Below are 57223 nucleotides of genomic sequence, written 5' to 3'. Positions count from 1 at the left end.
CCCATGATGCCCCACCTGTCAGGGCCTCGGAGAACAGGATTGAAACCCCTGAAACACTATACCGGGAAAGGGAGCTTGAGGCAGATATCATGGCTGCAGTGGAAACGTTACCTGAAAAGGCAAGGGTTGTTTTTGTGCTCAACACCCTTGAGGAACTGTCCTACGGGGAAATTGCCCAGGCCCTTGACATAAAGATCGGCACGGTTAAATCAAGGCTGTTCCAGGCAAGAAAATTGCTGACCGCGGTCTTGGCACAGGAGGGCTAAATGAAAAAATGCACAGTTTATGACCTGGAAACCCTGGGACTGTATGTGGACGGGGAACTTGAGCCCCATGCCAGGGAAACGGTTGAACGCCACCTTGGCATGTGCAGCCGTTGCAGGTCTGTTGTTGAAAATTATGAGCAGCTTGCCGCAACCTTTAAACTGGGGGTTGAGCGGCGCGCGCCATGGGAATCTCAATGGTTATCAGACAAAACAGTTTTCGCCCCCGTCAACACCTGGCGGCAATCCTTTTCCACGGGCTTGATCGGTTTTGTGAAAGCAAAAAAATATACCTTGCAGCTCGCCTCCATTGCTGCAATACTTATCGCAGGCGTTTTTTATTACCAGGCCCACACTGTTTTGCAGGACGGCCCCAGCGCCATTATCAATTTCGTGGAGGGAGATATGGCATCTGTCATGATTTTTGAAACACACCCGTCAAATAACACCATCATATGGTACACGGAGGGCTGAACGTGCTGAAACGAGCCTTCCCCGCCATCACCCCCCTTGCCTTTCTTGTTGCCGTCCTGCTGTTGGTGCCCTGGGACCTTTGGGCGGCCAACAGCATACGAACCCATATCAGGGTAATCCATGCATCAACGGGCCCGGCCCACCTGGATCCAGGATTAAGGGATGTTGGACCGGAACTTGCGTCGGTGTTTAAATACGCCTCCTACCGGCTGATCAATGAAAGGACCATGAATCTTTCGCCGGGAAAGCAGGGACGTGTTTCTCTTCCCGGAGCAAGGGTGCTGGAGGTGGTTCCCCTGGGTCTCAAGGGCAAAAGAATCAAGTACAAGGTGGAAATTTTCAAACATGGCAGCCCGGTGTTCACCACCGAAATCCTGTTGAGAAACCGCAGCAGCATCACCATCGGGGGGCCTGAATTTGAAAAGGGCTACCTGCTCTTTAATATTTTTGGCGAGATCAACTGATCAATAATCAGTGGCTGACCGAAAACCCGTGTTTGGGCGGCTCGAAGAGGAGCTGTGCTCACAAAATTGCCCAGATGCAAGGCGCAAGCAAAGCTGAAACCGGAGCGTACTGTAGTACGTGAGGCCCGATTTATAATTTGGCAGCTTTGTGCAGCAACGCGGCAGGTGGGTGAGTTGTCGTTCAAACACTGATTAATTCTCAAGCCGGGCATACTGACTGTAATAGGCGGCATTCTCTCCCATATCCGTGACCAGGGGTTCGACCAGGGGATTGACACAACGACCATGCTTTATCCATCCGCCCCGACGGATGATCAGGGTCAACCGGTGCAGACCCTCAGCAAAACAGAGACTGACGGCCATGCGGCCAAGGCCGGTGGCAAGGAACACGGGCTCAGACAGGTCAAGACCTGCCATCACCGGGGATTCAGGGTTGATCCACACCCTGGGCAGCCCTTTTTGAGCGGCCTCCGGGATCTGGGAATGGATGAAATCTTTGTTCACAAGGGAAAGCAGATGCAGGGGAAATCCCGGGGGAGCCAGGGGCTCAGGATTGAGTTTTTCCGGCAGCCGGTACTTGCCGTCCGGGTGGGCAAAGGCCAGATCTTTCCATGCAATTTCAGGGTGACAGGTCTCAAGGAACCCGGTTTCCTTTAATTTTGCCAGAATGGTGCCATGGCCCCCGGATGTGTCAACAAAGGGCGTGTTAAGGCAGGTGGCAAGAATCTCCTCCCTTTGGGGAAAATCCATACCCAGTCGATGCGCAAGATCCGCCATGATATGAAAATCAGGACGGGCCTCACCAGCAGGGGGAAACAGAGCCCTGGAGTAATTGATCATGTTGTGGAAGCAGGAACCGACAATTTCTTCACGTTCATGGTCAAGGGCACAGGGCAGTATAACATCGGCAAGGCTTGCCGTATCCGTCATGAATGCATCCACGACCACCTTGAAATCAATGGTTTCCAGGGCCCGCTTGATGGTCAGGCTGTCCGGGGCCTGGTTGACAACATTGGTGCCGTCTACCAGCAGAAAGCGAATGGGCGGGTCAGCGGCCAGAATTTCTTGGCCGATCCTTGGCAGCAACAAGGTTCGACAGGGCTTGCCCGCCCTGTCTGCCCAGCCGGCATTGATGTTCCGGCCCGACGAAACGTTAAAATAGGAACCGCCACCCCCTATGCCTATCTGTCCGGACAAAAACGCCAGGGCATTGATATACCGCACATTTTCACCCCCAAACAAATATCGTTGAATCCCCCATCCCATGATGGTTGCAGCAGGCCGGTTCAGGGGATCTGAATAGATGCCAGAGAGCCGGTCAAGGTCGGACCGGCTGCAGTCACTGGCCGTTAAAAGCGAGGCCATATCCTGCTCCCGAAGGATCTCCAGAAAAGAGGGAACTCCCGTTGCCCTGGCTGATGCCCGGGCCAGAATCATCCCCTGTTCATCCAGTCGTTTAATAACGGCACCCGCAAGAAAGCGGTCTGTTCCCGGCCGGATGCAAATGGCGTGGTCCGTGTAGGCACTGTTTCCATCACCGCCCGGAGAGATGGTGGTGACACAGGCTCCCCGTTTCCTTGCCTGGTTGACCATTGCGCCAAGGTGCAGGGACGATCGTGAAAAATCCTTGCCCCAGTTGACAATATGGCCTGCATTGAGCAACTCTTCCGGCGCATTCATTTCAAGGGCACCAAAGTCGGCAAGGAATGCCGCACAACCGGCATTATCACAAAGGGCACCATGGGTTGAAGTGGCTCCAAGCCGGTCGAACAAATAGTTGCTTCCTTCGGAAAAAACCCCTCTAAACCCGTAGTAGCGCACATGGAGCATGGAGGCGGGTACACTGCAAAGGGCCTTTATCTTTTTTGCCACAAGATCCAGGACCCTGTCCCAGGATGCGGGTTGGAAGACCCCGTCTCGTTTATCCCCTGTTCGGATCAGGGGGGTGGTGATGCGAAGGGGACTTGTGATTCTTTCCAGGGCCCGCCGGCCTTTGGCACAGGCAAATCCCCGGGTAAAGGGATGGTTTGGATTTCCCTTGAGAACAACCCTGCCCTGCCTGTTTTTTGCAGCCACAATTGAGCAGGTGTCCTGGCAGTCCAGGGTGCATGATGAAATTTGTTCCATGTAAACTGTTATAAAAGGATTTCAACCCCATGTAAACAGAGGCAGCAATTCTAATTTTGGTTTTAATGTATATGCGGCAGTCGGTATTCCCTTTCTGAACCGAAAAAGTTGGGGGATTTTCGAACAGGGCAAACCCAAACCGCAAAAACTCGGTCGTACCTCCCTCAGACAATTTGCGGTTTTGTTGGGTTTGCCCTGCCCGAAAATCTGATCCCCTTTGTTTCTCAATGTTCAGAAAAGGAATACCGACCGCCGTCACACGGACTGATATCCAAAATTAGAATTGCTGAAACAGTGGCTGTAACCCCAACTGTTTTGGGGACCGACTGAAAATTTGCTTGACAGCGATGATTTATTTTAGGTAAGTAAGTAATACTTACTTTATTCCCTGTCCATAAAAACAATTTATACATAAAAAGAGATCAATGAGAAATCCCATGACCACCCTGAAATCAAATACACCCAAAAAGCGATCCCCCCCCGGCCGGATCAAAATCATGAAGGCCCTGACGACACTTTTGAAAAAAAAAGACTTTCATTCCATTACAACTGCGGGAATTGCAGCCCAGGCAGGAATAACCGAGGGGCTGATCTACAAATATTTCACGGATAAAAAAGGCCTGCTCTACGAGGTGTTAAAAGAACACTTTGAGTCGTTTCTCAAGGGAATAGAACAGAACATCAAAGCCGAGGATTCAAGCCTTGCCAGGCTTTCTATCATCATTGAAACGACGATTGCAAGCTATGCAGGCAACCGGGTGTTTGCAAGAATTCTTCTTCTGGAAGTTCGAAACAGTCCTGATTATTTTAATTGCGCGGCCTATGGCCTGGTAAAAATTTATGCAGCCACCATTCTCGAAATTATCCTCCAGGGCCAGGCCCTGGGCGAAATCAACACGGATGTGGATCCCCATGTGTTCCGTCAGGTCATTCTCGGCGCCATGGAACATGCCTGCCTGGGCGAGGTACTTTTTGGCTCAAGGATGAACACAAAACAGGTTTCAGAAAAAATCTGCAGAATACTTTTCAAAGGAGTGCAAAGTTCATGAAAGAGGTTGTTCAAGCCAATCGAATGATAGACGCAGCACTGGCCTCAGGGAGAAATGCACTGCTTGAGGATGACGCAAAAAAATTAATCGCAGGCTTTGGCATACCGGTTGTGGACGAACACCGGGTCTCCAGTGCTGATGAGGCGGTCAGGGCCGCATATGACCTGGGTTTTCCCGTGGTTCTCAAGGCCATGGGAGCCACCTTGACCCACAAGACCGAAAAGGGGCTTGTACGGGTGGGACTTGCAGGTGAAGCAGATGTAAGGGAGGCAGCCGCAACCCTCACAGCTCTTGCAGGTGACGCCCTTGAGTTCCTCCTTGTTGAGCCCCAGATCATGGGAAAAAGGGAATTTGTGGCAGGTATTTTCCGGGATCCCCAGTTTGGACCGGTGGTCATGTTCGGGCTTGGCGGTGTCTTTACCGAAGCCCTGGACGACGTGGTGTTCAGGCTTTCCCCCCTTAACCCTTTTGACATGGATCAGATGCTTGAGTCCATCGCCTCCAAGCAGCTGCTTGGAAAATTCAGGGGTGACGCCCCTGCTGACCGAACCGCTCTGCTTTCTGTTCTCAAGGGATTGTCCGATATTGCTGAGCGCCTCCCCCTGGTCAGGGAGATTGACATTAATCCGTTGATCGTCACTCCCGAGGGCGGCATCGTTGCCGTGGACGCCCTTGTGGTGGTGGGTGAAACGCTTAAAACCAGCTATCCCCGTCCAAAAGTGGACCCCAGGGCCCTGGGGGCGGTTTTCTATCCGGATTCCGTGGCCTTTGTGGGGGCCTCGTCAACCCTTGGCAAATGGGGTCATATGCTGCTTACAAACACACTTGGCGGCAACTTCCAGGGCAGCATCCATCTGGTGAATCCCAGGGGGGGGACCATCACCGGCAGAAGGGTGTACAGGTCCGTGGCCGAGATAGAGGGCGAGGTCGACCTTGCCGTTGTCACCATTCCAGCCAGCCAGGTCATGGGGCTGATTCCCCAGTTCAGGCAAAAGGGAATAAAGAGCATGCTGCTCATCACCTCTGGATTTGGCGAAACAGGTCCCAAAGGGCTGGCCCTTGAGAGGGAACTGGTCAAGGAGGCCTCCAGGGCGGGCATCATCGTTCTTGGCCCCAACACCATGGGCATTTGCAACCCCCACCGGGGATTTTTCTGCAGCGGCGCCCACGTGCATCCCATGCCCGGATCAACGGCCCTGGTCTGCCAGTCAGGCAACATGGGCACCCAGCTTCTGGCCTTTGCCACCCAGCAGGACATCGGCATCCGGGCATTTTCAGGGTCAGGCAACGAAGCCATGGTCACCATTGAGGATTATATGGAGGCCTTTGAAATCGATGCATTAACATCCACAGTGGTGCTCTACCTTGAGAGCGTAAAGGATGGACGCCGATTTTTTGAAAGCGCAACCCGGGTATCCACAAAAAAACCCGTGGTGGTTCTCAACGGCGGCCGTACCAGGGCCGGTGGTAAGGCAGCCTCAAGCCATACCGGGGCCATGGCCTCCGATGCCAAGGTGATGCGGGCCGCCTTGAAACAGGCCGGCGTCATCCAGGTGGAACAGCCCATGGAACTCCTTGATCTTTCAGCCGTATTTTCATCCCTTCCTTTGCCAAAGGGAAACCGGGTGGCCATCATGACCCTCGGGGGCGGCTGGGGGGTTGTGACGGCGGACCTGTGCATGGACAATGGCCTTGTGGTTCCAGACCTTTCAAGTGAGATTATCCAACGCCTCGACACCCTGCTGCCCGACTACTGGAGCCGGGCCAATCCCGTTGATCTTGTGGGGGAAAATGATCCGAACATTCCAAGTGTTGCCATTGAAGAACTTTTAAAGTGGGACGGCTGTGACGCCGTCATCCACCTTGGCATCCATGGCAAACGCATCTTTGTGGAAAAAATGGTCGATTCTATTTCCCAGGTGGACCCAGACTACTCACGGCAGTCCCTGGAAGTCATTCGGGACGCCCTTATCCAGGCCGAAACCGATTATATCAACCATGTAATTCAGTTGACCCAAACCTATGGGAAACCGATCTTTGGGGTAAGCCTTCTCACCGACGAAAAAAGCCGCACCCTTTACCGGGTGGATGGCTGCAAGTACCAGGGGGTATTTTTCCCCTCACCCGAACGGGCCGTAAAGGCCATGGCCGGCATGTACCAATATGCTGACTGGTTGTCGGCCCACTAGGGATATTCAATGCAGTTCCTGCGCAGCCCCAGGCCAAGTTCCCCTTGACAGGTTCACCCGGTGCCGGTACATAAAAGGGAAATACTATCAAAAGGAGCATGGCCAATGATTATCATTTCAAATGTCACATATCCACCTGAAAGCGCAAAGGAAGTTGCCCGTCGGTTTCTCACAGCCCCTGTGCTGCCTGATTTTTTGACTAAAAAAGGCCCCTACATCTCGGTGGATGTAAAAAGAGGTGTGCATTCCATCACCTTTTACGAACTTGACAATTCCCATCTTGCCCAGGGGTTGATCGCCGTGGGGGAGAGCATGGCTGTCTACATTGGCGTGCCCGGGTATAATTATGAGATCAAAACCTACCTGGACATTGAAGAAGGACTTGGAATGATCGGAATGTAACAACCGTTACGGGGCAGGCAGGGGCGAATCCTGGTTCTCTTCAGGCATCTCGTCCAGACCTTCGATATTCTCCAGGGGTTCTTCTTCCAGACCCTCTTCCTCTTCCCAGACCTTATCGTCCATGATCGTTTCATCCTGGGGCTGGGAAAGGATGGTTTCCTCATCCATGGATGGGGCGTCGTTCTGCTCAAAATTTTCCCCAAGATCCCGAACCTGGTCTGTTGCCTGTTCCTGGCTTTCTGTGGTCGTGTAGGGTGATGCCTGGGCCGCAGAAATAAAAACAACAGGCCCTGCAGCAACAACACCCAAAATGGTACAAACAAACACCACCAGGCCATACAAACTTTGCTGTTTCATTTTAAACCTTTCTTTAATTTTTCCATGTCTGATCCAGAAGCAACCAGGAATAATCATGCGGCAGTCGAACGCTGGTCAGCACTGCCCCTGGTAATGTGAACCTGATCGCTGTCTTTTTTATAGGCCCCCTGGTAAAGAATCAGCTCCGGGTGGAGATCCAGTGAGGCATAGTTAAGCTGACGCATGCCCACCTCTGCAAGATCGTGGATGTCAACGATTCGAATCTCGAACATTCCGGGTTGATCGGCCTTTTTCCTGTAAACACACCTGAGACTCCAGACCCAGTCAGGGTCAAGCTCCATTTTGACCACCATGTGCCGTCCGACGCGATCAGGTAGCTCCCTGGGCTTCTGAAGCTTGTCGGTTTTTGCACTATTAGGGTCAAGGGGCTGGGGGGATTTTTGCCAAAATTTCCATTTGATAGACATGGCGAGTGCTCCTGCAAGGGGTTGAAATAGGGAGGCGATTTTGAATCAGCCTCCGTGGCAGTTACTTGTACACAAGCTCCACAAGCAAGAGGTATGCCAGAAAAAGAACCCGGATCGAGCAACAGCAGTTCTAACTATGGAAGTCAACATGGGGCGTCTGGGACTCAGTCGATGTCCGTTGGCTGAACATTAAGAAATCGGGGACCAGATTAGAATTGCTGATCGGACAAGGACATGTAAGGTCCCTGGTTCAAATCATATGGGAACTCGGAGGTCTCTTTTTTCAACCCATTGTTCCCACAACAGATTCACAGGCCCGGAACAAGGTTTTTTATGAGAAACCAGACAAGGGGAAGGAATACGGCGGGCAGCATACTTCCAATGCGGATCTTTGCCGAACCAAGAAGGTTAAACCCGATGGCCATGATGAGAACGCCGCCCACGGAGCTCATCTGGGCCACCACCTGGGGTGTGAGCAAGGGTTTGACAAGAACAGCCGCCAGGGTGATGAATCCCTGGTAGGCAAAGACAGCCCCCGATGAAAACGCAACCCCAAGGCCAAAGGTGGAACCAAGAATAATTGAAGTGATACCGTCCAGGGCCGATTTTGCGAACAGGGTCTGGTGATTGCCCGTAAGGCCGCTCTCAAGGGAGCCCACAATGGCCATGGAGCCCACGCAGAAAAGAAGGGTCGAGGTGATAAACCCCTGGTAAAAACCTTTGTCGTTCTTTGCAAAGCGCCGCTCAAGACGTTTACCCAGGGACTCCAGGCCCGCTTCTATCCCCACCCACTCGCCTGCCAGACTGCCAAGGGCCAGGCTGAAGATCACCACCAGAAGATCATCGGACTTCATGGCCCCCTTAATGCCGATGACAAGAACAGCCAGACTGATGGCATGCATGATCGTTCGGTTGTATTTTTCCGGGATGCCTCCCCGGAAAAGCAACCCCAAAAGACTGCCTGCGATGATGGCAATGGCATTGACAATGGTTCCGAGCATTAAATCCTCTCTATCTGAAATCCTTGTAGTTGATGCCGAGCTTTTCAGCCTTGTATGACACTTTTCGCACCGTGGTCTTGAGGAGCTTGGCTGCATTTTTAACGTTTCCCCGGGTATTTTTCATGGCGTCCAGGATCATCTCACGTTCAAGGTTGAGCTTTGCCTCTTCCAGGGAAAGGTTGGGAAGGGTCTCTGAGGTCTGGCCTGTCTGAAGGCTGGGGGGCAGATGATAGGAATGGATGGCCCCTTCATTGCATATGAGAACAGCCCGTTCCATGCAGTTCTCAAGCTCCCGGACATTTCCGGGCCAGTGGTACTCCATCATCATATCAATGGCCGGAGTGGAAAATCGCTTGATATCCTTAAAGTTCTCCCGGGCATATTTTTCAAGAAAATGGTCGGCAAGCAAAAGGATATCGGTTCGGCGCATGCGAAGGCTTGGCATGTAGATGGGAAAAACATTGAGCCTGAAGTAAAGATCGTCCCTGAAGGTTCGATCTTCCACCATGGCCTCAAGGTTGGAGTTGGTGGCAGCAATGATTCTCACATCGCTCTTGATGGTCTTGTGGCCCCCGACCCGTTCAAACTCCTTTTCCTGGAGCACCCTGAGAAGCTTAACCTGGACGCTCATATCCATGGTGCCGATCTCATCCAGAAAAATCGTTCCCCTGTGAGCCAGTTCAAACTTGCCTTTTTTCTGGTGGAGGGCACCGGTAAAAGCCCCCTGCTCATGACCGAAAAGTTCACTCTCAATAAGGTTTTCCGGAAGGGCCGCACAGTTGATCTTGACAAAGGGGTGGTTGTTCCGAAGGCTGTTGTAGTGAATGGAGTTGGCCACAAGCTCCTTGCCGGTACCGCTCTCTCCCCGGATAAGGACCGTTGCGTTGCTCCTTGACACCTGGGAGATCATCTGGAAAACTTCCCGCATCTTGTTTGAATTGCCGATGATGTTGGTAAAGCTGTAACGATTTTCAAGCTCACTCTTGAGCCTTGTATTCTCCTTTTTAAGACTTTCCCTTTCCAGCTGAAGGGCCTCCAGGTTAATCACATGGCGGGCGATCATGGTGGCAACGACACTCATGATTTTTTCTCCCTTTTTCAGCCACTCTTCACCGTCGTAGTGACGGTCTGCACTCAGGGCTCCGACCACGATACTCCCTTTTTTAACAGGGACACATATAAATGAATACTCCTTGATCTCGGTCGGTGCCCTTGAGTCTGTCCGGTGAAGAAACGAGGGATCATCACTCATCCTGGGAATAACCGCCGGCTTTCCCGTCTGGATTACCCGCCCTGTGATTCCCTCTCCGAGTTTATATCTTACCCGTTTTTTGGCCTTTTCAGAGATGCCGTGCGCCACCTCAATCCGGATTTCCTGTGTGGCGGGATCAAGCAGGGTAACGGTTCCCTTGATCAGCTCCAGGCAATCCGCAAGGATGCCAAGCACCTTGTACAGAGATTTTTTCATGTCCATGTGTTCGTTTAATGCTTCGCTTATTTCATAAAGCAGGGAAATTTCCTCAATGGATCGCATGGGTGGTCTCCTTGACTTTAGTATAAATGTCGTTGTTTATTTTGATGATCCCAGCGGTTATCATCAAATCGAGATTTTTTTTGACAAGGTGTCCCTCATATATTCTTTGGAGGAACGGGTCTGGAAAACGGTTATGGTAAAAGGGAGACGCTGCCACGATCCCTTCAAGGGTGGACGGAGATTCAAGGGTATCCAGCACTTCCTGCTGCTGCCGTTCAAACGATGCAAAGAACCGGTCAAAGCAGTCCTTCATCCCTGACCGGATGGGGGGCTTGTGGGAAGAACAGACCAGACGTGCATCTCTTGAGGCAAGGGTCTGAACATCGGTTTTAAAACGCTCAATGCTTGCCTCTTCGTGGCCGTACCAGGGACCAAAACCCGTAAAATCCACATCCGTGGTTAAAAGAACGCCCGAGTTATGGTCAAAAAAGCCATAGTGGTCCCCAAGGTGGCCGGGAAGGTGAATTGCCTCCAGCCGGGCACCGCCAAGATCAAGCAGGTCCCCATTCTTGAATCTTGCATCGGCAGGTTTTAACGGTTGAAGCCCATAGACAGACCTCATTCGCTGTTCCCAGTGGATGCCGCCCCGGTCTGAACCGGTAAACCGCCTGCCCAGTTCAAACAGGTCATGGACCGAATCCGGGGTCTCCTCGGGCAGCATCAGGGTCCTGTCCCCAAGCAGGTGGGATGCCAGGGTATGGTCCGGGTGGGAATGGGTGATGATGAGAAGGTCTATTCTCCGATCCGCGTCAATAGCCTTGATAACGGAATGATCCAACCCTGCGTCGATTAGCACCCGTTCGTTTCCATCAAGGACGAACGAATTGCAAAATGGGATGGTAGCATTGTTCGCCCCCCTGACAAGATAAAAGTTGTCAGCAAGCGATTCCATGAAGGCATATTTTTCCATGAAGGCACCTTTATCATAAATCTTGATTTAAAGCAGCATTAATGCAATATTAATCAAAATTTAGAATTGTCCGGTTTAACCGGCGGATTCTATTTTTTCGCCTAAAAGTATGGGGGAAAATTATGGGAGACAACAGGGGATGACAACCAAGGCATATGCCAGAGATGCCGGAACAACCATTGATGTGCTGTTCGAGATTTCCGATGCTGTGAACAGAACCTTTGACCTGAACGAACTCTTTGATGTCATCCACAAATCCCTTAGCAGAATCCTCAATGTGGACAATTTTTTCATTGCCACCCACAATGAGGAAAACGATTCCATCCGTTTTGACTACTGGGTGAATGAAATCGATGCCCCCCCCGGGGTGATAACCCATTTCAGTAACACCAGCTCGATTACCGGTGAGGTGATCAACGCAAAAAAGCCGTTGATCTTTTACAGGGAAGATATCCTCAATTTTGCAAAAGCAAAAAAGGCCCCCCCCATCGGCAGCCCCTGTGAAATATGGCTGGGCGCCCCCCTTGAGATCAGGGGCCGGGTAATCGGCGCCATCTCGGTCCAAAGTTTTACTTCAAGGACCATGTACCAGCCCTCGGATCTTGATCTTCTCAACTCGGTCTCCCAGCATATTGCCCTTGCCATTGAGCGTAAACAGTCTGAAAGGGCGATCAAAAATCAGCAGATCATTCTGGAAAAAATACTGGAGCTCTCACCCGTGGGCATAACCCTGGTGGAAAATCAGGTCTTTAAGTGGGTAAACAACGAAATGGTCCATCTCCTTGGGTACAACAACAAGGAAGATTTCACGAACAAAACGTTCAACATGCTGTTTGCCTCCAGGGACGAGTATGACCGGGTGGGAACGACCATATACAATACCCTTGCTGAAAAAGGCCGGGCCTCCCTGGACCTGGACCTCATAAAAAAGAACGGCACGGTTTTACACGCCCATGTCCAGCTCAGTTCGGCAGACAACACAAATCCCCTGGCATGGATTATTGTCTCCATCAATGATATCTCCATCAGAAAGCAGATGGAGACGGAAACGATCCAGCATGAGAAACTCCAGGCCGTGCTTGAAATGGCAGGAGCCGTTTGCCATGAACTCAATCAGCCCCTCCAGGCGATCCTCGGTTATTCGGAACTGATCATGATGGACCAGGAGCCGGACTCACAGCTCTTTCGGGATCTTGGCATCATCAGAAGTCAGACCGCAAGGATCGGAACCATCACAAAAAAACTTTCAGAGATAACCAAATACAAGACCGTGGATTATCCCGGACAGACAAAAATCGTAGACATCTGGGGATCTGCAACAACCCTGGAGTAACCTTTCAATGCCATAAAAAGCCTGGCGGTTTGATGTCAGCTCGGTGAACCTCCCATAATCCATGGAAAATAATGAACTATACGATTAAAGACATTTTAAAACTTGAAGTTGCTCCGGCCCTGGGATGCACGGAACCCACAGCCATCGCTCTAGGGGCCGCAGCCGCAGCCACACTTCTTTTCCCCGGGAAAGCCATCGAAACCATTGAGGTCTGGCTTGACCCCAACCTGTTTAAAAACGGTCTTGCCGTATCCATTCCCCGAACCCATGGGCGTTCGGGCCTTGATCTTGCGGCAGCCCTGGGTGCCCTGGCAGGGGATGCCCACCTCAAAATGGAGGTGCTTACCCCCATCACGGACAAGGATGTGGATGCCGCTCTGGCACTGGTTGCCGGCAAACAGGTCAAGGTGAGGCTTCTTGACCGTCACAGGGGGCTTCTGGTCCGCACCCGCATCAAGGCAGGCGATCAAATTGCCGAATCCGTGATTGAACAGCTCCATGACAACATCACCTCCCTCTGCCTGAACGGCGAACAGATAGAAACAACCGATCTTTTTCCCAGATCCCTGGAGGGGGGCAAGAATCAGACCTCAGCCCTGGAACTCTGGCTCAGGGGTATCACCATGGAGACCATGATCGCCATGATCGATGACCTTGATGGGTCAGACCTTGAATTTCTCCAAACGGGTATTGACATGAACATGGCCCTTGCCCGCCACGGGCTTGAAAATGCCGTGGGCCTTGGCGTGGGCACAACCCTTGAAGCCCTTGCTCAAAAAGGGCTGGTGGCAAGGGACATGATCCACAGGGCAAGGGTTCTGACCGCAGCTGCAGCAGACGCCAGAATGTCGGGAGCCCCCCTTCCGGCAATGAGTTCCGCAGGAAGTGGCAACCATGGTCTTACGGCCATACTTCCGGTCAAGGCCGTTGCCGATCATCTAAAGTCAGACAGGAAGGATCTGTGCAGGGCCGTGGGATTGAGCCATGTGGTCACGGCCTTTGTTAAGGCACACACAGGAAGGCTTGCCGCCATCTGCGCCTGTTCTGTTGCCGCAGGGGCAGGGGCCACCGCAGCCATTACCTGGCTGTTAGGGGGAACACCCGGCCAGATCGGAGGGGCTGTTGAGAATATCATAGAAGACCTGGCCGGGGTAATCTGTGATGGGGCAAAAAATTCCTGCGCCCTGAAACTTGACACCGCTGCCGCCAGGGCTGTCCAGGCAGCCCTTTTTGCCATGAACGGCCTTACCGTCAAGGTCACCGACGGGATTGTGGGGGGATCGGCCGAAGAAACCATCCGGAACATGGGGATTTTAAGCTCCCAGGGAATGATCGAAACAGACAAAACCATCCTCAAGATAATGATGGACAAGTTGATTAATTCAAGGTCGGAGCAATGATTTGATGAACCCAAAATATTATAGGCTCATGCCCCATGCAGCCCTCATCGTTTCAAGCCTTCTCTGGGCAAGCTCGTTCATTGCCCTCAAACTTGCCTTTGCAAACTACCACCCCATGGTGGTGATTGCCGGACGAATGATGGTGGGAAGCCTCTGTTTTATTTTTATTCCCCAGGTGTTCAGGGGGGTGAAAATCCTCAAGCAGGACATCCGACCCCTTGTTCTCATGGTGCTGATGGAGCCCTGCCTCTATTTTATCTTTGAGGCCAAGGCCCTTGTACTGACCACCGCATCCCAGGCAGGTATGATAACGGCCCTGTGCCCGCTCATGGTCTCCTTTGGGGCTTTTTTTGTGCTGGGCGAACGACTGACCCCCAAGATCATCACTGGCATGGTCGTCTCCGTTGTCGGAGCGTGCTGGCTGAGCACAGGCGGCCAGGTTTCTGCAAGCAGTCCCAATCCAGCCCTGGGCAATTTTTTCGAATTCCTGGCCATGGTGTGCGGTGCAGGATACGGCATCATGCTAAAACAGCTGACCAACCGGGGATTCAACCCCTTCTTTCTGACAGCCCTCCAGGCCTTTGCCGGCAGCATCTTCTTCGTTCCGGCCCTGTTTTTTCCCGCAACGTTACTGCCCACAAGTTTTGAACCTGTTTCAGTCTTTGCCGTTATCTACCTTGGGTCCGTGGTCACCCTGGGGGCCTATGGATGCTACAGCTATGGAGTGAGCAGAATACCGGCAGGCCAAGCCACCTCCTATATCAATCTTATTCCGGTGTTTACCCTGATCATGGGCATGGCGATACTCGACGAGACACTCAACTTTCAACAGTTCGTTGCATGCTCCCTTGTGTTTGGCGGAATTTTCCTGAGCCAGCACAGAACACGCAAACAGATTCCTGCTGGGGGAAGAATCTGAGACCCATGGCCTACCCCCTGCCGCCGGACCACATGAGCCTGGCCTTGAGCACCTTGAAGTAGTTCTGGTCGGACAATGAAATCATACAGACCGGGTTGTCGCTTTTTTTAACAAGGATTCGATCCTGGCAGGTGATGTTCATGCCCTCCTGACCGTCAAAGGTAAGGACAATATCCGTGGGATCATTGTCAAGCCCGAGAACCACCTGGGACGCCTCGGGAATGATCAAAGGCCGGTTGGTCAAGGTAAACGGACAGATGGGGGTGAGAATAATGCCTGGAACGGCCGGATGGATCACCGGGCCACCAGCGGCAAGGGAATAGGCCGTGGAACCCGTGGGTGTGGCAACGATGAGCCCGTCTGCCTTGTAGGTGGTCAGGTAGTTTCCATTGATTTCAACTCCGCAGTAGGCAAGCCTTGAAAGGGCACCCTTGGTGAGTACAAGGTCGTTGAGTACGTCCACACATGCGATGATCCGTCCATCCCTCTCAACGGTGACGCTAAGGCGCATGCGTTCTTCAATGGTAAACCGGTTGTCCAGGACAGCCAGGACAGCATCAAACAGATGGTCTTCAATGGTTTCGGCAAGGAAGCCGACTTCACCAAACTTGATACCCATGAGGGGCACCCTGTTGCTGCCCACAAGTCTTGCCGCACTCAAAAAGGTACCGTCACCTCCAAGAACAATCAGACATAAAAGGCTGGTCAGGCGCTCCGACGGCGTGGTATCGTCCACAAACACCACGTCTACCCCCCTGTTGACCAGCCACAATTCAAGTTCCAAGGCCTTTTCCTGTGCCCGATCATCCCTTTTTACCACCAGACCAATGCATAATTTCATAACCGATACTCGCCATCTCCATTTAAAATGTCATGGGTCTCTTTTTTGACCCCTTGTGCTGTTGTCCTTTTACCGAACACAGCGACAAATAAGCAAGATTTATTTAAGAATCACTCTCCTGGAGGACAACGATTTTTCACCTAATACCCTGATTTCCATTGACTCTTATCCCCTGCCTGAGTATAGATGATAGGTTGATCCAAGTTTTTTTTATTAAACGAATTTAAACAAGGAGAGTACTATGAAAAAGATGGGGAAAGTGTCGGCCATTTTATCAATACTGCTGTTTGCAGCGGTTGCCCTGACCGGGAACCTGTTTGCCGCAGACACCATCAAATTTGGTGTGGCAGGGGCCCACAGCGGGGATCTTGCATCCTATGGTCTGCCGTCGGTAAAGGCTGCCGAGCTTGTGGTTAAAAAAGTCAACGCAAACGGGGGTATCCTGGGCAAACAGGTGGAACTTCTGGTGGAAGACGACGTATGTAAACCCGAAGTTGCCGGCAACACGGCAACCAAGCTTGTTTCTGACGGCGTCAATGTCGTGCTCGGCCACATCTGCTCAGGTGCCACAAAGGCTGCCCTTGGATTCTACAAGGATGCCGGTATCGTTGTCATGTCTCCGTCCGCCACCACCCCGGATCTTACCCTGAGTGGCGACTATCCCAACTTTTTCAGAACCATTGCCCATGATGCGGTCCAGGCCCAACTCCAGGTCAAGTATGCAACCCAGGTGCTCAAGGTTAAAAAAATCGCAATTCTCCATGACAAGGGTGATTATGGCAAGGGCCAGGCCGAGCTTGCCCAAAAATACTTCACCGAAGCCGGCGTTGAAGTGGCTCTGTTTGAAGGGGTGACCCCGGGTGCCATGGACTATTCAGCCATTGTCACCAAACTCAGCCGTACCAAACCTGACCTTGTCATCTGGGGAGGCTACCATCCAGAGGCCTCCAAAATTGTTGCCCAGATGAGAAAGAAAAGAATGAAAACCGCTTTCATGGGCGGTGACGGCGTAAAGGACAATACCTTTATCAAGGTTGCCGGAAAATACGCAGAGGGAGTCTATGCAACAGGCCCCATGGATATTTCCAGCAATCCCCTTGCCATCCAGGCCAAGAAAGAGCACCAGGATGCCTATGGATCAGATCCCGGCGCATTTTTCGATGCTGCCTATTCCGCAACCCTTGCCCTTTTGAACGCCATTGAAAAGGCAGGGTCCACGGATTATGATGCCATCGTCAAGGTACTTCACACCGACCTTGTGGACACCCCCCTTGGCAAGATCAAATTCGACGAACACGGCGATGCAACGGGCATTGGTTTTTCCGTATACAAGGTTGAAAACGGCAAATTTGTAGAACAGAAATAAGCCAACGACCATCGTGTTGAACGGAATCACCCGGGGACGGGCACAAGACCAGGCTTTGGGCCCGCCCCCCTTTTGTATCCAGAACCCTAACTGAACAGTGCCTTGGGCCAACAAAGCAGGTTTTTATGGATTTTGATTATTTTATGCAGCTCTTTCTCGGCGGGCTTACCCGGGGAAGCATATACGCCCTCATCGCCCTTGGCTATACAATGGTCTACGGCATCATTCAGCTGATTAACTTTGCCCATGGTGAGATTTACATGATTGGCGCCTTTACCGGCCTAATCGTTTCCAGCGTTCTCACCATGGCGGGCATGCCCACCCTGGGGGTGGTGATCATGGCGGCAATGGCGGCAGTTATCTATTCCAGCGCCTATGGATATACCATGGAAAAAATCGCCTATAAGCCCCTTAGAAATGCTCCCAGGCTGTCGGCCCTGATCTCGGCCATCGGCATGTCACTGTTTCTCCAGAACTATGTCCTCCTTGCCCAGACTTCGGATTTTCTCCCCTTTCCCTCGCTGATACCCGATTTTGATTTCTGGGAACCCTACGCCCATCTCATCAGTTCCCCAGAGCTTGTCATCCTTGCCACCACCTTTGTGGTGATGATGCTGTTGACCGTTCTGATCAAATTTACCCGGATCGGCAAGGCCATGCGGGCCACCTCCCAGGATAAGATCATGGCGGCCCTGCTCGGAATTAACGTGGACAGAATCATTTCCGTCACCTTTGTGGTGGGGTCAGCAACGGCTGCCATCGGCGGGCTCCTCATCGCTTCCCACATCGGACAGATCAACTTTTACATGGGATTTATTGCGGGCATCAAGGCCTTTGTGGCGGCAGTCCTTGGCGGTATCGGCAGCATCCCGGGAGCCGTTCTCGGATCCTTTGTCCTTGGCTGGACAGAAAGTTTTTTTACAGGCTACATCTCGAGCGACTACGAGGATGTGTTCGCCTTTATCATCCTGGTGGTAATCCTTATTTTCAGGCCCTCTGGAATCCTGGGAAAATCTGAAACGCAGAAGGTATAAAAAGACGAGTTGATTATGACAGCTAACAATGAAATAAAACGGTCGTTGGCAGCATCGGTCTGGTTCATGTTCCTCACCTTTCCCATCATGGTGATCAAGGTGAACACGGTTACCCATACGGTAGAGTGGCGGTGGGCGAACATGCTCTGGGTGGGTATTGGCGCATTTTTTCTTTCCATGCTCTGGCGCTATCTTCTGATTAAAAAAGAGATGGGCAATAACAAAGAGACCTCTGACAAGCCTGGTCTCGTGCAGACCATCACAGCAAACCCCAGGTTTTACATTCCGGCCCTGGTGGCCCTTGGGGTGTTTATCCTTGTATTTCCCCATCTTTTTTCCATGTATCAGACCAGCATCATGATTTCAGCCCTCATCTATGTGATGCTCGGTCTGGGGCTCAACATCGTAGTCGGTCTTGCCGGCCTGCTGGATCTGGGTTATGTGGCCTTCTTTGCCGTTGGGGCCTATTCCTACGCCCTTCTCAACCTGACCTACGGAATCACCTTCTGGGTCGCCCTTCCCCTGGGCGGACTGCTGGCTGGATGTTTCGGAATACTCCTCGGCTACCCGGTGCTGCGACTCCGGGGAGATTATCTTGCCATCGTAACCCTGGGATTTGGAGAAATCATCCGGCTGGTGCTGGAAAACTGGAACGAATTTTCCCACGGCCCGAGCGGAATTGCCAACATTCCCAAGCCGTCCCTGTTCGGCCTTGATCTTACCCTGGACCAGAAGACCATTTATCTGTTCTACATCCTGGTCCTCCTGGTGCTGTTCACCATCTTTGTGATCAACCGACTCCAGGACTCACGGATTGGACGGGCCTGGGTTGCCCTGAAGGACGATGAGATCGCCTGCCAGGCCATGGGAATCGACAAGGCAAAGACCAAACTGAGGGCCTTTGCCCTGGGGGCTACCTGGGCCGGCATGGGGGGCGTCATCTTTGCTGCCAAGACCACCTTTATTAACCCGGCAAGCTTCACTATATGGGAATCTGTGATCATCCTGTGCACGGTGGTTCTCGGCGGAATGGGCTCCATACTGGGCGTAATTTCAGGTGCGCTGCTGCTCATCCTTCTGCCCGAATACCTCAGGGATTTTGGACAGTTCAGAATGATCACCTTCGGCATCGTCCTCGTTCTCATGATGGTGTTCCGACCCGGGGGCATGATTGAAAACGTCAGAAAAACCTATACGTTCAAGGGAAAGATGGAAAATTGATGAAACCAATTCTTGAAGTGAACAATCTGACAATGGACTTTGGGGGCCTCAGAGCCATTGACCACCTGAATATCTCCATCCAAAAAGGAGAGATCGCAGCCCTGATCGGCCCCAATGGTGCAGGCAAAACAACCTTTTTCAACTGCGTCACCGGCATCTACACCCCCACGGGGGGTGACATCCTTATTGCCCGGGATGGTGGCAACAAGGCCCGGCGCATCAATGGACTCAAGCCCAATGTGGTCACAAAACACGGCCTGGCCAGGACCTTCCAGAACATCCGACTCTTTAGCTCCATGAGCGTTCTTGAAAATGTCATGATCGGCTGCCATCCAGTTACAAAAACCGGGGTCCTCGGGGCAATCCTCAGGGGACCTGCCACACGGGCTGAAGAAAAATTCATCGCGGAAAAAAGCTATGCCATCCTCAAAAAAATCGGCCTTGAACAGTTTGTGAACGAGCTTGCCGTAAACCTTTCCTATGGGGCCCAGCGAAGACTTGAGATTGCAAGGGCCATGGCAACCGACCCCTTTTTGCTGCTCCTTGATGAACCTGCCGCAGGCATGAATCCCCAGGAGACCCGGGACCTGGATGATCTGATCATCCGCATCAGGGATGAGGATAAGATATCCATCCTCCTGATCGAACACGATATGAAACTTGTCATGAGCCTTTCAGACAACATCCATGTGGTGGACTATGGGAAAAAAATTGCCGAAGGGACCCCTGAAGAGATCAGGAACAACGATGTTGTCATAAAAGCCTACCTTGGAGAGGAGATCGATGCTTAAGCTCAGAAATATTCAGTCGTTTTACGGCAACATCCAGGCCCTCAAAAAGGTCTCCCTGGATGTGGAAGAGGGAGAGATCATAACCCTGATCGGTGCCAACGGAGCGGGAAAATCCACCACCCTCATGACCCTTTGCGGGATCGTACCGGCCCGCCACGGAACGATCACCTTTGAGGGCCAGGATATAACGTCCATGGCCCCGGAAAAAATCGTGGCCCTGGGCATCAGTCAGGTGCCGGAAGGACGCAGGATTTTTCCCTACCTGTCGGTCACTGAGAATCTGAACATGGGAAGTTTTTTAAGGAGCGACACCCATAACATCAAAAAAGATATGGATCATATATTTGAACTTTTTCCCATCCTTGCCGAACGGCGCAACCAGCCGGGGGGGACCCTTTCAGGCGGCGAACAACAGATGCTTGCCATTTCAAGGGCTTTAATGTCAAAACCCAAACTTCTGCTTCTGGACGAACCATCCCTGGGACTTGCTCCCCTGATCACCAAGCGGATATTTGAAATCATAAGGCGGATCAACCAGGAGAGTGGAACCACCATCCTGCTGGTTGAACAGAACGCAAACCTTGCCCTTAAGGTGGCGAACAGGGCCTATGTCATGGAGACCGGCACCATCACCATGACCGATACAGGTAAAAACCTCCTTGCCAACGAGGATGTAAAAAAAGCCTACCTGGGGATATGATGACGACCAGGCTTACAGCGGCTGTAAGGGTTGGCCTTGCCCGGGGATGGTCAGGTTATCTCTGGCTTTTAAAAATTCTCATTCCCATCTCGTTTGCAACAGTCCTGCTTGTCTGGTCTGGCTGGCTCTACAGTCTCGATTTTCTGATTCAGCCGGCCATGGGGATTCTCTCACTGCCGGCATCGGCGGCCCTTCCACTGATCATCGGGCTGTTTACAGGTATTTACGGAGCTGTTGCGGCCATGGCGGCCATGGCCCTGACCCTGGATCAGATGACCCTCATCGCTATTTTTCTGCTCATCTCCCACAACATTGTCCAGGAGAGCATCATCCAGGGTCGCTCTGGACTTAACGCCTTTGCTGCGGCAGGATTCAGAATTTTTGTCTCGTTTGCAGTCACCTTTGCTGTGGCCGGGATCATGGATGTGGCAAACCCCGTAACCCTTACAGGATCGGCAACTGCTGTCACAGAAAATCCTGCCCTTGTTCCCATGCTCCGGCAATGGGGCATGGAGATGATCGCACTCTGCATCAAGATCTTTGCCATTATCATGACCCTCATGGTCGCCCTTGAAACCATGAAGACCTTTAACATCATCGATCATACCGTCCGCATCGCAGGCCCTGTTTTCCGACTCCTGGGCCTGAGCCAGGCAACGGGCATGCTCTGGCTCACCGCAGCTATTTTCGGCCTTTCCTATGGTGCGGCCGTCATTGTGGAAGAGGCAAAGTCAAACAATTTCTCTAGGGATGAGCTGACCCGGCTTCAGCTTTCCATCGGCATCAACCATGCCATGGTCGAAGACCCGGCCCTTTTCCTTTCCCTGGGAATCGCCCCCCTGTGGCTTTGGATGCCAAGGCTTGTGGCGGCCATTATCGCCATCTATCTGTTCCATCTTGCAACCTTTGTCAGGAGAATCAATGCTCAGCGAACTTGCCATAAAAAACTTTGCGATCATCGATGATATCCGCATTTCCTTTTCCAGGGGGTTCTCGGTTCTCACCGGTGAAACCGGTGCGGGAAAATCCATCATCATCGAGGCAGTCAACCTCCTCCTCGGGGGACGGGCCGCATCGGATCTTGTTCGAACCGGGGAAAAAATTGCAGAGCTTGAGGCAACCTTTGATATCGAGCCAGGATCGCCTGCGGCCCTGATCATGGCCGACCAGGATATGGACCCGAATGAAGGGCTCATGATCCGCAGGGTCATTGCAGCCAGCGGAAAACACAAGGTATATATCAACTCAAGACAGTCGACCATGCAACTGCTCAAACAGGTGACCTGCAACCTTGCCGGTATATCCAGCCAGCACGCCCACCAGAGTCTTTTCAACGAAGAGAATCACCTGTCGATCCTGGACCGGTTTGCCAAGACCCAAACCCTGGCTGCCGAGGTCAGGCATCTTTACAATGCCCTTAATCCCCTGGTAAGGCAGATCCATGAACTCAGGGCTGGTGCAGATCAAACAGACCAGGAGAACGATTTTTTAAAATTCCAGATCGACGAGATCAAGGCGGCCAACATCCGTGCTGACGAGGATGAAACGCTCCAGAAGGAACGGCTTCGCTTAAAAAATGGGACCGAGATCCTGACCTGTGTGACCTCGGCCGTTGATGAGCTCTTTTCCCGGGAAAATGCTATCCTGGAACGCCTTGGTCGCATCCGCAACGATCTTGAAAAACGATCAGCCCTGGATCCTGCCCTTGTCCAGATTGCAGGCAAGGCCTCCCAGGCCCTGTTCGATCTGGAGGACCTGGCCGAAGAACTCAGGATTTACACCTCAAGAATAGATCTTGATCCCGAACACCTGGACAGAACCGAGGAACGTCTCGACCTGATCCAGCGTCTCAAGCGGAAATACGGCGGCACCCTTGAACAGCTGTTCAAACGCTATGCAGATATGCAGTCACGCCTGGAACAGACGGGCAATGTGGAGCAACGGATTGCCCGCCTTGAAAAAGAGGCTGAAGAAATAGCTGCAACCCTCAGGGAAAAAGCCATGACCCTTTCTGAAAAACGCAAGGCCGGGGCAGAAACCCTGGGTCATCTTGCTGAAAAAGAGCTTGGCGAACTTGAAATGGGTAATACCCGCTTTGTGGTTTTTCTGGGTCACATCCCCGCAGATGAAACCGGTTATTTCACCGTGGATAAACGGTTGATCTCCCCCACCGGCATGGACCGGGTCTCCTTCCTTATCTCACCCAACCCCGGTGAAGAGCCAAGGCCGTTGAGTCGCATCGCTTCGGGTGGAGAACTCTCCCGGGTGGTCCTTGCCCTCAAGGCGATTCTTTCCAGAACAGAGGCCCTTGGCACCCTTGTATTTGACGAGGTTGATTCAGGAGTGGGGGGCAAAACCTCGGACAAGGTCGGCAAAAAGCTGAGGGCCCTTGCCGAGACCTACCAGGTGATCTGCATCACCCATCTTGCCCAGATCGCAAGATTTGGCACCAGCCACTTTCGCATCGAAAAAAAGGTGCACAACGGCAGAACCGCCACCGCCATAACGCCCCTGGCAGACATGGAAAGCCGGGTGGCCGAAATTGCACGCATGATCGGCGGAGAAAAAATCACCAGCACCACCCTGGCCCATGCAAGGGAGATGCTTACAAATCATTTCCCCTATTGACATCTCCATCTTCGTCACTACAATGAAATATTGTAAACATATGGCCAACGGCTGATTACCCAGAAAATCTAAATAGGAAAGGATTGTACCATGCCCATATATGAATTTAAATGTTCGGAATGTGAAACCTTTTTTGAAGTTCTTGTCATGAAAAGCGACGAAGAGTTTGAAATCAAATGCCCCAAATGCAACTCGTCAGCCGCTGAAAGGGTTGTGAGCGCCACAAACTACGCCATGGCCCCCTCTTCATCGGGCGGTCAGGCCAAAGGAGCCTCCAAGCAGGAGAGAACCTGTTCAAGCGGTTCATGCACCACCTACACCGTTCCCGGGGAGAGTCGAAACTGATTTTGTACCGAGTCCTTTTCCCGTTATCAAGCTTTTCTGATTCCTGATTCTAATTTTAAGGAGATTTCCATGTCCCAGCATGCCACACTCACCATTGATGGAAAAACCTTTGAACTGCCTGTTATCACGGGAAGCGAAGGCGAACGAGCCATTGATATCCGTTCTCTTAGAGACAGTACCGGGTTGATCACCTATGATCCCGGCTTTGGCAACACGGGAAGTTGTTCCAGCGCCATTACCTTCATGGACGGAGAACGAGGGATTCTTCGTTACCGGGGAATTCCCATTGAACAGCTTGCAGAGCGTTCAACCTTTGTGGAAACAGCCTACCTGCTGATCACGGGAAAACTTCCCAACCGCGAAGAACTCACACATACCAGTGTGATGCTCAACGATGCGTCCCTTCTCCACGAGGATATGAAGATCTTTTACCAGAATTACCCGAGCAAGGCCCATCCCATGGGAATCCTCTCGGCCATGGTCAATGCCATGCGAAGCTTTTATCCGGAACTCATTGACCTTGAGGAGGATATCAGCATAACCTTTCTCAGGCTCATCTCCAAGGTCAGAACCATGGCCGCCATGGCCTACAAGATCTCCAAGGGACACAAGACCGTCTACCCCCGGCCCGATTACTCCTACGCGGCAAATTTTCTCCACATGATGTTTGACAACCCCGTGATTCCCTATGAAATGGACTACGACATGGTCCAGGCCCTCAACGTGTTCTGGATTCTCCATGCCGACCACGAGCAGAACTGCTCCACGGCAGCCGTGAGGGTTGTGGGCAGTGGCCAGGTAAACGTCTATGCAGCCATATCAGCCGGCATTTCCGCCCTGTGGGGACCCCTCCACGGAGGCGCCAATCAGGCCGTTATCGGTATGCTCGAGCAGATCAGAAACGAAGGACTGACCATTTCCAAGGCCGTTGCCAAGGCCAAGGACAAGAATGACCCCTTCAGACTCATGGGGTTTGGCCACAGGGTGTACAAGACCTATGACCCCAGGGCAAAGATCATGAAAAAAATGTGCGATCTTATCCTGAAGAAGGACCGGCCCGCCGAAAATGGTGGTATGGATCCCCTTCTGGACATTGCCATGGCCCTTGAGGATGCTGCCCTTGCCGACCCCTATTTCCAGGAAAAGAACCTATACCCCAATGTGGACTTCTATTCGGGAATTGTCCTAAGGGCCATGGGGATCCCCACCAATATGTTCACCGTCATGTTTGCCATTGGACGGCTGCCAGGCTGGCTTGCCCAGTGGCGGGAAGATGCTCTGGATCCCCTGAGAAAGATTTCAAGACCCCGGCAGGTATATACGGGCGAAACCATTACCGATTATACGCCCATGGACGAAAGGTAAACAAGGATCTAACTCTTAAATATAATTTCACCTGTCTTTTCAGTTCCATACCCCCCAAGGGACTGGACACGACTTTTGAAAGCATCTGTCCGGATGGTTTCGATGAGCGTCTGGACCTTGTCCGTGTTGAAAAATCGGTCCGGAATGATCAGGTCATACTCTTCAGTGACAACGGGGATAAAGTCAAGCTCCAGGGCCTTTGCTGCTGCGTGAATGCCAAGGCCTGCATCTGCCCTGCCCGACAGAACAGCTACGGCAACGGACATGTGGGTGTACTCTTCAGCGGTATACCCTTTGATGTCATCGGGCTTCAGCCCCAGGGCCCCGAGCTTGTAATCAAACAGTATCCGGGTGCCGGATCCGGCCTGGCGGTTAATGAACATCAGATCCTTTGACTTGAGATCTTCCATGCCCTGGATCCCCCTGGGGTTCCCCCTTGGGACCATGAGCCCCTGATCCCGCATGACAAGGTTTACCACCCAAACAGATTCCCCGGGCAGGTACCGTTTTATGTATGAAAGGTTGTAGGAGCCGTCGTCGGGGTCAAGCAGGTGGGCCCCGGCCATGTGACAGGTCCCTTTTTTGATGGCCATGAGACCGCCCATGCTGCCCACATGACTCGAGGAGATGCTGACTCCATTGGCGGTTCGCCGGATCTGATCGGCAAGAACATCCAGGGTGTTGTCATGGGAACCGGTGATAACGATGGTCTTTTCAATGGCAATCCGGGGTCTTAAGAACTCAGCCTCAACCGGGACCCCCTCCTGGATCCCCTCGGTGTCTGCAGGAATGCGGATGATGCCGTCGGCACGGGTCAGGGTGGTAATGCTCCCCGCCCCCCTGGGAAGCTGTGAAGCGATGAGACGGCCGTCCACGGATCCGATCTTTACCCGGACAAACTCCTCCTGACCGAGCTTTGATGCCATCTTTCTGCCGGGTATCACCATGGCCTTTTCCCGGTCGGGCCTGTAAAGACCCTGCATGGACAAAAGCAGGGGTCCGGCAAACTGCTCAAAAGCGACAATGGCCGATACGGGGTAACCGGGAATGCCGAACACGGGCTTTCCTTGAATGGTTCCGAAAAGAACGGGTTTGCCCGGCATCATGGTAACCCCGTGGAGAAGAACTTCGCCAAGGGCTTCAACAATGGGTTTTGCAAAATCCTCTGATCCGGCAGACGATCCTCCGATAATGAGAACCATGTCAACCCCCTTTATGATCGCCTCTTCCACAGCAGCCGTCATGGTTTCAAGATTGTCCTTTAAAAGGGTGTGACAAAGGCTGGTTGCCCCATGATCCCGGCACAGGGCGGCAAGCACGTGGGAATTTGAATCAATAACTTCCCCTGGCACCATTCCCCGCTGTTGGATCTTTTCCCACTGTCTGAGCTCATTACCCGTGGGAATAATGAGCACATTCGGTCGTTTTCTGACGCAAACAGAAAAAACACCCCCTGATACCAGTGCCCCCATGGAGTAAGCCGTGATTGTGTGACCCCGGGGAAACAAAAGCTCTGTTGCCACAATGTCCTCACCCATTTTTCTGACATTCTGCCAGGGAAATACCGGCGCCTCGATCTCAACACCCTGGTCGTCAAGAATGTTCAGGTTTTCGATCATAATCACGGCATTGGTACCTTCGGGCATGACATGGCCGGTGTTGACCCAGAAGGCGTCCGCCCCCGGGTGCAAAACAATGGGAGCGTCCGGACTGGCGCCAAAGGTAACGCCGGCATCCACGGCAATACCGTCCATGGCTGCCGCATGGAAGTTTGGAGACGACAGGGCCGCAACGGCAGGCTCAACCAGAACCCGTCCCTGGGCCTCCACCGAAGAAATGGTCTCAGAACCCATGGTTGCAAGGGTGGAAAATTTGTCAAAGAGGATCTTTTTTGCCTCTTCAATACTCTTCATTTTAAGGTATATGTTTCGTTTAGACGTCATGGGTTTTTCCCCGTATTTTTTTTTATATGAAACACTTGCCAAAGCATTGTCAATGACGGCGTTTCAAAATTCGTTGAGGCCGGAGCCATACCTCGCTCCGGCCGTGCCGGTTTATATGAAACACCCACCAAAGCATTGCAAAAAGAGGCGTTTCATTGTTCGTTGTGGCCAGAGCAGATACATCGTTCCGGCCGTGCCGGTTTATAAGAAACTCTTGTCGAAACATCATTGTGAAAGTCTCGACTTTAGAGCCCTCTTTGGTTACCCTGACTGGAACATTGTAAACCAAAGGGGTTAGGATTTTTGCCCTTCCAGGCGTTAAGAAGCGCAGGCTGTTTGAGGACTTTAGCCCGCAGTTCCTGCGCTTTAGTCTGGAAGGGCAAAAATCCCCCCGACGTTTACCGTTCCGGTCAGGGTAACCAAAGAGGGCGGAATGGTACTATCGCCTGCCCGGTATCATCGTGTTTCATGCTTCGTTGTGTCGGCAGGCCGACATGGCCGTTATATGAAACTCGCTTCGATCGGCAGGCGGAAACGGGTGTTACCCTTCTCTCATTCTCTCATTCTCCCAGGCCGTCCATGGCCTGGTCCGAGGGAAATGGCAACTCCTTGGACCTCGTGTCCACCGTTGCCATTTAATCCGTTCAGGGCAACACCCGTTCCCGCCTGCCTACTAGTGTCGAGTTTCGTGTTTCCTTGTGTCCGCCAGGACATCTGGATTATAAGAAACTTCCGTCGAAACATCATTGTGAAAGTCTCGACTTTCGAGCCCCCTTTTGTTTCCCTGACCGGAGCATTGTAAACCAAAGGGGGCGGAATGGTGCCATCGCCTGCCCTGTATTATCGTGTTTCATCGTTCATTGTAGCCGGATGCCATCTCTCACCCCGGCCGTGCCGGTTTAATGGACAAGGGCCAAACACCGGCCCATCAAAAATAATTGCTCAAGGGCATGATCTGAACCATTGTGTCTCTTTCAACACCCTCGACATTTTCTCCGATCTCAAGCAACCCGTCGGCCAGGACCATGGTCCGGATCAGGCCGGATTTGCCAAGCACAGGTTCTGCCACAAGGCCCTGCCCGTCCGTTTTAAGGCAAACCCTGACAAAATCGCTTCTGCCCTGGGCCGAGGCAATGTTTCTCGAGAGTCTGGCCGGCAGGGTGATGGCAGATCCCGGGGGGCTGGAAAGCCCCTGGAGCCTGTTGAGAAAGGGCAGTACCACCACCCGGAAAACCACCATGGCCGATACCACATGACCGGGAAGCCCCCACACAGGCTTGATACCCGATCGTGCCAGGATCGTGGGTTTTCCAGGGCTGATGGAGATACCATGGATAAGGAGTCGGGTTTGGGCAAGTTTTGAGAGAATCTCCACGGTAAAGTCCCTGACACCCACGGAGCTTCCCCCGGAGATGAGAACCATGTCGCAGTGGTCAACGGCCTGCCGGCACACGCTGAAAAGTGCCTCTTCATTGTCCTTGACAATGCCGTAGCAGACAGGAACCGCACCGGCCTCCCTGACAAGGCCCGCAAGGGTATAGGTATTGATGTCCCGGATCTCTCCCAGGGCCGGCGTCTGTGTCACCGGGACAACCTCGTCCCCGGTGGAGATGATGCCCACAATCGGGCGCTTGAACACCTTGAGTCGATCCAGGCCAAGGGCTGCGGCAAGCCCCGCTTCCTGGGGCCTTACCCTTGTGCCAACGCCAAGGATGGTTTCATTTTTTTTAAAATCCTCGTTTCGGTCAATGACGTTGGTCATGGGGGCAACGCTCTTGTACACCTCAATGGCCGTTTCATCCACCGCATCCGTGTGCTCGATCATCACGACGCTGTCCGCACCGGAAGGCAACATGCCGCCGGTGGATATTCTTGCTGCCTCACCCGGTGCGAGGGTAAATTCAGGCACCTTGCCCATGGGAATGGCTTGGGTCAAGGTGAGCCAGGCCGGACTGGATTCCGACGCCCCAAAGGTTGAATCTGCCTTAACGGCATACCCATCCATGGTCGATCGCTTGAAACCGGGAAGATCCTGATCGGCTGCGATCTCCTCACCCAGAACCCTAAAAAAGGCCTCGTCAATGGGAACCGTCTCCTGAAGGACCGGTTTAAAGGAGCCCACCAGGGCCATAACCTCTTTGAGGGTTTTTACCTTAAAAAAATTCTTCATGATCCCAGGGCTTCTTTCATGCGGGCCATGGCAGTCTCAACTTTTTCACGGCTGTTAAAGGCACTGATTCTGATATACCCCTCACCGCATTGTCCAAAACCGGTACCCGGCGTGCAGACCACCCCGGCCTTTTTAAGAAGCAGGTCAAAAAAAGCCCAGGAATCCCGACCGTTGCCGTTTATCCAGACGTAGGGAGAATCTATTCCGCCCACACAGTCAAACCCCATGGTGTCCATGGCCCTTCGAATAATTCCTGCATTATCCAGGTACCCATCGGCAAGTGCCTTGACCTGGGCCTTGCCCTCGGTGGAGTAGACCGCCTCGGCCGCCCGCTGGACCGGATAGGAAACCCCGTTGAACTTGGTCGTATGACGCCGGTTCCATAGGGGATGAAGGGCGATGGCGGCGCCTTTTTGATCAAACACCCTGCATGCCTTTGGCACCACGGTGTAGGCACACCGGGTTCCGGTAAAACCTGCGGTCTTGGAAAAACTTCTGAATTCTACGGCCACCTCTTTTGCACCCTCAATTTCGTAAATGGATCGGGGGAGCGTATCATCCCGGATAAAGGCCTCATAGGCTGCATCAAACAGGATCAGGGCCTTTGCCTCGTGGGCATAATCCACCCAGCGTTTGAGTTCGGGCTTTGTAATGGTCGTTCCCGTGGGGTTGTTGGGAAAACACAGATAGATAAGATCTACCTGTTCTTGTGGAAGATCCGGTACAAAATTATTCTCTGCGGTGCAGTCCATGTAACTGACCCCACCATACCTGCCGTCTTTGAACTCACCGGTTCGACCGGCCATGACGTTGGTGTCAAGGTAAACAGGGTAAACAGGGTCTGGAATGGCGATGCGTATGTCCGTGCTGAAAAGCTCCTGGAAATTTCCAGTGTCACATTTGGCCCCGTCACTCACAAAAATCTCGTCACTGTCAATGTCGGCTCCCCGGGCCTTGAAATCCTCAGACGCGATCTTCTCCCGGAGAAAGGCATATCCCTGCTCGGGTCCATAGCCCCGGAAGGTGGCATCATTAGCCATTTCATCAACCCCCCGGTGAAAGGCCGCAACACAGGCGTCGGGCAGGGCATGGGTAACGTCACCGATACCCAGTCGAATGATGTCAACCCCAGGATGGCTCTCCTGGTGGGCAGCCACCCGTTTTGCAATGTCTGAAAAGAGATAGGAGGATCTTAGTTTTTCATAGTGTGGATTAGATCTTATCATTAAATGTCCTTTTTATATTTTCTTCTTTTATGTTGTTATAGGCTGAAGGTAGGAAGGAAGACGGTCGCAAACCTCCAGGGGTGTCTTAACGCTTCTTCGGTTGTCTACCTTTAAATCTTCACTGATGCTTTTGTCACCCATGTCCATGGGATCGGGTTTGGAGGTTAGGGTGTTGCCCTGAATATCGGTAAAGGCAATCACCAGGGGACCTTGACTCTCAAGCACGTATGCCAGCTGGCCGTTTCTGAGAAAGACAATGCTTCCCGGCGGATAAATCCCAATGCTTTTTACAAAGGCATGGAGCACATACTGGAGAATGGGGTCTTTTTTGGCGTATTTTCTGAAAATCTCCGTTACCACGTTGATCTGGTTGAACGCCTCTTTGTAGCAGCGTTTAGATGTCATGGCGTCGTAGATATCGGCAAGCTTGGCAATCTTGACATGGATGGGGATGTCCCTTGGATGGTCCCCTTCAGGATAACAGCGCTCTTCTCCTATAAAAATCGGCGCATGGTGATTTTTTACAATGCTGCGGATATAGGAATTCCTCAACCGGTTCTTTTCCAGAAGTTCGGCACCAAAATCAAAGGAATGGCGTTTAATCAGTTCAAATTCATCACTGGTGAGCTTGCCCGATTTGTTGAGCACCTTGTCAGGCAGCATGACCTTGCCGATGTCATGGAGAAAAAACCCCATGGAGATCTCTTCTAATTCTTCGCGATGGTAACACCGGTATGAATTGTCTACCCTGCTTTTTTTTTTTGCAAAAGGATCGTAGGCCTCATGCTCCCCCACAGAGAGAAAGTCGTTGACTGCAGCGCTGAAGCTATTGTTGAACCGGTTTAAAACAGCTGTTCCAATGGCGCAGACATTGACCGAGTGGTTGTACAGGTAGTCGTCGTAGGAAAAGATCTCCTTGGTCAGGTAGGAAAAAGGATTGTCCGTGACGGTGAGAAATTCAACAAGGTCTGAGACATGGGTTTGAACCTCGTCATAGTCAAACTGGCCACCGCTCTCCTGGATCTGGCCAAGCACCCGCTTGATGCTATCCTTTGCCTCATCGTATTTCTGGGCGGCAACGGTTTTCAGGTCTTCGATCTCCTTAAGACGCCGTTCAATGGTGCCGACCCCGGCAATCGGGGCAGGGCGCTTCGCCTTTGTTCGTTCGCCCCCCATGGTGCCATTTCCCTCAATTTTGATCTCATTGCCCTGGGCATCCCAGACACCGCCCTCACTTCCCGAAGTGGGCAGGGAACTGATTCCCTTTTCCATGAGGATCTCAAGGGTTTTGACCTTGTCAACAACCACGTCCTTGTCAAGGAGCAGGACCCCATGGTCATTGTAAACATCCACCCCTGTTTTCACCCTGCCGCCCTGGACTATGATATGAATGAGATCTTCAATCTTTATCTGACGATTGCTCATACTTCCTCCGAACCATGCATGGACCACAGGGCGTCTGACAGTCTTGAATACTCTTCGACGCTAAGGGTTTCCGCCCTTCTGACTGGGTCTATTTCAGCTGTTTCAAGAATTTTTGCCGACACTTTTGTATCGATGTCAAGCTCACCACCGGCAAGGGAATTCCTCAGGGTTTTTCTTCTTTTTGAAAACGCCGCCTTGATGACTTTGAATAAAAAGCGTTCCCGTTCTCCTGAATAGGGAGTTGTTTCAAAAAAATTCACCTCGATCACCCTGGAGTCCACGGCAGGTTTCGGGAAAAAAAGGTGGGGCGGAAGATCTGCAATCTTTTTGACGGTTGAGCAGTACTGCATCACAACGGACAGTCGACCATAATCCCGGCCTCCAGGGGATGCGGATATTCTTTCGGTAAGCTCCTTCTGAAACATAAGAACGGCCCGTTTGATGAGGTGGCGGTTTTCCACGAGCATGAAAAGCACCTGGGATGAGATGTTGTAGGGAAGGTTACCGATAACAATTATCTTCTCCCCCCGAAAAAGGGTATTGAGATCCTGGTGCAGGATGTCGTTGTTGATCAGTTCGACGTTCTCAATGGATTCCCTTTTAAGCTCCTCCATAAGAATCCCGGCAAGCCGTGTGTCCTTTTCAACGGCCACCAGATCCCGGGCCAGTTTTGCCGCAGGTATGGTCAAAGCCCCTAGACCAGGACCGATCTCAAGGACCCGGTCCTGATCTGAAATCCCTGCCTTGGTGACGATCATCCGGGCCGCATTGGGGTCGCTGAGAAAATTTTGGCCAAGTTCTTTTCGTGCCATGAGTTGCTGTTTTTTCAACAATATTCCAGGATAGGTCATAGGGTCCCTTGGGTTTTAATTTTTTTTTGGCGGTGGAGTTTCTTTACAAAATCTTTGGTCACAAAATAAGCAATAATCCCGCATGGGATACCAAGAAGGACTCCCCCTGCAATCATTGCAAAAAAAAGTTTCAGACGGGTATGAAAGAAATCAACAAAAACATGAATTTGCTCTTTTAAGGGGATGCCACTCTCCATGGCTGCCACCAGGGCCTTGACCGTTTCCGCATCCCCGAGCCTGTTTCCAAACAGTACAATCCCCAATTTGTAGCAGGCAATGTACAAAAAGACCACGGTAAAAGGATTGCTGACCCAGACCCCGATGATGGCCGCAGGACGACTTGCCCCGAGCAGGTAGGCCATTGCAACGGCAATCACGGTATGAAAGGGAATAGTGGGGGTGATGGACACAAATACACCAATGGCCATGCCAAGGGCTACATAATGGGGATTTCCCTGGAGTTCCCGGACCCGGCTCAACATCTGGTCTACCTGCTGGGCAAGCTTTCCTCGTTCCTTATTTTTCTGCTCGTTTTCCACGTTTTTTGCCTGTTTTCAAAAAAATTACTACTTGACTTTCATTTTAACTGCAAGTAATTGTAATTAGATATAGTATATCCTATATCTATTTTGGTTATTATTTTTTAATGCATATGTGCAGAATTTGCAAATGCGAAATTTTTTTATTCTTGGACATCCCAGTCTAATTACAACTGTTGTTCAAGTAAAAAGCCAAGGATAGCTGCTGTTTAATTATCATCCGGTTATAGATCAAGGAGGCGCATCATGACTCATTGGAGAACACAGGGGGGGACCTGGGAAGGACTGTTAAAGCAGTTCCTCGAAGGGTTTGAGATTCCCTCAATAGAGGATATCAAAGGGTTAATGCAACGGGTTGATCGATTGGAGGCCATGGTCGAGGCCATGGCGAACAACGACAAGAACGGAGCGTTCCCTCCACGATCGAAAGAAACAGCCCAGAAACCGGCGGACGATCACTCCTGGGAAGCCCCCCCCTCCGACAAGGTACCGAAAAAACAGCCCGAAAAAATAGGAAGAGGCCATGCAGGAGAAATTGTTCTCAGGGTTATTGCAGACCATCCCAAAGGGACAGATTTTAAGACCATACGGGCGGCAACAAACTTTGACGATAAAAAATTACGCAATATCATTTTCCGACTGGACAAAACTAGTAAAATAAAAAGGGTAAAACGTGGGATCTACAAAAAAGTTTAACATTGACCGGCAAGGCCTGAAACAGGGTGACACCATTGGCAATTACACGGTGACCGCCATAGAACCTCTGGAAGAAATTGACAGCACCCTGTTTCAACTTGTCCATGGGCCAACCGGGGCACGGCATGTTCACATTGGCAACCACGACAGGGAAAACACTTTTGGGGTTGCCTTTAGAACCGTCCCCGCTGATTCCACGGGGGTTGCCCATATTCTGGAACACACGGTGCTGTGCGGCTCTGAAAAGTACGGTGTCAGAGACCCCTTCTTCTCCATGCTCAAACGGGGACTTTCGACCTTCATGAACGCCTTTACGGCATCTGACTGGACCATGTACCCCTTTTCCACCCAGAACCGTAAAGATTTTTACAACCTCATGGATGTGTATCTGGATGCAGCCTTTTTCCCAAAACTGGATTCCTTGAGTTTCAAACAGGAGGGACACCGCCTGGAAGTCAAGCCGACCCAGACACCCGGCGAACCAAAGGAACTCATCTACAAGGGGGTTGTGTACAATGAAATGAAGGGTGCCATGTCCTCCCCCAACCAGATCATGGGCAGATCCCTGGTTGCGGCCCTTTATCCCGATACCACCTATAGCAACAATTCCGGAGGAGAACCCCGTGAGATACCGACCCTGACCCACGAAGCCCTGCGTGCCTTTCATGCAAGGTTTTATCATCCCTCCAACGCCTTTTTTTACACCTATGGAGACCTCCCCCTGGCCGATCACCTCAGTATTATTGAAGACAAGGTGCTGGCCAGGTTTACACGGATCGATCCGGATTCCACCGTTTCAGCCCAACCCCGGTGGGACAGACAGACAACGGCCAATGCCCGCTACCCCCTTGCCGGGGATGAGAATCCTTCCAACAAATTTCAGGCCTGCGTGGCCTGGCTTACCGCCGATGTGAAAGACTCGTTTGAGATCCTGGTCCTGAGCGTACTTGAGCAGATACTCCTTGGCAATGCCGCCTCTCCCCTTCGCAAGGCCTTGATTGATTCCAATCTCGGTTCGGCCCTGAGCGATGGCTCAGGCTTTGACCCTGACATGCGTGACACCATGTTTGCCTGCGGTCTCAAGGACGTTGCAGGGGATGCAGCCCCAAAGGTTGAACAATTAATCTTTGAAACCCTTGGGCAGCTGGTTGAAAAGGGTGTTGACCGAACCATGGTGGCCTCAGCCATTCATCAGATCGAATTCCACAAAAAAGAGATCACCAACACCCCCTATCCCTTTGGCATCAAGCTGTTGCTGTCGTTTACCGGCCCGTGGATACACGAAGGTGATGTCCTCTCCTGCTTGAATTTTGACCATGATCTTGAGCGGTTGAACCGGGAGATGGCCATTGACGGTTTTTTTGAAGGCAGAATCAGGCGATACTTTCTGGATAATCCCCACAGGGTCCTTTTTACCCTTGTGCCGGACCAGGAGATGGAAAAGACCGAGGAAGAGCAGACCCGCAAAGAGCTTGCTGCCACCCTTGCAGCCCTCGCTCCTGAAAACCTAGCCCGCATCGAAAAAGATGCCGCAACCCTTGCCCACCTTCAGGATGCCAGGGAAGACCTTTCGGTTCTTCCCACCCTGGAGATCTCTGATATACCCCCGGATATTGAGGCCATAAAACCTGACCAGGTAGAGGGGGTCACCCGTTCAACAGCCTATAACAAGCCCACCTCAGGGATTTTATACTTCTCCTGCCCCACGGGTCTTGGGGCCCTGCCTGAACGGCTGTTTCCCCTGGTTCCCTTTTTCTGCCAGGCATTCACAGGTGCTGGAACGGCCCTGAGGGACTATGCCGAGATGGCAGAACGTATGGACCTTTACACCGGGGGCATTGGCCTCACACCTGTCAGCGGTACGGGTTTTGGCCAGGTCGGGGAATGTCTCCCCTTTGTGACCCTCCAGGGAAAGGCCCTGGACCGGAATGTTTCAAAACTGTTTGAAATCATCACGGAGTTTGTATCCAAGTATAAATTTACCGATCACACCAGACTGAAGAATCTGCTGGTGCAGTACAAGTCGTCCCTGGAGGGTTCCATTGTTGCAAGCGGCCACAGCTATGCTATCTCCCTTGCAGCCCGGACCCTGTCCATTGCAAGCCATCTTGCGGAGATGTGGCACGGCATCCACCAATACCACTACATCAAGGGGCTCTGTGAACGGCTTGAGGATCCAGCAAAGGAGAAAGAACTCTTCACTGACCTTGAACGTGATCTTTCCACCATGGCGGATCTTCTGTTCAAGCGCGAGAACCTGAGGCCTGCCATTGTCGGGACTCCTTCATCCCTGATTGTTGCGGACCGTTTGATCGCTGCCATGGTCGACGCCCTGCCTGTAAACCACGGGGACCAGCTCCTGCCCCCCCACATCCCCCTTGACAAGGGCCTTCCCTTTGAGGGATGGATAACCAGCACCCAGGTGTCATTTGTGGCCCAGGCCTTTACCACGGTGCGCATGGGCCATGCGGACGCACCAGCCCTGGCCGTCATTGCCAAGATGCTGCGATCACTCTATCTCCACCGGGAAATCCGGGAAAAGGGCGGGGCCTATGGTGGATTTGCCACGTATTCCACCCAGGAGGGAACATTTTCCTTTGGCTCTTACCGTGATCCCAACATCCGTCGAACCATAAAGGTTTACCAGGATGCCTGTGGCTTTATCCTGGGCGGGGACTACACGGAAGACGATATCAAGGAGGCAATACTCCAGGTTTGCGCGGAAATCGACAAGCCCGAAACCCCTGGACCTGCTGCCATCAAGGCCTTTTACAGGGATGTCCTCATGCTGACCGACGAGAGAAGAAAACAGTTTAAATCGGCCCTTCTGCTCCTTGACAAGCCCAGAATCCAGGCCTGTGCCGAACGGTATTTCAAAACAGCAGAAACCAGCAAGGGAACGGCTGTTATTTCGGGAAAAGACCCCCTCATGGCTGCCAATGAGAATCTTGCCCCCGGCCTCCCTGAATTTGAAATCCACAGGATCTAAACCCCATGCCCCCCCGCATCCTCATAGCAGATGACCATGCCATCGTTCGGGAGGGGCTCAGGGTTCTCCTGGAGAGAAAAGGGCTTGAAGTTCCCTGGATGGCTGAAAACGGACGCCAGGCCGTCTGTTTAGCAGTGAAATTCAAGCCCGATATTGTAATAATGGACATCACCATGCCCAATATGAATGGTTCAATTGCAACAGAAAAAATCATGCAAGCCCTTCCCAGAACCAGGGTAATTGCCCTTTCCATGCACGCCGACAGGCGTTACATAGACAGGATGTTCAACGCCGGTGCCATTGCCTATGTGCTCAAGGATTCTGCCTTTGCGGAACTTTTTGATGCCATCCAGGCTGTTGGCAGGGGCAAGTATTACATCAGCCCATCCATTGCAAAAACCCTTGCTGACAGCTGTACATCTGCCCCGGACACCCCCCAGAAATGTCCTTTTGGTCGGATTTCTCCAAGGGAACGAGAGGTCCTCCAGCTCATTGCCGAAGGCGTCAAAACAAGGCAGATTGCAGAACGGCTGTTTGTCAGTATCAAAACGGTGGAAGCCCATCGGAGAAATATCATGAACAAACTCATGATCAGCAGCGTAGCAGGGTTAACAAGGTTTGCCATCCAGGAGGGCCTGGTTTCACAGGGGAAATGGCATGACTTTTGAACAACAAGCCCACAACAGGAGAAACGTATGACAATGAGGCGTATGAAAGAAGGAGAGATTGTTGAAATCACAACCTTGACCGAAGGAATTGCCCACGAATTCAACAATCTTCTCATGGCCATACAGGGACGGGCCAGCCTTGTTATCAAGGACCTGCAACCATCCCATCCCTTTTACGACCATTTGTCCCAGATTCTGCAAACCGTTCATAAAGGAACAGTATTTACCAGCCAGCTTATCGGATATGCCAGGGCAGGAAAATACCAAGTGGCACCCACGGACCTTAACGCCCTTGTTCTCTCGTGTTTTAAAAAGCTTTCCCTGTCCGACAGGAAGATCCATGGGCAGACAAACCTGGACGGCACCAAACTGTTCTGCAACGTGGACAAACGCCAGATGCGCCTGGTACTCATGAACGTCCTTGAAAATGCCGTTGCCGCCATGCCCAATGGTGGTGAACTTACCGTTTCCACGGTGTCAGAATCTATCCTAGAGAATCCTGCCCAGCGCCACGATCTCATTCCCGGACAATTTGTCAGGATAACCATCACGGATACAGGTGTAGGCATGGATGAATCCACACTCCATAAGGTGTTTGACCCATTTTTTACCACTGAAACCCGAAAGGATGCTCATGGGCGGGGGCTCGGACTTGCCGCCTGCCATGGCATCATCCTCAACCACAAAGGTGCCATTGACGTGTGGAGCACCAAGTATGAAGGAACCTCGTTCACCATTTTGCTGCCCCAGTTTGAAGGGCCCGAAAATTTTGACCTGGAAGAGGGGATCAGAGATCTACCCATGGGGTTTGAAACCATTCTGTTTGTGGACGACGATGAACTCATCCTGGAAATGGGACGTCATATGCTCGAGGATCTGGGATACCGGGTGATTACATCAAACAGCGGTGCCAATGCCATTGAAATTTACACCTCCGGCGAAGACTTTGACCTGGTGGTTCTGGACATGATAATGGACGATATGGACGGCCCTGAAACCTTCCGGCGTCTCCAGGCCATTGACCCGGATGTCAAGGTGCTCATCTCAACCGGGCATACCATTGGCACTCCTGCTGAGAGCATGCTTGCATCCGGGTGCAGAGGATTCATCCTCAAACCCTTTACCATGGCCGCCTTTTCCCGCAAGCTAAGGGAAATTCTTGACCCCGGTTAGTTGTCCACCCGAACCACCCGGGGCAGGTTAAAACCGCCCCGGGGTTTATATTACTTGACACCTTATCCCTCTTTTTTTATAGTCTTTTCCATACTGTACCACACTGCTGCTCCGACCATGGGCCAGGACATATAAAATTAGAGTTAACAATGGAATCAATTCATGGTAGTTGAGGACAATCCTCCAGTTAAACTAAAAGGCGTAGGGGATGGATTCTGGATCACCCTGGATCCGTCAATGCCGGAATCCATTTTAAAAGAGGACCTTGTTAAGCTGTTTGAGCGCCTCAGACACCTGGCCATAAATGCCAGGGTTGTCATTGACATTGGCGGGGCAAAGGGATACGACGGTCTGGTGCAGAACCTGAGCAGTTTTCTGAAAACCAGGTTTGACGTGGGAATTGTTACAACCCCTCCAGAAAAAAGATCCATACCTGTGGAGCGTATCCGCCAGAGGGATTTGAATCGGGGGTGGACCAGCCACAGAAGTGAGGTACTCATGCTCAGGGGCAGGGTAAGATCCGGTCAGAAAATCGAGGCAAAAAAACATGTTCTCATCACGGGTGATGTCAACCCCGGTGCCCAGATTACAGCCGGTGGTGATATTCTGGTCATGGGCAGATTGCTTGGCCATGTCCACGCCGGATATCCGAAAAACGCCACCGCCATTATACTGGCCCTGGATTTCAGACCCTCCCAGGTTCAGATCGGTGAATATGTGGTATCAGACCTGGACGCACAAAAAACGGACAGGGTTGAATTTGCATCCGTGGTTAATGAGGGTATCCTTGTTCAGGATTACCTGGGTGTCAATCCATTTGGACGACTTCCCTGGCCCGAAGTGGTCTAGGCATAAAAACAAGGCTTCTGCCGACTATATCGGCAGGCAATCACAAGAGGTGTGACGTGGAAGGTAGAATCATCGTAGTAACATCGGGAAAGGGCGGCGTGGGTAAAACCACTGCCACCGCTTCCATTGGTGCCGCCCTTGCCCTGGAGGGAAACAGAGTCGCCGTCATTGACATGGATATCGGACTCAGAAACCTGGATGTGGTCCTTGGGCTTGAGAACAGGATTGTCTTTAACATCGTGGATATTGTCAATGGGCGCTGCAACATAAGACAGGCTGCCATCAGGGATCGCAGAATCGAAAATCTTTTTCTCATTCCCGCCTCCCAGAGCGACAACAAAGATGTGCTGACCGCAGCGGGTGTTGAACGGATTGCCGTGCAACTCAAGCAGGAGTTTGACTATATCATCATGGATTCACCGGCCGGTATTGAGCGTGGATTTGAAAATTCCGTTACAGCCGCAGACGAGGCCCTTGTGGTCTGTACTCCGGATGTTTCCGCCGTCAGGGATGCAGACAGGGTCATAGGACTTCTCTACGCCCGATCCATTACACCCAAGCTTATTGTCAACCGTATCGTACCTGCCATGGTGGCACGGGGAGACATGCTCAGCCATGAGGATGTCATGGAGATCCTTTCCATTGAACTTGCAGGGCTTGTGCCCATGGACGACCAGGTGGTGATATCAACCAATACGGGTGTCCCCCTTGTGATGCGCAATGAGTCCAAGGCCGGCCAGGCCTTTCGAAGGATCGCAAGAAGGCTTAACGGCGAAGCAGACCTTCCTGTGGAGGTGCCTGGGGCTAAGACGGGAATATGGAACAGATTTACCCATAAACTTGGGTTGAGAAAATAAGGAACAGTCCATGCTGAACGCACTGATCAGAAAATTCACCGGCCATAAACCCAGCAAGGATGCTGCCAAAAAACGGCTTCAATTCGCCCTTGTTTATGATCAACTTGAGGTAAATGACGACACTTTGACCAACCTTCAAAACGACATAGTGGAGGTCATTTCAAAATATTTTGAGATTGACCGTTCCTCCCTGCAGCTTGAGGTGAAAAAGGATTCTGACACCTCAGCCCTGGTGTTTAACACCCCCATTCTCTGCGTCAGAAGGCATCGTTCCTGACCTTGTTATCAGGAAAAAAGTTCGGAATAATCGCTCCTCAGGCGTGCTGCCAGACGCTTTCCTGTCTCAAGCCCCACGTCAATAAAGCCGGGTCCATAGGCTTTACCCGTATCCGTCCGGAAGGTATTCCGGATCTGGGCAAGTTTTTTCATACCCCCTGGAAAATGTTTTAAAAAATCAGCCAGGGGGATCTTGGCAAAGACAACCATGTCCCAGACCGTATGGGTAAAATTGTCTGGACCCCACCTGAACTTGTCTGCATCGTACAGGGCATCGGAGATCAATTGAGGAATTAATCCGGTCGTTGATTCCGGACCGGAATCTGATCTGTGATTCCTTGATTTAACCGGTTTGCCAAGACCGATATTTTTCTCCTGGAAGGCCTCATGGTTACCGATGGCGTTACACACGATTTTAATCTCCAGGGCTGTGAGATCAAATCCTTCGGTGGTAAGCAGATTTTCAGCAAACAATGCACCTTTCTGTGCGTGCTTTTTCTCCTTGCGTTTGATGTCATGGAGCAGTCCTGCCACCTGGACAAGCACCATGGCCCTCATCATTTCCGGCGCACCCGGGCTGAGCCCCATCTCGATCTGGACAATGGCACCTGCATCAATGGCCACAAGCTCTGAATGGAGCATACCGTGGCCAAAATCATCGTCCAGCAGGGGGATAATCCGCGTCTTAAGCCCCGTCAGCAGGGGGTGGGTATGCAAAAGATCTTTTGAGCGGGCAATCTCACCCTGAAACAGGGTGCAGAAGGCCGGCCGGGGAAGGGCTGCCACAATTTTTCTGGCCATATTGCGCAGATCTGTGTAAGTGGCTTTCATATGGATTTACAGTACCGTAAAAGACCTGCCCGAGTCAACAAGATCCACCCTGGCAAGTGCGATAACCGGCACATTAAACCGGTCAAGGCGTTCTCTGCCGTTTTCAAACACCTTTTCAATGATGCAGCCGATGGCCATGAGTTTGGCACCGCTCTTGTCCACGATGGCGCACAGGGCCTCCAGGGTGGATGCCGTTGCAAGAAAATCATCCACAATAATCACCCGGTCCGAAGGTTCAAGGTATCTCGATGAAATGTAAAGGGTGACATCCTCCCCCTTGGTTCGGCTTCTGGCAGACGCCTCAAAAAGAGGATCGTTCATAAAGGCAGGCCGTCGCTTACGTGCAAAGACCATGGGGATGTCCATGGCCTGGGCCGTCACCAGGGCCGGGGCTATACCGCTCACCTCGGCCGTGACGATTTTGGTTGCCCCTGCCACCCCCTGGGCCCTGAATTCCTCGGCAAAGGCCTTGCCCATTCGTGTTGAAAACCCCGGTAAAATCTGGTGATTAATGAAACCGTCGGCCTTGAGTATCCCGTCACCAAGATACTCGGCCTTGGATTTTATAAGATCCCTGAGTTCTTTCATTCTTCTATGTTCACAACCCGGATGGACAGTTCCTGAAGCTGGGCTGGAGCAGCCTTGGAAGGCGCCTCGGTCAGCAGGCAGGTGGCACGCTGGGTCTTGGGAAAAGCAATAACGTCCCGTATGGATTCCTCCTGGCACAGGAGCATGACAAGGCGGTCAAACCCAAAGGCAAGCCCTCCATGGGGTGGGGTACCCGAGCCCAGGGCATTAAGAAGAAAACCAAATTTATCGTTCGCCTCTTCTTTGCCGATGCCAAGGGTGTTCAACACCTTTTCCTGGAGTTCCGTGGAATGGATACGGATTGATCCGCCGCCGATCTCAATGCCGTTGAGCACCATGTCATAGGCCCGTGACCGGACGTTCAGGGGATCTGTGTCGAGTTTTTCAAGATCCTCTTCCAGGGGGGCGGTAAACGGATGGTGAATGGCCTGGTACCGTTTTTCTCCCTCGTCGTACTCCACAAGGGGAAAATGGGTGACCCATACAAACCGGTAGGTGTTGTTGTCAATGAGTTCAAGGCGGCGTGCAAGCTCGTTTCTGAGCTGGCCAAGGGCCTCGTTTGTAATTTTGGGGTTGTCTGCCACAAAGAAAACAATATCATCCTTTTCCATGTCAAGGCGGACTTCAATGGCCTTTTTTTCATCGTCAGTAAAGAACTTTGCAATGGGCGACTGCCAGGTGCCGTCCGCTTTGACCTTGACCCAGGCAAGGCCCTTGGCCTTGTAGATGGCGGCAAAGTCGGTCAGCTCATCAATCTGTTTTCGGGTAAAGTTGGCGCACCCCTTGGCATTGATGGCCTTGACAAGCCCCCCTTTTTTAACCACACTTGCAAACACCTTGAATCCGGTATTTTCCACAAGGTCGGACAGGTCGTTGAGCTCAAGCCCAAACCGCATGTCCGGCCGGTCAATACCGAACCGGTCAATGGATTCGGCATAGGTGATCCGTTGAAAGGGAAGCTCAAGATCAATGTCACGAACCCGTTTAAATACCGTCTTGATGAGCCCTTCGGTAATCTCCATGATCTCGTCCTCACCCACGAACGACATCTCCATGTCTATCTGGGTGAACTCAGGCTGGCGGTCGGCCCGGAGATCCTCGTCCCTGAAGCAGCGGACGATCTGGTAATACCGGTCAAAGCCACTGATCATGAGCATCTGTTTAAAGAGCTGTGGACTCTGGGGCAGGGCATAAAACTGGCCATGGTTCACCCGACTCGGCACAAGGTAATCCCTGGCGCCCTCTGGAGTGCTCCGGGTGAGAAAGGGGGTTTCAATGTCCAGAAAACCAAGATCATTGAGATAGTCCCGAACGGCCCTTGACGCCGTGTGCCTTGCAATGATGTTCTGCTGGAGCTTGGGCCGCCTCAGGTCAAGGTGCCTGTATTTCAATCGAACGGTTTCCGACGCCTCGATTCGATCTTCGATCTGAAAGGCAGGGGTTTCAGCCCGGCTTAAAATCTTCAGTTCATCAACCAGGATCTCGATCCCACCCGTGACCATCTTGGGGTTGACCATGTCGTCGGGTCGGTTTACCACCCTTCCTTTGACCCCGAGCACATACTCGCTCCGGATGGTCTGGGCCTTGGCATGGACCTCGGGGTTGACCTCGGGGTTGAAAACGATCTGGGTGATGCCTTCCTTGTCCCTGAAATCGATGAATATCACACCGCCGTGGTCCCTGCGGCGCTGGACCCAGCCCATGAGGGTCACCTCAGTGTCAACATCTGTAACCCTTAATTCGCCACAGGTGTGGGTTCTTCTCATATCTCCAAGTAAATCAGTCACGTAGTGTTCCCTCGTTGGTTAAAATTTTAATGACCTCATCGGTGGGGTCTTCCAGGCCAAGCGTCACCTGCTCCCGGGTCTTCATATTCCTGAGCACCGGGGCGTTCTTGTCCGGCTGCCTGTAGTCCAGAATAAGCGCATGGCCTGCATTAAGTTTGTCTGCCCTTTTCATGAGGCTCTTAAGGCTTTTGCCATTGTAGTCGGTTTCGCTCCGTATACCCACAAGATTCAGACGGGACGAGCACAGGTAAGCCTTCTCCATGGCCCCCGGACCAAGGGGAATGATGAACAGATCAGGTCCCCTTGGTGCTGGACAACCCTTTAACTGGGCCATCACCTCGGCAAGGCGATCAAGCCCGATGGCAAACCCGATGGCTGGAACCTCCGGCCCTCCAAGCTCTTTTATGAGGGCGTCGTAGCGACCACCGCCGGCAACGGCGCTCTGGGCACCCAGGGCCGTGGTCTGGATTTCAAAGGCGGTTCTTGAGTAATAATCAAGCCCCCTGACCAGGGTCTTGTCAACCAGAAAATCCACCCCCTGTGCTTTCAGGGTAGCCTTGACCGTGGTAAAATGGTCGGAACAGTCGCTGCACAGATGATCCAGGGTGGTGGGGGCATCCTGCATGGCCTCCCTGCACCCCGGGACCTTGCAGTCAAGGGTTCTCAGGGGGTTTTTGTCCATGCGCCGTCTGCAGTCGCTGCACAAACGATCCTGTTTTGATACCAGAAATTCGGTCAAGGCCCTGTGAAACAGGGGTCGGCACTCCCGGCATCCTAAAGAATTCAGGTGGGCCGTAAGGTCGGTCAGCCCCAGCCGTTTGAACAACTCATTCAACAACAGGATAAGCTGGGCGTCAATATAGGGGGATGCAATGCCAAAAACCTCGGCATTAATCTGGAAGAACTGGCGGTAGCGACCCTTCTGGGGGCGCTCCCTTCTAAACATGGGCCCCATGGTGTAGAGCTTCTGGATGGGGTCTGCGGCATACATTTTATGCTGGATATAGGATCGAACCACGGAGGCCGTAGCTTCGGGTCGAAGGGTGATGTTCTCTCCCTTGCGGTCGGGAAAGGTGTACATCTCCTTTTCAACAATGTCGGTGACCTCGCCGATGCTCCTTGCAAACAGCTCTGTTCGTTCAATAAGGGGGAGCCGTATCTCCTGGAAGCCAAAATCTTCAAACAGCTGTGACGCCGCCCGTTCAATGGTCTGCCACAGGGGTGTCTCCCCTGGCAGTATGTCTCTAAAGCCTCTGATCGTCTGTATCATTATATTGTCTGTAGTCTGCCTAAAAAATTAAGTTCAAATATATCCAATGAAAATAAACCTTTTTTATACCCAAACGGGACGCTTTTAGTCAATAGTTAATTGGAATAGGGGTTGAACCTGGCTAAAATTAGTGGTATCAGAAATCATTAGATATTAACCATTCAATGCGAGGTTGGAAGGAGAGATATGCAGCCCAGGGTAACCACCACCACTCTATTCAAGATGAAGCAGGAAGGCAAAAGAATAACAGCGTTGACCGCCTATGACCATCCATTTGCAACCCTTGTTGACGCAGCCGGCATCGACATCATCCTTGTGGGTGATTCCCTGGGCATGGTGGTCCAGGGAAAACAGACCACCCTGCCCGTGACCATGGATGAGATCCTCTACCATACCGCCATGGTGACAAGGGCCTGTAACCGTGCCATGGTTGTCGGAGACATGCCTTTCATGTCCTATCAGAGCTCCATTAACCAGGCCGTTGACAATGCCGGCCGTTTTCTCAAGGAGGCCGATGCCTCGGCTGTAAAACTTGAGGGAGGGGCCGATGTGTGCCCGGTGATCCAGGCCATTGCAAAAGCCGGCATACCGGTCCAGGCCCACATTGGCCTCACCCCCCAGAGCGTTCACCAAATGGGTGGATTCAGGGTTCAGCGGGATGAGGAGAGGCTGGTGTCCGATGCCCTCAAGGTCCAGGATGCAGGTGCTTTTTCCGTTGTACTCGAAGGCATTCCATCGGATATCGCAGGAATCATAACAAAAAAGCTTGATATTCCAACCATCGGCATCGGCGCCGGCCCTGGGTGCGACGGACAGATTCTGGTTCTCCACGATATGCTCGGCCTCCATGACAGGCATCTGCCAAAATTTGTACGTCAATTTGCTGATCTTCGAACCCAGGCAGCCAGGGGCCTTGAACAATACAGGGACGCGGTCAGGAACGGATCTTTTCCGGCAGAGGAGCATGGGTACAAATGAAACCCGGAATCTCAATCATTGGCTGCGGGCGGGTGGGAACGGCCCTTGCCGTTTTCCTTGCCCAGGCGGGATACCCCCTGGCAGGACTTGCCAGTAAGCGCATCTCCTCTGCCCGGAATGCAGCAACCCTTGCAGAAACAGGTCAGGTTTTTGAACATATAACGGACGCGGCAAAAAAGGGAACCATCCTTTTCATAACCACACCGGACGATGCCATTCAGGGTGTTTTTGACACCCTTGTTGAAAAAAAAGCGCTGATGCCGGGCACCCTGGTCTTTCACTGCAGCGGGGCATTGTCCTCGTGCATCTTTTCCACGGTTGCCGGTGTTTCCAGGGGGTCCATCCATCCCCTCCAGAGCTTTACAGCCCATGAACCCGGACAGGCGTCTCCGTTCAAGGGGGTCAACATGTCCGTTGAAGGAGACGATCCTGCTGTTGCTGAGGGAACAAGGATCATTGCGGCCCTTGGCGCAATGTCCTTTACCATCCCCACCCAGGCAAAAACCCTTTACCATGCCGCAGCCGTGGTTGCCTCCAACTACCTTGTTACGGTCGAGCACTTTGCCGTGGAACTGTTAAAGCAGACAGGGCTGTCCGACACCAGGGCCTATGCCATTCTTGCCCCCCTCATCCACGGTACCCTGACCAATATCAGCCGCAGGGGCACCCAGGCAGCCCTGACCGGACCGATTGCAAGGGGAGATGCCGACATTGTTGCGGCCCACATGGCAGCCCTGAAGGACAAACGGCCTGAAGACCTGGAACTATACCGAATCCTTGGCCAGTACACCCTTAAACTTGCAGAGCAGGCCACCCCCCTTGACCCTGAAAGCCGGGCCCGACTCACCGCCCTTTTTAGTCAGGATGCTTGACTTTGCCTGACTGATCCCGATAAAATGAGAGCATCATGTTTCGTATGAATCCAATTTTTTACAGGAGCATTGAGCATTCATGGATTTTAAGGCAATGGCATCAAAGCTTGGCTTTAGCGAAGCAGATTTTATTGAACTGGCACAGCTCCTTGTCACGACCTCCAGATCAGAACTTTTAACCGTTGAACAGGGAATCGCCAACGAATCCAGCGCGACTGTTGCAAAGGCGGCACATTCCATCAAGGGAGCCGCCGCCAACCTGGGGTTTACCCATATCGCAGCCATGGCCAAGGAGTTGGAAAGCCTGGCCGTTCAAAAAAAATTCCATAAAATAAGGTCAACGGCGGCCGACTTGGGGGCGAATCTTGATGCGATCCAAAAAGTTGCGGAGGGATGTTGAATCACCATGGAACTAAAGTCGGTTTTTACCATTCTTGTTGTTGACGATAACCTTGTAAACCTCAAGTTCATGGAAATGACCCTGTCGAAAGAGGGATACCGGGTGATCACCGCAGACAACGGGACCAGTGCAAAAACCATTGCCGTGGCAGAGAAACCAGACCTCATCCTTCTGGATATTCAGATGCCCGGTGGAGACGGATTTGAGGTAATTCGTTTTTTAAAGGAAACCCCCGGAACCTGCACCATCCCGGTTATTTTTCTCACAAATATGACCGATGTGGATTCAAAGCTTAAAGGTTTTGATCTGGGGGCCGTGGATTATGTCACGAAACCCTTCCATCCCCTTGAAGTCCTTGCCAGGGTGGCGACCCACCTCAAACTTTCCATTGCAACCAATTCGTTGGTTGCCAACCAGGCCAGACGACTCCGGGAAATCACCGAAGCCCAAAACGAAATGCTTCCCCTGCCCGAAGATTTTCCCAGGGCAAAATTCGGAGTTTACTACAGGGCACTCCACGAGGCCGGGGGGGATTTTTACGATATCCTCAACATTTCGGACCATATCACCGGTTATTTTGTTGCCGATTTTTCCGGCCATGACATCAAGTCAAGCTACATGACCGCTTCGATCAAGGCACTGCTGGCCCAGAACAGCAAACTGGTCTATTCACCCCTTGAAACCATGAAGATGATAAACGATGTTCTCGTTGAAATTCTATCGGAAAACAAATACCTTACCGCATGCTATGCCCGTTTGAATCATGCTACGGGCAACCTTTGCATCATCAGTGCAGGACACCCCCCCGTGGTCCATGTTCCCGCAACCAGAAACCCGGAAATTATAAATATGGACGGCGATATCCTCGGGATGTTCAAAGACGCAAGGTTCGGTATACATCGCAGGAAACTCGCACCCGGAGACAGGTTCTTCATCTATTCCGACGGTCTTGTGGAATCTGTCAAACAAAAGATCACCTGGACCACGGGGGCCAAAGGTCTGCTGGCAAAATTCGAAGCGATCAGGAACGTCCCCCTTTCAGAGGCACCTTCGGCCCTTGTTCAAAACATTTTTTCTGGTGGTGCAGAACCTGAGGACGACATTGTGGTTCTGTGCGTGGAGGTGTGAAAATGCCTGACACCTTTCACCGGAGGATCACAGCCCAAAGCGTTACCATCACCTTCAGTTCCACCCTGGAAAACATTGACCGAATCTGTGGGGAGGTGTCCCGATTTCTCAATCAGAACTTTAAAGAACTGGCCGAACATTTTTTCGCCATCGACCTTGTCATACGCGAAGCCCTTACCAATGCGGTCCGCCACGGCAACAATCTTGACCCCGCAAAAAAGGTAAAATTCTTTTTAAAGATAACCAAAAAAAACCACATCCAAATCATTGTTGAAGACCAGGGCCAAGGGTTTGACTGGCAAACGGCCAAAAACTTCCCCCCTGGTGACGACAATGATCACGGCAGAGGTCTTGCCATTATGACCGCCTATTTCTCCACCTGCGGCTACAACAAAAAAGGGAATCGCCTGGTTCTCGAAAAAAAACTTCCCCCTATTTTTAACACCCCGCCAACACGCTCCTAATAATTCCCTAACATAATCCGGGTAGGATCCATCCCAGTGGAATCACTGAAGCCTAACCTGAAATCAAAGGAGTAAAAATGAAAACCGGTATTAAATCTATTATTATTGGTGTTTGCATGGCCATGGTGGCGGCAATTCCGGCCCTTGGCGAAGAGCTCGTACTCAAGGGCTCCACAACCGTACTGCCCATTGCCCAGAAGGTGGCCGAAGCTTATATGAAGCTCCATCCTGACATAAAGATTTCCCTTTCCGGCGGCGGTTCCAGCAATGGAATCAAGGCCATTCTTGACGGTACCGCAGATATTGGAAATGCCTCCCGCTTTATTAAGCCAAAGGAGGTCAAACTCGCCACCACCAAGGGAATATATCCAGTTCCCCACAGAATTGCCCTTGACTGCATTGTGCCGGTGGTCCATTCACAGAATACGGTCACGAACCTCACAACCGCACAGCTGAAAGAGATCTACCTAGGCAAAATCAAAAACTGGCAGGAGGTGGGTGGAAAGGACATGAAGATCGTTGTCATCTCAAGGGACACCTCGTCCGGCACCTTTGAGGTGTGGGAACACCTGATTATGAACAAGGAAAGGGTCGTTCCCAGTGCCCTGACCGTTCCCTCCAATGGGGGGCTTGTCCAGGCCGTGGCATCCACTCCCGGCGCCATCGGCTATATCGCCCTGGGATATCTGAACCAGGAGGTCAAGGCCCTGTCGGTAAACAGCATTCCTGGAACGCCTGAAACCACGAGGAATGGCCAATACTCGATCTCACGGCCCCTGTTCATGTTTACCAATGACTGGCCCAGGGGAACAACCGCTGATTTTCTAAACTACCTGCTATCGACTAAGGGACAGACACTGGTCGAAGAGGTGGGAAGCATAACGGTTTACTGATGCCGAAGCAACAAACCAGCGAAAAGATAGTGCAACGCGCCTTCATGGGGGTTGCACTGTTTTCCATCACGGCACTGTTCCTGATCATGCTCTTTCTTGTCCTTGAGGGAGTTCCCATTTTCAAGGAAATCTCGTTGAAAGAGTTTGTTTTTGGTCTTTACTGGTATCCAACCTCGGATCCTGCCGATTTTGGCATTTTCCCCCTGATTGTGGCGTCGTTCCTGGTAACCTTTCTTTCCGGGGTGGTCTCAATTCCCCTGGGGGTGATGACGGCGATTTATCTTGCAGAGATTGCCCCTGTAAGAACAGCGGAGATTGTCAAGCCGGTGGTGGAACTCATGGCCTCCATGCCATCGGTGGTAATCGGTTTTTTCGGCATGGTGGTGGTGGCCCCATTTATACAGCGAACCTTTGACATCCCCGTGGGTCTAAACCTCTTTAACGCTTCACTCATGCTGGCCTTCATGTCCATCCCCACCATTTGCAGCATTTCCGAGGATGCCATTTTCAGCGTGCCCCAGGCGTTGAAAGAGGCTTCGTTTGCCCTGGGAGCCACCCATTTTGAAACCATTCACCGGGTGACACTTCCGGCATCCCTGTCCGGCATCTGCACGGCTGTCATTCTTGGCATGTCAAGGGCCATTGGAGAAACCATGGTGGTTCTCATGGTGGCGGGCGGAGCTGCCATGTTACCCGGTTCTTTGTTTGATCCGGTTCGACCCATGCCGGCCAGCATTGCCGCTGAAATGGCTGAGGCGCCCTTTGGCAGCGAACACTACCATGCCCTTTTTGCAACGGGTCTGGTGCTCTTTATATTTACCTTTGTTTTTAACCTGATTGCCGATTATATCTCATCCCGGTACCGTCAGGTCGGGGAGGCATCTCTGTAAATGAATACACGAAAGATCGTTCAAGGCGTTGGTTTTTTCAGTCTACGGCTTGCAGCCCTGGTCAACGGAACGGCCCTTGCCATCATCGTATGGTTCATGGTCTCCCGGGGGTGGCGGGCCATTTCATGGTCTTTTCTGACAATGCCTCCGACAGATTCCATGACCCGGGGGGGTATTTTCCCCTGTATTGTCGGCACCCTGTGCCTCATGGGGGTCGCCCTGGTGGTGGCCCTGCCCGTGGGGGTGGCCTCAGCCATTTACCTCAACGAGTATGCCGCCCAGGGCAGATTTGTACGGATCATTCGCCTGGGTATCAACAACCTTGCAGGTGTACCGTCCGTGGTTTTTGGCCTGTTCGGACTGGCCTTTTTCTGCATTGTTCTCAAAATGGGGGTCTCGGTCATCGCCGGCGGACTGACCCTGGGACTCATGACACTTCCGGTGATCATCGGGACCTCGGAAGAGGCCCTTAAATCCGTTCCCAAGACCTATCGGGAGGCGTCCCTGGGGCTTGGCGCAACAAAATGGCAGACCATTTACAGGGTTGTTCTTCCGTCTGCCTTTCCCGGCATCATCACAGGCGGGATCCTGGGCCTGAGCCGGGCCGCCGGGGAAACAGCCCCCATCATGTACACGGGCGCTGTTTTTTTCACGCCGGAGCTTCCAGGATCTCTCTTTGACGAGGTCATGGCCCTTCCCTACCACATCTATGTGCTTGCAACGGCAGGGACAAACATTGCCACCACCCGCCCCCTTCAGTACGGCACTGCCCTGGTGCTCATTGCCCTGATTTTTGGAATGAACCTCGGGGCCATCCTCCTTCGCACGAGAATCAGAAAGAAAATGAGGTTATAATGGATCATCCGATTAAAATGTACGCAAAAGGTCTGGATTTCTTCTACAGCGGATCCCAGGCCCTTTACAATATATCCCTTGAATTTCCCGAAAAAAGGGTCACAGCCCTGATCGGGCCTTCCGGGTGCGGAAAAAGCACCTTTCTCCGGTGTCTTAACCGAATGAACGACCTCATCCCGGGAACCCGGAGCCGTGGGGAGATTCTGCTCGAAGGCATGAACATCTCCGACCCAACCCTGGATGTGGTCTCCCTCCGGCGGAGGGTGGGAATGGTGTTCCAGAAACCCAATCCCTTTCCAAAGACCATCTTTGAAAATATAGCCTATGGCATGCGGGTCAACGGCATCAAAGACAAGGCCCTGATAGCAGAACGGGTTGAAACCAGCCTGAAACAGGCCGCCATCTGGGACGAAGTCAAGGAAAGGCTCAACGAATCCGCCCTGGGCCTTTCAGGCGGTCAGCAGCAGCGTCTGTGCATTGCCAGGGCCCTTGCAGTGCAGCCCGAGGTACTTCTCATGGATGAGCCTGCCTCGGCCCTTGACCCCATTGCCACCCAGAAAATCGAAGAGCTCATCATCAGCCTGTCCCAGCATCTCACCATTATTATTGTAACCCACAACATGCAGCAGGCGGCAAGGGTGTCTGATATCACGGCTTTTTTTTACATGGGAAAACTCATTGAAGTCAACAACACAGACGCCCTTTTTACAAAACCTGAATTAAAACAGACTGAAGAATACATCACCGGCCGTTTCGGCTGAAGGAGACACCATGGCAGGCAATTTACAAAAAGAGATCGAAAAGATAAAACGAGAAATCCTCTCCCTGGGTGCCATGGTTGAGGACAGGTTCAAGAAGGCAGTCCATGCCGTCAGGACAAGCGATACAGCCCTTGCCAGGGAGATCATTGCCTCTGACATTGAGATCGATGAACTTGAAGTGGAAGTCGAAGAGGAATGTCTCAAAATCCTGGCCCTTTACCAGCCCGTTGCCATTGACCTGCGGTTCCTCATCGCTGTTGTCAAGATCAACAACGACCTTGAACGGGTGGCCGATCTTGCGGCAAACATCGCCCAAAGGATCAAGACTGTTTCAGGAGCAACCCCGGGCCCCTTTCGTTACGACTACTCGCCCATGGCGGAAAAAACAGGGTTGATGCTCAAGATGAGCCTTGATGCCCTGGTGGAAATGGATTCAGATATGGCAGACGAGGTTATCCTCATGGACAATGAAGTCAATGCCATGCGCAACAGGGCCTATGAGGCAATGAAAACAGCCATTCAAAAGGCACCGGACCAGGTGGGCCAGACCATTAACCTTTATCTGATTTCACGTCATCTGGAGCGGATCGGGGACCATGCAACCAACATTGCCGAGGAGGTTATTCACCTGATCCAAGGAAAGATCGTGCGCCATGGGGTATGATCCGGTCCATGGAACCATATTTTTCCTGGAAAATAAAACACAAGGCACCCGGACCGGTTATACCATCTCTTCGGTGACCACCCGGTTCCTGCCGTTCCGTTTGGCCGTATAAAGGGCTGTATCGACCCTGTGGATCAAAGTGACTTCCGATTCATTGGGCCGGTACTGGGTTACGCCAAGGGAAATGGTGATTTTGCCCATGGGTTTTCCTGTTTTCCGCTGTTTCCATTCCTGGGCCGCAAGTTTTTTCCGGATATCCTCTGCAACAGCCCCGGCCTGTTCAAGTCGGGTTTCAGGAAGCAGGATGATAAACTCTTCACCTCCAAACCGAGCCAGGCAATCCTTACCCTTGGTCTGCTGCTTCAACAGGTTTGCCAGGGCTTTGAGAATGCTGTCACCGACCAGGTGACCATAGGTATCGTTGACCCGTTTAAAATGGTCGATATCGATCATGATGAGGCAAAAACAAGATTGGGGATCCTTGAGAAGGGGATGCAGCCTGCTTTCAAAACCACGCCGATTCAACAGACCTGTCAGGGCATCGGTTTCGGCATCTTTTTTTGACACATCCAGCTTTTTTCTAAGGGAGGCAAGTTCCTGGGAGGATGAGGCCATGCGCCCCTGGAAACTCTTTCCCGTCTGCACAAGCGCTTTGGCCTCCTGGATGATCTTGTCCATGGTCCTGGCGAGGCTGTCCATATCCTCGTCCTCTTCCAGTTCCCTGACAAGGGCTTGAAGCCGTTTACCATTTCCGGCAATGTCTCCGGTGGTATCAATGGCATAGCGTGAAATCCCATTAATAACGATCCGCAACTCCTGGAGCAGGTTTTCCGTGATGGTTCTATCCTTTTCCAGAATATGATCTTTGTACAATTTCTTTATGGTGTTGACGGTTATCTGTTTCTCATTTTTGATAATATAATCAAGGACAGCTTTCAGGTGGGGATTTTTCCCTGCAATATACTGATACCAGACACTATAGCAGGCAGGGTCTGCCGGCAGGTTATATTTGGCAATAAACCCAAGGGATAGCCTTAAATACTCCCCGGCCTGATTTTTATCTTCATTGTACAACATTTACAAATCCTTCTGGTAGTTGGGGTAACCATCGTGGCAGACTATATTTAAAAATGCCAGAATTTGTCAAGTAAAAACAGGGCTCTTGACCGTGTTGACCGATCGATATGAATCCTCCCGTGTAAAGGCCAGGGTATTTAAGGGACTCGGAAATAAATAATTACACAAAATATGGCGTAGGATTGCAGCGCTTTACAGCAACGCCGCAAATGGATGAATTTTCGTTCAAACACGAGCTAACAAAATTTAAATCCACAATTAACAGAACCCTAACATAATCCTGATAGATATTTGTAATCGAGCCCATCAGCAGGTATAGTCATAAACCGATGGTCTAAAAAAAGGAAAGCCAATGCCGAACGAAAAAATACTGATCGTTGATGATGAACGCGATATTGTCGAACTTGTTCGATTCAACCTGAAAAGGGAGGGGTATCATACCCTTGTCGCCTTTTCCGGAGAAGAGGCGCTGTCCATGGCAAAGCGAGAGATGCCCGACCTTGTGGTGCTTGACCTCATGCTTCCCGGAATCGACGGCTTTGAGGTCACCCGGAGGATTCGGGGCAACGCGGTAACCGTTGAAATCCCCATTGTCATGCTCACGGCAAAGGGAGAGGAGAGCGATATTGTGACCGGTCTGGAAATCGGGGCCAATGACTATATTTCAAAGCCCTTCAGCCCCAGGGAGCTTGTGGCAAGAATCCGGGGGATTCTCAGGAGAAGGACAAGGGTTGAAAAACCGGCAACCCAGGCGACCGTTATTGCAGGTCCCCTTTCCATGGACGTTGGCCGCCATCGGGTGGTAGTGGATAAAAATGCCTTGGATCTTACCCATTCAGAATTTCAGGTTCTCTGGTTTCTTGTGACCAAAAAAGGGTGGGTATTTACCCGGGGGCAAATCGTGGACGCTGTGCATGGTGAGAATTACGCCGTCACAGAAAGAAGCGTTGATGTGACCATTGCAGGTTTGAGAAAAAAACTGGGGCCCTGTGCCGATTTCATCGAGACGGTTCGCGGAGTGGGTTACCGGTTCAGGGAGGAAGCAGATGTCTGAAAAAAAAAGACGACTCCTGTGGCGGATCTTTCCTTCGTTTTTCATCATAACAGTGGTTTCCCTGGCTGCGGTGACCTACTATTCCACAGGATTTTTCAAACGTTACTTTCTGGCCGGCAGCGAAGACCAGCTCACAACCCAGGCCCAACTGATCCGGCGGGAGATATCAGGAAAAACCCCGGACAGGATTAACGATATCTGTCTTGCCATTGGCAGGACAACCGGCACAAGGGTGACGGTTATTCTTTCCTCGGGCCGGGTCATCGGCGATTCCCTTGGGGACGTCCAGGAGATGGAAAACCACAGGATCAGACCTGAAATTGTTTCGGCCCTGCGCGCAGACAAGGGCGTATCAGTGAGATACAGCGACACCCTTAATCAAAACATGATGTACGTGGCCCTGCCCCTTGAGACCGACGGTGCTGTAACCACGGTGGTAAGAACGGCCCTGTCGGTTTCAGCCATGGACGTTGAAATTAAAAGGGTTCAAACCAACCTCATGATCGCCCTGATGCTCACCGTCCTTGCCGCTGCCGGTGCAAGCCTGTTTGTTTCAAGACGAATCACCCGCCCCCTTGAGCAGATGAAGGCCGGCGCCGGTGGCCTGGCCAGGGGAGATTTGACCTTGAGGTTGGCCATGCCCGACACTGAAGAACTCTCCGAACTTGCCTTGACCATCAATCATATGGCAGAAAGGCTTGACGAGAAAATAAAAAGTGCAGAAGACCGCACCATGGAACTTGAAGCCGTTCTTTCCAGCATGGGGGAAGGGGTGATTGCCGTTGATCTCAACGAACGAGTCCTCATGGTCAACAGGGCCGTTGCAGGCATATTTGACCATCCCATTGAAACGATGACCAACAAAAATATCCTTGAAATCGCCCGAAATTATGATCTTCATAAATTCATCAAAAGGGCCCTTGCCTCCCCGGATTCCATAGGGGAAAACATTACCCTCACGGACACGGGGAAGCGCCTGTTCAACGTCCATTCCAACACCCTTTCCAACGCCCAGGGTGAGCGCATGGGAACCCTGATCATTTTCCATGACATCACACGGATGCACCGGCTTGAAACCATGCACAAGGATTTTGCCGCAAACGTCTCCCATGAGCTCAAGACGCCCCTGACCTCTATCAAGGGATTTATCGAGACCCTCCAGGACCTTGACGAATCCGAAGCACTGACCAGAAGGGAGGGATTCCTGACCATCATCGAGAAAAACGTCAACCGGATGATTGCCCTGGTGGACGACCTCATGGCCCTTTCAAAGCTTGAAAGACAAGAGGGGGATAAGACTGTTTTTGAGCCCCATGATCTTTCTGCTGTTATCAAGTCTGCCCGTGCTGCCTGCAGGACAAGGTCTGAATCAGGGAGGGTGACTGTCAAGGCAGACCTTTCCGGCCCCCTGTTCATACCCATGGATACCCTTCTGGTGGAGCAGGCCCTGGTCAACCTTCTTGACAACGCATTAAAATACAGTGAACCCGGAGGAGAGGTTTTGATCCAGGTGGCTCAGGAAAAGGGCAGCGCCCTGATCCGGGTGATTGATTCAGGACCCGGCATCGGCCAGGAGCATCTTTCACGGATTTTTGAACGGTTTTACAGGGTGGACAGCGCCCGGAGCACAGACATGGGGGGGACAGGCCTGGGGCTTGCCATTGTCAAGCACATTGTTCAATATCACAACGGGACCATACGGGTGGAAAGCACCCCGGACAAGGGTGCCATGTTTGAGATAAGCCTCCCCCTTGCCTGAACGGCTCAGAACGACCAGGGCCGTTTTCAGAGCAAGGTGGAATAGTTCAGGTATACCAGCCTGACAATGGTGAAGAAAACCACCACAAGGAATACCGGACGAATAAAACCAGCCCCTTTTTTGATGGCAAGGCCAGATCCCAGCCTTGC

The 57223-nt window shown here is 52.0% G+C and carries 56 protein-coding genes (2 of these 56 running past the window's edge); 37 read left to right on the top strand and 19 right to left on the bottom strand.

All coding sequences use genetic code 11. The features are described from left to right. The 3 genes in view from HRM2_RS01445 to HRM2_RS01435 are tightly spaced (at most 2 nt apart) and all read left to right on the top strand, a layout consistent with a single transcriptional unit that may run on beyond the window. Window positions 1-266: the 3' end of an RNA polymerase sigma factor gene (locus tag HRM2_RS01445; protein WP_232364166.1), read on the top strand. The gene continues 349 nt to the left of window position 1, outside the view; only the last 266 of its 615 coding nucleotides appear in the window; its start codon lies off the left edge, out of view; the stop codon is at window positions 264-266. Beyond that, window positions 267-737 carry an anti-sigma factor gene (locus HRM2_RS01440; protein ID WP_012662665.1) on the top strand — a complete coding sequence of 157 codons (471 nt, stop codon included), beginning with the start codon at window positions 267-269 and terminating at the stop codon, window positions 735-737. It abuts the gene before it with no gap. 2 nt (window positions 738-739) lie between these two features. Beyond that, window positions 740-1201 carry a hypothetical protein gene (locus tag HRM2_RS01435; protein WP_148214537.1) on the top strand — a complete coding sequence of 154 codons (462 nt, stop codon included), beginning with the start codon at window positions 740-742 and terminating at the stop codon, window positions 1199-1201. Between the two features lie 192 nt (window positions 1202-1393). Here HRM2_RS01435 and HRM2_RS01430 read toward each other — a convergent pair whose 3' ends face one another. Further along, entirely contained in the window at window positions 1394-3328 is a 1935-nt protein-coding gene (locus HRM2_RS01430; RefSeq protein WP_012662663.1) for a molybdopterin-dependent oxidoreductase, read from the bottom strand. 437 nt (window positions 3329-3765) lie between these two features. Here HRM2_RS01430 and HRM2_RS01425 point away from each other — a divergent pair, with 437 nt between their 5' ends. The 3 genes from HRM2_RS01425 to HRM2_RS01415 all read left to right on the top strand — a co-directional run bounded on the left by HRM2_RS01425 (window position 3766) and on the right by HRM2_RS01415 (window position 6968). Beyond that, window positions 3766-4377: a TetR/AcrR family transcriptional regulator gene (locus tag HRM2_RS01425; protein ID WP_148214536.1), complete on the top strand. Its 612-nt coding sequence runs from the start codon at window positions 3766-3768 to the stop codon at window positions 4375-4377. Then, window positions 4374-6566: an acetate--CoA ligase family protein gene (locus HRM2_RS01420; protein WP_012662661.1), complete on the top strand. Its 2193-nt coding sequence runs from the start codon at window positions 4374-4376 to the stop codon at window positions 6564-6566. Before HRM2_RS01425 ends, HRM2_RS01420 begins: the two co-directional genes overlap by 4 nt. A gap of 105 nt (window positions 6567-6671) precedes the next feature. Beyond that, complete coding sequence (locus HRM2_RS01415; RefSeq protein WP_012662660.1) at window positions 6672-6968, top strand: hypothetical protein; 297 nt, start codon at window positions 6672-6674, stop codon at window positions 6966-6968. Between the two features lie 6 nt (window positions 6969-6974). Here HRM2_RS01415 and HRM2_RS01410 read toward each other — a convergent pair whose 3' ends face one another. From HRM2_RS01410 to HRM2_RS01390, 5 genes are all read right to left on the bottom strand, one after another. Continuing rightward, complete coding sequence (locus tag HRM2_RS01410; RefSeq protein ID WP_012662659.1) at window positions 6975-7325, bottom strand: hypothetical protein; 351 nt, start codon at window positions 7323-7325, stop codon at window positions 6975-6977. A gap of 53 nt (window positions 7326-7378) precedes the next feature. After that, window positions 7379-7753, bottom strand: coding sequence for a hypothetical protein (locus HRM2_RS01405; RefSeq protein WP_012662658.1), 375 nt, complete (start codon window positions 7751-7753; stop codon window positions 7379-7381). Window positions 7754-8061: 308 nt separating this feature from the next. After that, complete coding sequence (locus tag HRM2_RS01400; protein ID WP_012662657.1) at window positions 8062-8754, bottom strand: DUF554 domain-containing protein; 693 nt, start codon at window positions 8752-8754, stop codon at window positions 8062-8064. A 10-nt stretch (window positions 8755-8764) separates the two neighbouring features. After that, window positions 8765-10288, bottom strand: a complete 1524-nt coding sequence (locus HRM2_RS01395) for a sigma-54 interaction domain-containing protein (protein ID WP_012662656.1) — start codon at window positions 10286-10288, stop codon at window positions 8765-8767. After that, complete coding sequence (locus HRM2_RS01390; RefSeq protein ID WP_012662655.1) at window positions 10275-11198, bottom strand: MBL fold metallo-hydrolase; 924 nt, start codon at window positions 11196-11198, stop codon at window positions 10275-10277. Before HRM2_RS01390 ends, HRM2_RS01395 begins: the two co-directional genes overlap by 14 nt. Before the next feature lie 139 nt (window positions 11199-11337). Here HRM2_RS01390 and HRM2_RS01385 point away from each other — a divergent pair, with 139 nt between their 5' ends. The 3 genes from HRM2_RS01385 to HRM2_RS01375 all read left to right on the top strand — a co-directional run bounded on the left by HRM2_RS01385 (window position 11338) and on the right by HRM2_RS01375 (window position 14850). After that, complete coding sequence (locus HRM2_RS01385; protein WP_012662654.1) at window positions 11338-12531, top strand: GAF domain-containing protein; 1194 nt, start codon at window positions 11338-11340, stop codon at window positions 12529-12531. Window positions 12532-12602: 71 nt separating this feature from the next. Beyond that, a complete protein-coding gene (locus HRM2_RS01380) occupies window positions 12603-13931 on the top strand; it encodes an L-cysteine desulfidase family protein (protein ID WP_012662653.1) in 1329 nt (442 codons plus the stop codon). Between the two features lie 4 nt (window positions 13932-13935). Further along, a complete protein-coding gene (locus HRM2_RS01375; RefSeq protein ID WP_012662652.1) occupies window positions 13936-14850 on the top strand; it encodes a DMT family transporter in 915 nt (304 codons plus the stop codon). A 10-nt stretch (window positions 14851-14860) separates the two neighbouring features. Here the strand turns inward: HRM2_RS01375 and HRM2_RS01370 are convergent, their stop codons facing one another. Next, the gene (locus HRM2_RS01370; RefSeq protein ID WP_012662651.1) at window positions 14861-15691 is read right to left on the bottom strand and encodes an NAD(+)/NADH kinase; all 831 of its coding nucleotides are present in this window, start codon (window positions 15689-15691) and stop codon (window positions 14861-14863) included. Between the two features lie 241 nt (window positions 15692-15932). Between HRM2_RS01370 and HRM2_RS01365 the strand changes: the two genes are divergently transcribed. From HRM2_RS01365 to HRM2_RS01325, 9 genes are all read left to right on the top strand, one after another. Further along, a complete protein-coding gene (locus HRM2_RS01365; RefSeq protein WP_012662650.1) occupies window positions 15933-17057 on the top strand; it encodes a branched-chain amino acid ABC transporter substrate-binding protein in 1125 nt (374 codons plus the stop codon). A 125-nt stretch (window positions 17058-17182) separates the two neighbouring features. Next, entirely contained in the window at window positions 17183-18091 is a 909-nt protein-coding gene (locus HRM2_RS01360) for a branched-chain amino acid ABC transporter permease (RefSeq protein ID WP_012662649.1), read from the top strand. A 15-nt stretch (window positions 18092-18106) separates the two neighbouring features. Further along, a complete protein-coding gene (gene livM, locus HRM2_RS01355; RefSeq protein ID WP_012662648.1) occupies window positions 18107-19312 on the top strand; it encodes a high-affinity branched-chain amino acid ABC transporter permease LivM in 1206 nt (401 codons plus the stop codon). Beyond that, a complete protein-coding gene (locus tag HRM2_RS01350; RefSeq protein ID WP_269719602.1) occupies window positions 19312-20103 on the top strand; it encodes an ABC transporter ATP-binding protein in 792 nt (263 codons plus the stop codon). The genes livM and HRM2_RS01350 overlap by 1 nt, the downstream gene beginning before the upstream one ends. Beyond that, entirely contained in the window at window positions 20096-20803 is a 708-nt protein-coding gene (locus HRM2_RS01345; protein ID WP_012662646.1) for an ABC transporter ATP-binding protein, read from the top strand. The genes HRM2_RS01350 and HRM2_RS01345 overlap by 8 nt, the downstream gene beginning before the upstream one ends. Continuing rightward, entirely contained in the window at window positions 20800-21768 is a 969-nt protein-coding gene (locus HRM2_RS01340) for an iron transporter (RefSeq protein WP_148214535.1), read from the top strand. The genes HRM2_RS01345 and HRM2_RS01340 overlap by 4 nt, the downstream gene beginning before the upstream one ends. Then, window positions 21725-23431 (top strand): DNA repair protein RecN, encoded by a 1707-nt coding sequence (gene recN, locus HRM2_RS01335; RefSeq protein WP_012662644.1) that lies wholly within the window; start codon window positions 21725-21727, stop codon window positions 23429-23431. Before HRM2_RS01340 ends, recN begins: the two co-directional genes overlap by 44 nt. Before the next feature lie 90 nt (window positions 23432-23521). Next, window positions 23522-23776 (top strand): FmdB family zinc ribbon protein, encoded by a 255-nt coding sequence (locus HRM2_RS01330; protein ID WP_012662643.1) that lies wholly within the window; start codon window positions 23522-23524, stop codon window positions 23774-23776. 69 nt (window positions 23777-23845) lie between these two features. After that, window positions 23846-25141, top strand: a complete 1296-nt coding sequence (locus HRM2_RS01325) for a citrate synthase (RefSeq protein WP_012662642.1) — start codon at window positions 23846-23848, stop codon at window positions 25139-25141. 8 nt (window positions 25142-25149) lie between these two features. Here HRM2_RS01325 and HRM2_RS01320 read toward each other — a convergent pair whose 3' ends face one another. The 6 genes from HRM2_RS01320 to HRM2_RS24845 all read right to left on the bottom strand — a co-directional run bounded on the left by HRM2_RS01320 (window position 25150) and on the right by HRM2_RS24845 (window position 33295). Beyond that, complete coding sequence (locus tag HRM2_RS01320) at window positions 25150-27084, bottom strand: molybdopterin biosynthesis protein (RefSeq protein ID WP_012662641.1); 1935 nt, start codon at window positions 27082-27084, stop codon at window positions 25150-25152. A gap of 928 nt (window positions 27085-28012) precedes the next feature. Next, window positions 28013-29254, bottom strand: coding sequence for a molybdopterin molybdotransferase MoeA (locus HRM2_RS01310; protein WP_012662640.1), 1242 nt, complete (start codon window positions 29252-29254; stop codon window positions 28013-28015). Then, entirely contained in the window at window positions 29251-30480 is a 1230-nt protein-coding gene (locus HRM2_RS01305; RefSeq protein WP_012662639.1) for an LL-diaminopimelate aminotransferase, read from the bottom strand. Before HRM2_RS01305 ends, HRM2_RS01310 begins: the two co-directional genes overlap by 4 nt. Window positions 30481-30507: 27 nt before the next feature. Then, the gene (locus HRM2_RS01300; protein ID WP_012662638.1) at window positions 30508-31905 is read right to left on the bottom strand and encodes an HD-GYP domain-containing protein; all 1398 of its coding nucleotides are present in this window, start codon (window positions 31903-31905) and stop codon (window positions 30508-30510) included. Then, window positions 31902-32717 (bottom strand): 16S rRNA (adenine(1518)-N(6)/adenine(1519)-N(6))-dimethyltransferase RsmA, encoded by an 816-nt coding sequence (rsmA, locus tag HRM2_RS01295; protein ID WP_232364165.1) that lies wholly within the window; start codon window positions 32715-32717, stop codon window positions 31902-31904. Before rsmA ends, HRM2_RS01300 begins: the two co-directional genes overlap by 4 nt. A 35-nt stretch (window positions 32718-32752) precedes the next feature. Beyond that, window positions 32753-33295 (bottom strand): DUF2062 domain-containing protein, encoded by a 543-nt coding sequence (locus HRM2_RS24845; protein ID WP_012662636.1) that lies wholly within the window; start codon window positions 33293-33295, stop codon window positions 32753-32755. Between the two features lie 246 nt (window positions 33296-33541). On the opposite strand from HRM2_RS24845, the gene HRM2_RS01285 reads away from it, so the two are divergent. The 7 genes from HRM2_RS01285 (at window position 33542) to minE (ending at window position 40804) form a co-directional block, all read left to right on the top strand. Next, window positions 33542-33991, top strand: coding sequence for a hypothetical protein (locus tag HRM2_RS01285; RefSeq protein WP_012662635.1), 450 nt, complete (start codon window positions 33542-33544; stop codon window positions 33989-33991). Next, the gene (locus HRM2_RS01280) at window positions 33969-36980 is read left to right on the top strand and encodes an insulinase family protein (protein ID WP_012662634.1); all 3012 of its coding nucleotides are present in this window, start codon (window positions 33969-33971) and stop codon (window positions 36978-36980) included. The genes HRM2_RS01285 and HRM2_RS01280 overlap by 23 nt, the downstream gene beginning before the upstream one ends. Window positions 36981-36985: 5 nt before the next feature. Next, complete coding sequence (locus HRM2_RS01275; protein ID WP_012662633.1) at window positions 36986-37648, top strand: response regulator; 663 nt, start codon at window positions 36986-36988, stop codon at window positions 37646-37648. 27 nt (window positions 37649-37675) lie between these two features. Further along, window positions 37676-38821 (top strand): response regulator, encoded by a 1146-nt coding sequence (locus tag HRM2_RS01270; protein ID WP_012662632.1) that lies wholly within the window; start codon window positions 37676-37678, stop codon window positions 38819-38821. A 162-nt stretch (window positions 38822-38983) separates the two neighbouring features. Continuing rightward, entirely contained in the window at window positions 38984-39670 is a 687-nt protein-coding gene (locus tag HRM2_RS01265) for a septum site-determining protein MinC (RefSeq protein WP_012662631.1), read from the top strand. 56 nt (window positions 39671-39726) lie between these two features. After that, window positions 39727-40527: a septum site-determining protein MinD gene (minD, locus tag HRM2_RS01260; protein ID WP_012662630.1), complete on the top strand. Its 801-nt coding sequence runs from the start codon at window positions 39727-39729 to the stop codon at window positions 40525-40527. 10 nt (window positions 40528-40537) lie between these two features. After that, complete coding sequence (gene minE / locus HRM2_RS01255) at window positions 40538-40804, top strand: cell division topological specificity factor MinE (protein WP_012662629.1); 267 nt, start codon at window positions 40538-40540, stop codon at window positions 40802-40804. Between the two features lie 8 nt (window positions 40805-40812). Here minE and HRM2_RS01250 read toward each other — a convergent pair whose 3' ends face one another. From HRM2_RS01250 to hisS, 4 genes are read right to left on the bottom strand one after another with little or no spacing between them, the layout of a single operon-like run. Then, window positions 40813-41634 (bottom strand): HD domain-containing protein, encoded by an 822-nt coding sequence (locus tag HRM2_RS01250; RefSeq protein WP_012662628.1) that lies wholly within the window; start codon window positions 41632-41634, stop codon window positions 40813-40815. 6 nt (window positions 41635-41640) lie between these two features. Next, window positions 41641-42222: a xanthine phosphoribosyltransferase gene (gene xpt / locus HRM2_RS01245; protein ID WP_012662627.1), complete on the bottom strand. Its 582-nt coding sequence runs from the start codon at window positions 42220-42222 to the stop codon at window positions 41641-41643. Beyond that, complete coding sequence (aspS, locus tag HRM2_RS01240; protein WP_012662626.1) at window positions 42219-44009, bottom strand: aspartate--tRNA ligase; 1791 nt, start codon at window positions 44007-44009, stop codon at window positions 42219-42221. Before aspS ends, xpt begins: the two co-directional genes overlap by 4 nt. After that, window positions 44002-45279, bottom strand: a complete 1278-nt coding sequence (gene hisS, locus HRM2_RS01235) for a histidine--tRNA ligase (protein WP_012662625.1) — start codon at window positions 45277-45279, stop codon at window positions 44002-44004. Before hisS ends, aspS begins: the two co-directional genes overlap by 8 nt. Before the next feature lie 186 nt (window positions 45280-45465). Here hisS and panB point away from each other — a divergent pair, with 186 nt between their 5' ends. The 10 genes from panB (at window position 45466) to phoU (ending at window position 53184) form a co-directional block, all read left to right on the top strand. Next, window positions 45466-46257, top strand: a complete 792-nt coding sequence (gene panB / locus HRM2_RS01230) for a 3-methyl-2-oxobutanoate hydroxymethyltransferase (protein WP_012662624.1) — start codon at window positions 45466-45468, stop codon at window positions 46255-46257. Further along, on the top strand, window positions 46254-47129 hold the full coding sequence (locus HRM2_RS01225) for a Rossmann-like and DUF2520 domain-containing protein (protein ID WP_012662623.1): 876 nt from the start codon (window positions 46254-46256) through the stop codon (window positions 47127-47129). Before panB ends, HRM2_RS01225 begins: the two co-directional genes overlap by 4 nt. 79 nt (window positions 47130-47208) lie before the next feature. Further along, entirely contained in the window at window positions 47209-47529 is a 321-nt protein-coding gene (locus HRM2_RS01220) for an Hpt domain-containing protein (RefSeq protein WP_012662622.1), read from the top strand. Between the two features lie 6 nt (window positions 47530-47535). After that, window positions 47536-48657, top strand: a complete 1122-nt coding sequence (locus HRM2_RS01215; RefSeq protein WP_012662621.1) for a PP2C family protein-serine/threonine phosphatase — start codon at window positions 47536-47538, stop codon at window positions 48655-48657. A 2-nt stretch (window positions 48658-48659) separates the two neighbouring features. Beyond that, on the top strand, window positions 48660-49121 hold the full coding sequence (locus tag HRM2_RS01210) for an ATP-binding protein (RefSeq protein WP_012662620.1): 462 nt from the start codon (window positions 48660-48662) through the stop codon (window positions 49119-49121). Window positions 49122-49198: 77 nt separating this feature from the next. After that, window positions 49199-50014 (top strand): PstS family phosphate ABC transporter substrate-binding protein, encoded by an 816-nt coding sequence (locus HRM2_RS01205; protein WP_012662619.1) that lies wholly within the window; start codon window positions 49199-49201, stop codon window positions 50012-50014. Then, window positions 50014-50904, top strand: a complete 891-nt coding sequence (pstC, locus tag HRM2_RS01200) for a phosphate ABC transporter permease subunit PstC (RefSeq protein WP_012662618.1) — start codon at window positions 50014-50016, stop codon at window positions 50902-50904. The genes HRM2_RS01205 and pstC overlap by 1 nt, the downstream gene beginning before the upstream one ends. Then, window positions 50905-51759: a phosphate ABC transporter permease PstA gene (pstA, locus tag HRM2_RS01195; RefSeq protein ID WP_012662617.1), complete on the top strand. Its 855-nt coding sequence runs from the start codon at window positions 50905-50907 to the stop codon at window positions 51757-51759. It begins immediately after the preceding gene. Further along, window positions 51759-52520 carry a phosphate ABC transporter ATP-binding protein PstB gene (gene pstB / locus HRM2_RS01190; RefSeq protein WP_012662616.1) on the top strand — a complete coding sequence of 254 codons (762 nt, stop codon included), beginning with the start codon at window positions 51759-51761 and terminating at the stop codon, window positions 52518-52520. Before pstA ends, pstB begins: the two co-directional genes overlap by 1 nt. A 10-nt stretch (window positions 52521-52530) precedes the next feature. Further along, window positions 52531-53184: a phosphate signaling complex protein PhoU gene (phoU, locus tag HRM2_RS01185; RefSeq protein WP_012662615.1), complete on the top strand. Its 654-nt coding sequence runs from the start codon at window positions 52531-52533 to the stop codon at window positions 53182-53184. 57 nt (window positions 53185-53241) lie between these two features. On the opposite strand, the gene HRM2_RS01180 is transcribed toward phoU, so the two are convergent. Beyond that, complete coding sequence (locus tag HRM2_RS01180; protein ID WP_012662614.1) at window positions 53242-54261, bottom strand: GGDEF domain-containing protein; 1020 nt, start codon at window positions 54259-54261, stop codon at window positions 53242-53244. A 352-nt stretch (window positions 54262-54613) separates the two neighbouring features. Between HRM2_RS01180 and HRM2_RS01175 the strand changes: the two genes are divergently transcribed. Together HRM2_RS01175 and HRM2_RS01170 are read left to right on the top strand one after the other, a co-directional pair. Further along, complete coding sequence (locus HRM2_RS01175; protein ID WP_012662613.1) at window positions 54614-55315, top strand: response regulator; 702 nt, start codon at window positions 54614-54616, stop codon at window positions 55313-55315. Next, complete coding sequence (locus HRM2_RS01170) at window positions 55308-57074, top strand: ATP-binding protein (protein WP_012662612.1); 1767 nt, start codon at window positions 55308-55310, stop codon at window positions 57072-57074. Before HRM2_RS01175 ends, HRM2_RS01170 begins: the two co-directional genes overlap by 8 nt. Window positions 57075-57100: 26 nt before the next feature. Here HRM2_RS01170 and HRM2_RS01165 read toward each other — a convergent pair whose 3' ends face one another. After that, window positions 57101-57223, bottom strand: the 3' end of a protein-coding gene (locus HRM2_RS01165; protein ID WP_012662611.1) for a TSUP family transporter. The gene runs 654 nt beyond the window's last position; only the last 123 of its 777 coding nucleotides appear in the window; its start codon lies off the right edge, out of view; the stop codon is at window positions 57101-57103.

Origin of the sequence: Desulforapulum autotrophicum HRM2, assembly GCF_000020365.1 — a bacterium.
Classification (GTDB): Bacteria; Desulfobacterota; Desulfobacteria; order Desulfobacterales; family Desulfobacteraceae; genus Desulforapulum; species Desulforapulum autotrophicum.
Note: the sequence above shows the minus strand (reverse complement) of the source record. Positions and strands in the feature narration are given on the sequence as shown.

Excerpts from the sequence above, each read along its gene's own strand:
- HRM2_RS01305 (WP_012662639.1), bottom strand. The coding sequence starts at position 30,480 with ATGATAAGATCTAATCCACACTATGAAAAACTAAGATCCTCCTATCTC.
- HRM2_RS01400 (WP_012662657.1), bottom strand. The coding sequence starts at position 8,754 with ATGCTCGGAACCATTGTCAATGCCATTGCCATCATCGCAGGCAGTCTT.
- HRM2_RS01345 (WP_012662646.1), top strand. The coding sequence starts at position 20,096 with ATGCTTAAGCTCAGAAATATTCAGTCGTTTTACGGCAACATCCAGGCC.
- HRM2_RS01275 (WP_012662633.1), top strand. The coding sequence starts at position 36,986 with ATGCCCCCCCGCATCCTCATAGCAGATGACCATGCCATCGTTCGGGAG.
- hisS (WP_012662625.1), bottom strand. The coding sequence starts at position 45,279 with ATGATACAGACGATCAGAGGCTTTAGAGACATACTGCCAGGGGAGACA.
- HRM2_RS01380 (WP_012662653.1), top strand. The coding sequence starts at position 12,603 with ATGAACTATACGATTAAAGACATTTTAAAACTTGAAGTTGCTCCGGCC.
- HRM2_RS01425 (WP_148214536.1), top strand. The coding sequence starts at position 3,766 with ATGACCACCCTGAAATCAAATACACCCAAAAAGCGATCCCCCCCCGGC.
- HRM2_RS01330 (WP_012662643.1), top strand. The coding sequence starts at position 23,522 with ATGCCCATATATGAATTTAAATGTTCGGAATGTGAAACCTTTTTTGAA.
- phoU (WP_012662615.1), top strand. The coding sequence starts at position 52,531 with ATGGCAGGCAATTTACAAAAAGAGATCGAAAAGATAAAACGAGAAATC.
- HRM2_RS01375 (WP_012662652.1), top strand. The coding sequence starts at position 13,936 with ATGAACCCAAAATATTATAGGCTCATGCCCCATGCAGCCCTCATCGTT.
- minE (WP_012662629.1), top strand. The coding sequence starts at position 40,538 with ATGCTGAACGCACTGATCAGAAAATTCACCGGCCATAAACCCAGCAAG.
- pstB (WP_012662616.1), top strand. The coding sequence starts at position 51,759 with ATGGATCATCCGATTAAAATGTACGCAAAAGGTCTGGATTTCTTCTAC.
- HRM2_RS01350 (WP_269719602.1), top strand. The coding sequence starts at position 19,312 with ATGAAACCAATTCTTGAAGTGAACAATCTGACAATGGACTTTGGGGGC.
- HRM2_RS01395 (WP_012662656.1), bottom strand. The coding sequence starts at position 10,288 with ATGCGATCCATTGAGGAAATTTCCCTGCTTTATGAAATAAGCGAAGCA.
- xpt (WP_012662627.1), bottom strand. The coding sequence starts at position 42,222 with ATGAAAGAACTCAGGGATCTTATAAAATCCAAGGCCGAGTATCTTGGT.
- HRM2_RS01370 (WP_012662651.1), bottom strand. The coding sequence starts at position 15,691 with ATGAAATTATGCATTGGTCTGGTGGTAAAAAGGGATGATCGGGCACAG.
- HRM2_RS01285 (WP_012662635.1), top strand. The coding sequence starts at position 33,542 with ATGACTCATTGGAGAACACAGGGGGGGACCTGGGAAGGACTGTTAAAG.
- HRM2_RS01420 (WP_012662661.1), top strand. The coding sequence starts at position 4,374 with ATGAAAGAGGTTGTTCAAGCCAATCGAATGATAGACGCAGCACTGGCC.
- HRM2_RS01310 (WP_012662640.1), bottom strand. The coding sequence starts at position 29,254 with ATGAAGAATTTTTTTAAGGTAAAAACCCTCAAAGAGGTTATGGCCCTG.
- HRM2_RS01405 (WP_012662658.1), bottom strand. The coding sequence starts at position 7,753 with ATGTCTATCAAATGGAAATTTTGGCAAAAATCCCCCCAGCCCCTTGAC.
- HRM2_RS01170 (WP_012662612.1), top strand. The coding sequence starts at position 55,308 with ATGTCTGAAAAAAAAAGACGACTCCTGTGGCGGATCTTTCCTTCGTTT.
- HRM2_RS01325 (WP_012662642.1), top strand. The coding sequence starts at position 23,846 with ATGTCCCAGCATGCCACACTCACCATTGATGGAAAAACCTTTGAACTG.
- HRM2_RS01300 (WP_012662638.1), bottom strand. The coding sequence starts at position 31,905 with ATGAGCAATCGTCAGATAAAGATTGAAGATCTCATTCATATCATAGTC.
- HRM2_RS01430 (WP_012662663.1), bottom strand. The coding sequence starts at position 3,328 with ATGGAACAAATTTCATCATGCACCCTGGACTGCCAGGACACCTGCTCA.
- HRM2_RS01210 (WP_012662620.1), top strand. The coding sequence starts at position 48,660 with ATGCCTGACACCTTTCACCGGAGGATCACAGCCCAAAGCGTTACCATC.
- HRM2_RS01365 (WP_012662650.1), top strand. The coding sequence starts at position 15,933 with ATGAAAAAGATGGGGAAAGTGTCGGCCATTTTATCAATACTGCTGTTT.
- HRM2_RS01390 (WP_012662655.1), bottom strand. The coding sequence starts at position 11,198 with ATGGAAAAATATGCCTTCATGGAATCGCTTGCTGACAACTTTTATCTT.
- HRM2_RS01270 (WP_012662632.1), top strand. The coding sequence starts at position 37,676 with ATGACAATGAGGCGTATGAAAGAAGGAGAGATTGTTGAAATCACAACC.
- HRM2_RS01250 (WP_012662628.1), bottom strand. The coding sequence starts at position 41,634 with ATGAAAGCCACTTACACAGATCTGCGCAATATGGCCAGAAAAATTGTG.
- HRM2_RS01360 (WP_012662649.1), top strand. The coding sequence starts at position 17,183 with ATGGATTTTGATTATTTTATGCAGCTCTTTCTCGGCGGGCTTACCCGG.
- HRM2_RS01340 (WP_148214535.1), top strand. The coding sequence starts at position 20,800 with ATGATGACGACCAGGCTTACAGCGGCTGTAAGGGTTGGCCTTGCCCGG.
- HRM2_RS01265 (WP_012662631.1), top strand. The coding sequence starts at position 38,984 with ATGGTAGTTGAGGACAATCCTCCAGTTAAACTAAAAGGCGTAGGGGAT.
- HRM2_RS01440 (WP_012662665.1), top strand. The coding sequence starts at position 267 with ATGAAAAAATGCACAGTTTATGACCTGGAAACCCTGGGACTGTATGTG.
- livM (WP_012662648.1), top strand. The coding sequence starts at position 18,107 with ATGACAGCTAACAATGAAATAAAACGGTCGTTGGCAGCATCGGTCTGG.
- HRM2_RS01225 (WP_012662623.1), top strand. The coding sequence starts at position 46,254 with ATGAAACCCGGAATCTCAATCATTGGCTGCGGGCGGGTGGGAACGGCC.
- rsmA (WP_232364165.1), bottom strand. The coding sequence starts at position 32,717 with ATGGCACGAAAAGAACTTGGCCAAAATTTTCTCAGCGACCCCAATGCG.
- HRM2_RS01175 (WP_012662613.1), top strand. The coding sequence starts at position 54,614 with ATGCCGAACGAAAAAATACTGATCGTTGATGATGAACGCGATATTGTC.
- HRM2_RS01320 (WP_012662641.1), bottom strand. The coding sequence starts at position 27,084 with ATGACGTCTAAACGAAACATATACCTTAAAATGAAGAGTATTGAAGAG.
- HRM2_RS01180 (WP_012662614.1), bottom strand. The coding sequence starts at position 54,261 with ATGTTGTACAATGAAGATAAAAATCAGGCCGGGGAGTATTTAAGGCTA.
- panB (WP_012662624.1), top strand. The coding sequence starts at position 45,466 with ATGCAGCCCAGGGTAACCACCACCACTCTATTCAAGATGAAGCAGGAA.
- HRM2_RS01385 (WP_012662654.1), top strand. The coding sequence starts at position 11,338 with ATGACAACCAAGGCATATGCCAGAGATGCCGGAACAACCATTGATGTG.
- HRM2_RS01415 (WP_012662660.1), top strand. The coding sequence starts at position 6,672 with ATGATTATCATTTCAAATGTCACATATCCACCTGAAAGCGCAAAGGAA.
- recN (WP_012662644.1), top strand. The coding sequence starts at position 21,725 with ATGCTCAGCGAACTTGCCATAAAAAACTTTGCGATCATCGATGATATC.
- HRM2_RS01205 (WP_012662619.1), top strand. The coding sequence starts at position 49,199 with ATGAAAACCGGTATTAAATCTATTATTATTGGTGTTTGCATGGCCATG.
- HRM2_RS01410 (WP_012662659.1), bottom strand. The coding sequence starts at position 7,325 with ATGAAACAGCAAAGTTTGTATGGCCTGGTGGTGTTTGTTTGTACCATT.
- pstC (WP_012662618.1), top strand. The coding sequence starts at position 50,014 with ATGCCGAAGCAACAAACCAGCGAAAAGATAGTGCAACGCGCCTTCATG.
- HRM2_RS01215 (WP_012662621.1), top strand. The coding sequence starts at position 47,536 with ATGGAACTAAAGTCGGTTTTTACCATTCTTGTTGTTGACGATAACCTT.
- pstA (WP_012662617.1), top strand. The coding sequence starts at position 50,905 with ATGAATACACGAAAGATCGTTCAAGGCGTTGGTTTTTTCAGTCTACGG.
- HRM2_RS01220 (WP_012662622.1), top strand. The coding sequence starts at position 47,209 with ATGGATTTTAAGGCAATGGCATCAAAGCTTGGCTTTAGCGAAGCAGAT.